Annotated in this window: 51 protein-coding genes and 1 pseudogene (1 of these 52 only partly in view); 16 read left to right on the forward strand and 36 right to left on the reverse strand. The window is 64.9% G+C overall.

Annotated features, from left to right (window positions below):
* Positions 1-214: 214 nt before the first annotated feature.
* Entirely contained in the window at positions 215-673 is a 459-nt protein-coding gene (locus AB0L58_RS21215; RefSeq protein ID WP_364389114.1) for a hypothetical protein, read from the forward strand.
* Between the two features lie 1,013 nt (positions 674-1,686).
* Here the strand turns inward: AB0L58_RS21215 and AB0L58_RS21220 are convergent.
* From AB0L58_RS21220 to AB0L58_RS21235, 4 genes are all read right to left on the reverse strand, one after another.
* A complete protein-coding gene (locus AB0L58_RS21220; protein WP_364389115.1) occupies positions 1,687-1,827 on the reverse strand; it encodes a hypothetical protein in 141 nt (46 codons plus the stop codon).
* A 122-nt stretch (positions 1,828-1,949) separates the two neighbouring features.
* Entirely contained in the window at positions 1,950-2,957 is a 1,008-nt protein-coding gene (locus tag AB0L58_RS21225) for a 3-isopropylmalate dehydrogenase (protein WP_364389116.1), read from the reverse strand.
* A gap of 185 nt (positions 2,958-3,142) precedes the next feature.
* Positions 3,143-4,741 (reverse strand): phosphoglycerate dehydrogenase, encoded by a 1,599-nt coding sequence (serA, locus tag AB0L58_RS21230; RefSeq protein WP_364389117.1) that lies wholly within the window; start codon positions 4,739-4,741, stop codon positions 3,143-3,145.
* Between the two features lie 677 nt (positions 4,742-5,418).
* Positions 5,419-6,918 carry a hypothetical protein gene (locus AB0L58_RS21235; protein WP_364389250.1) on the reverse strand — a complete coding sequence of 500 codons (1,500 nt, stop codon included), beginning with the start codon at positions 6,916-6,918 and terminating at the stop codon, positions 5,419-5,421.
* A gap of 106 nt (positions 6,919-7,024) precedes the next feature.
* On the opposite strand from AB0L58_RS21235, the gene AB0L58_RS21240 reads away from it, so the two are divergent.
* On the forward strand, positions 7,025-7,843 hold the full coding sequence (locus tag AB0L58_RS21240) for a nucleotidyltransferase domain-containing protein (protein WP_364389119.1): 819 nt from the start codon (positions 7,025-7,027) through the stop codon (positions 7,841-7,843).
* A gap of 30 nt (positions 7,844-7,873) precedes the next feature.
* Here the strand turns inward: AB0L58_RS21240 and AB0L58_RS21245 are convergent, their stop codons facing one another.
* Complete coding sequence (locus AB0L58_RS21245) at positions 7,874-8,368, reverse strand: helix-turn-helix domain-containing protein (protein WP_364389120.1); 495 nt, start codon at positions 8,366-8,368, stop codon at positions 7,874-7,876.
* A gap of 104 nt (positions 8,369-8,472) precedes the next feature.
* Here AB0L58_RS21245 and AB0L58_RS21250 point away from each other — a divergent pair, with 104 nt between their 5' ends.
* Positions 8,473-9,117 (forward strand): dihydrofolate reductase family protein, encoded by a 645-nt coding sequence (locus tag AB0L58_RS21250; RefSeq protein ID WP_364389122.1) that lies wholly within the window; start codon positions 8,473-8,475, stop codon positions 9,115-9,117.
* A 66-nt stretch (positions 9,118-9,183) separates the two neighbouring features.
* Here AB0L58_RS21250 and AB0L58_RS21255 read toward each other — a convergent pair whose 3' ends face one another.
* The 7 genes from AB0L58_RS21255 to AB0L58_RS21285 form a co-directional block, all read right to left on the reverse strand.
* Positions 9,184-9,387 carry a cold-shock protein gene (locus AB0L58_RS21255; RefSeq protein ID WP_040693519.1) on the reverse strand — a complete coding sequence of 68 codons (204 nt, stop codon included), beginning with the start codon at positions 9,385-9,387 and terminating at the stop codon, positions 9,184-9,186.
* Positions 9,388-9,774: 387 nt separating this feature from the next.
* Positions 9,775-10,170, reverse strand: coding sequence for a VOC family protein (locus AB0L58_RS21260; protein WP_364389123.1), 396 nt, complete (start codon positions 10,168-10,170; stop codon positions 9,775-9,777).
* 9 nt (positions 10,171-10,179) lie between these two features.
* On the reverse strand, positions 10,180-12,036 hold the full coding sequence (gene iolD, locus AB0L58_RS21265) for a 3D-(3,5/4)-trihydroxycyclohexane-1,2-dione acylhydrolase (decyclizing) (protein WP_364389124.1): 1,857 nt from the start codon (positions 12,034-12,036) through the stop codon (positions 10,180-10,182).
* Positions 12,027-12,818 carry an ATP-binding cassette domain-containing protein gene (locus AB0L58_RS21270; RefSeq protein ID WP_364389125.1) on the reverse strand — a complete coding sequence of 264 codons (792 nt, stop codon included), beginning with the start codon at positions 12,816-12,818 and terminating at the stop codon, positions 12,027-12,029. Before AB0L58_RS21270 ends, iolD begins: the two co-directional genes overlap by 10 nt.
* A complete protein-coding gene (locus tag AB0L58_RS21275; protein WP_364389126.1) occupies positions 12,815-13,867 on the reverse strand; it encodes an ABC transporter permease in 1,053 nt (350 codons plus the stop codon). Before AB0L58_RS21275 ends, AB0L58_RS21270 begins: the two co-directional genes overlap by 4 nt.
* A gap of 13 nt (positions 13,868-13,880) precedes the next feature.
* Entirely contained in the window at positions 13,881-14,888 is a 1,008-nt protein-coding gene (locus AB0L58_RS21280; protein ID WP_364389127.1) for a sugar ABC transporter substrate-binding protein, read from the reverse strand.
* A gap of 10 nt (positions 14,889-14,898) precedes the next feature.
* The gene (locus tag AB0L58_RS21285) at positions 14,899-15,816 is read right to left on the reverse strand and encodes a TIM barrel protein (protein ID WP_364389128.1); all 918 of its coding nucleotides are present in this window, start codon (positions 15,814-15,816) and stop codon (positions 14,899-14,901) included.
* Positions 15,817-16,074: 258 nt separating this feature from the next.
* On the opposite strand from AB0L58_RS21285, the gene AB0L58_RS21290 reads away from it, so the two are divergent.
* The 3 genes from AB0L58_RS21290 to AB0L58_RS21300 all read left to right on the forward strand — a co-directional run bounded on the left by AB0L58_RS21290 (position 16,075) and on the right by AB0L58_RS21300 (position 18,568).
* The gene (locus tag AB0L58_RS21290) at positions 16,075-17,079 is read left to right on the forward strand and encodes a LacI family DNA-binding transcriptional regulator (protein ID WP_364389129.1); all 1,005 of its coding nucleotides are present in this window, start codon (positions 16,075-16,077) and stop codon (positions 17,077-17,079) included.
* A gap of 37 nt (positions 17,080-17,116) precedes the next feature.
* Positions 17,117-18,130: a Gfo/Idh/MocA family oxidoreductase gene (locus tag AB0L58_RS21295; RefSeq protein WP_364389130.1), complete on the forward strand. Its 1,014-nt coding sequence runs from the start codon at positions 17,117-17,119 to the stop codon at positions 18,128-18,130.
* A 147-nt stretch (positions 18,131-18,277) separates the two neighbouring features.
* Positions 18,278-18,568: a hypothetical protein gene (locus AB0L58_RS21300; RefSeq protein WP_364389131.1), complete on the forward strand. Its 291-nt coding sequence runs from the start codon at positions 18,278-18,280 to the stop codon at positions 18,566-18,568.
* Between the two features lie 319 nt (positions 18,569-18,887).
* Here the strand turns inward: AB0L58_RS21300 and AB0L58_RS21305 are convergent, their stop codons facing one another.
* Positions 18,888-19,349: a nitroreductase/quinone reductase family protein gene (locus tag AB0L58_RS21305; RefSeq protein ID WP_364389132.1), complete on the reverse strand. Its 462-nt coding sequence runs from the start codon at positions 19,347-19,349 to the stop codon at positions 18,888-18,890.
* A 103-nt stretch (positions 19,350-19,452) separates the two neighbouring features.
* Here AB0L58_RS21305 and AB0L58_RS21310 point away from each other — a divergent pair, with 103 nt between their 5' ends.
* Positions 19,453-20,082 carry a TetR/AcrR family transcriptional regulator gene (locus AB0L58_RS21310; RefSeq protein WP_364389133.1) on the forward strand — a complete coding sequence of 210 codons (630 nt, stop codon included), beginning with the start codon at positions 19,453-19,455 and terminating at the stop codon, positions 20,080-20,082.
* A 188-nt stretch (positions 20,083-20,270) separates the two neighbouring features.
* On the opposite strand, the gene AB0L58_RS21315 is transcribed toward AB0L58_RS21310, so the two are convergent.
* Complete coding sequence (locus tag AB0L58_RS21315; RefSeq protein ID WP_364389134.1) at positions 20,271-21,674, reverse strand: VWA domain-containing protein; 1,404 nt, start codon at positions 21,672-21,674, stop codon at positions 20,271-20,273.
* Between the two features lie 337 nt (positions 21,675-22,011).
* Positions 22,012-22,902 carry a MoxR family ATPase gene (locus tag AB0L58_RS21320; RefSeq protein WP_364389135.1) on the reverse strand — a complete coding sequence of 297 codons (891 nt, stop codon included), beginning with the start codon at positions 22,900-22,902 and terminating at the stop codon, positions 22,012-22,014.
* A 239-nt stretch (positions 22,903-23,141) separates the two neighbouring features.
* On the opposite strand from AB0L58_RS21320, the gene AB0L58_RS21325 reads away from it, so the two are divergent.
* Entirely contained in the window at positions 23,142-23,444 is a 303-nt protein-coding gene (locus AB0L58_RS21325; protein ID WP_364389136.1) for a hypothetical protein, read from the forward strand.
* 288 nt (positions 23,445-23,732) lie between these two features.
* Here AB0L58_RS21325 and AB0L58_RS21330 read toward each other — a convergent pair whose 3' ends face one another.
* The 6 genes from AB0L58_RS21330 to AB0L58_RS21355 form a co-directional block, all read right to left on the reverse strand.
* The gene (locus AB0L58_RS21330; RefSeq protein WP_364389137.1) at positions 23,733-24,779 is read right to left on the reverse strand and encodes a hotdog domain-containing protein; all 1,047 of its coding nucleotides are present in this window, start codon (positions 24,777-24,779) and stop codon (positions 23,733-23,735) included.
* A 101-nt stretch (positions 24,780-24,880) separates the two neighbouring features.
* Positions 24,881-26,041, reverse strand: a complete 1,161-nt coding sequence (locus tag AB0L58_RS21335) for an alkane 1-monooxygenase (RefSeq protein ID WP_364389138.1) — start codon at positions 26,039-26,041, stop codon at positions 24,881-24,883.
* 282 nt (positions 26,042-26,323) lie between these two features.
* Complete coding sequence (locus AB0L58_RS21340) at positions 26,324-27,643, reverse strand: lipase family protein (RefSeq protein WP_364389139.1); 1,320 nt, start codon at positions 27,641-27,643, stop codon at positions 26,324-26,326.
* Between the two features lie 301 nt (positions 27,644-27,944).
* Positions 27,945-28,946, reverse strand: coding sequence for a ketol-acid reductoisomerase (gene ilvC / locus AB0L58_RS21345; RefSeq protein ID WP_364389251.1), 1,002 nt, complete (start codon positions 28,944-28,946; stop codon positions 27,945-27,947).
* 60 nt (positions 28,947-29,006) lie between these two features.
* On the reverse strand, positions 29,007-29,510 hold the full coding sequence (gene ilvN, locus AB0L58_RS21350) for an acetolactate synthase small subunit (RefSeq protein WP_040693551.1): 504 nt from the start codon (positions 29,508-29,510) through the stop codon (positions 29,007-29,009).
* 76 nt (positions 29,511-29,586) lie between these two features.
* Positions 29,587-31,515 carry an acetolactate synthase large subunit gene (locus AB0L58_RS21355; RefSeq protein WP_364389140.1) on the reverse strand — a complete coding sequence of 643 codons (1,929 nt, stop codon included), beginning with the start codon at positions 31,513-31,515 and terminating at the stop codon, positions 29,587-29,589.
* A gap of 332 nt (positions 31,516-31,847) precedes the next feature.
* On the opposite strand from AB0L58_RS21355, the gene AB0L58_RS21360 reads away from it, so the two are divergent.
* On the forward strand, positions 31,848-32,615 hold the full coding sequence (locus tag AB0L58_RS21360) for a PH domain-containing protein (protein WP_364389141.1): 768 nt from the start codon (positions 31,848-31,850) through the stop codon (positions 32,613-32,615).
* A gap of 330 nt (positions 32,616-32,945) precedes the next feature.
* Positions 32,946-34,787, forward strand: coding sequence for a dihydroxy-acid dehydratase (gene ilvD, locus AB0L58_RS21365; RefSeq protein ID WP_364389142.1), 1,842 nt, complete (start codon positions 32,946-32,948; stop codon positions 34,785-34,787).
* A 238-nt stretch (positions 34,788-35,025) separates the two neighbouring features.
* Here ilvD and AB0L58_RS21370 read toward each other — a convergent pair whose 3' ends face one another.
* Positions 35,026-35,916, reverse strand: a complete 891-nt coding sequence (locus AB0L58_RS21370) for a DoxX family protein (RefSeq protein WP_364389143.1) — start codon at positions 35,914-35,916, stop codon at positions 35,026-35,028.
* A 111-nt stretch (positions 35,917-36,027) separates the two neighbouring features.
* Between AB0L58_RS21370 and AB0L58_RS21375 the strand changes: the two genes are divergently transcribed.
* Positions 36,028-37,134, forward strand: coding sequence for a PQQ-dependent sugar dehydrogenase (locus tag AB0L58_RS21375; RefSeq protein ID WP_364389144.1), 1,107 nt, complete (start codon positions 36,028-36,030; stop codon positions 37,132-37,134).
* A 57-nt stretch (positions 37,135-37,191) separates the two neighbouring features.
* Here the strand turns inward: AB0L58_RS21375 and gatB are convergent, their stop codons facing one another.
* From gatB to AB0L58_RS21420, 9 genes and pseudogenes are all read right to left on the reverse strand, one after another.
* Complete coding sequence (gatB, locus tag AB0L58_RS21380) at positions 37,192-38,697, reverse strand: Asp-tRNA(Asn)/Glu-tRNA(Gln) amidotransferase subunit GatB (RefSeq protein WP_364389145.1); 1,506 nt, start codon at positions 38,695-38,697, stop codon at positions 37,192-37,194.
* Between the two features lie 277 nt (positions 38,698-38,974).
* A complete protein-coding gene (locus AB0L58_RS21385) occupies positions 38,975-40,264 on the reverse strand; it encodes an alpha/beta fold hydrolase (protein ID WP_364389146.1) in 1,290 nt (429 codons plus the stop codon).
* 313 nt (positions 40,265-40,577) lie between these two features.
* Positions 40,578-41,021: a hypothetical protein gene (locus tag AB0L58_RS21390; protein WP_364389147.1), complete on the reverse strand. Its 444-nt coding sequence runs from the start codon at positions 41,019-41,021 to the stop codon at positions 40,578-40,580.
* Positions 41,022-41,086: 65 nt separating this feature from the next.
* On the reverse strand, positions 41,087-42,121 hold the full coding sequence (locus tag AB0L58_RS21395; protein ID WP_364389148.1) for an ATP-dependent 6-phosphofructokinase: 1,035 nt from the start codon (positions 42,119-42,121) through the stop codon (positions 41,087-41,089).
* 71 nt (positions 42,122-42,192) lie between these two features.
* Positions 42,193-42,552, reverse strand: a complete 360-nt coding sequence (locus AB0L58_RS21400) for a hypothetical protein (protein WP_364389150.1) — start codon at positions 42,550-42,552, stop codon at positions 42,193-42,195.
* Positions 42,553-42,663: 111 nt separating this feature from the next.
* Positions 42,664-45,117, reverse strand: coding sequence for an NACHT domain-containing protein (locus AB0L58_RS21405; protein WP_364389253.1), 2,454 nt, complete (start codon positions 45,115-45,117; stop codon positions 42,664-42,666).
* Positions 45,118-45,459: pseudogene (locus tag AB0L58_RS21410) on the reverse strand (toll/interleukin-1 receptor domain-containing protein); the annotation flags it as partial.
* A gap of 139 nt (positions 45,460-45,598) precedes the next feature.
* Positions 45,599-46,297: a hypothetical protein gene (locus AB0L58_RS21415; RefSeq protein ID WP_364389151.1), complete on the reverse strand. Its 699-nt coding sequence runs from the start codon at positions 46,295-46,297 to the stop codon at positions 45,599-45,601.
* Entirely contained in the window at positions 46,282-46,956 is a 675-nt protein-coding gene (locus tag AB0L58_RS21420) for an HAD family phosphatase (protein ID WP_364389153.1), read from the reverse strand. Before AB0L58_RS21420 ends, AB0L58_RS21415 begins: the two co-directional genes overlap by 16 nt.
* 188 nt (positions 46,957-47,144) lie before the next feature.
* On the opposite strand from AB0L58_RS21420, the gene AB0L58_RS21425 reads away from it, so the two are divergent.
* Positions 47,145-48,257, forward strand: a complete 1,113-nt coding sequence (locus AB0L58_RS21425) for a phosphotransferase (RefSeq protein ID WP_364389154.1) — start codon at positions 47,145-47,147, stop codon at positions 48,255-48,257.
* Positions 48,258-48,346: 89 nt separating this feature from the next.
* On the opposite strand, the gene AB0L58_RS21430 is transcribed toward AB0L58_RS21425, so the two are convergent.
* Positions 48,347-49,228 (reverse strand): serine hydrolase, encoded by an 882-nt coding sequence (locus AB0L58_RS21430; protein ID WP_364389155.1) that lies wholly within the window; start codon positions 49,226-49,228, stop codon positions 48,347-48,349.
* A gap of 366 nt (positions 49,229-49,594) precedes the next feature.
* Here AB0L58_RS21430 and AB0L58_RS21435 point away from each other — a divergent pair, with 366 nt between their 5' ends.
* Positions 49,595-50,077 (forward strand): adenosine-specific kinase, encoded by a 483-nt coding sequence (locus AB0L58_RS21435; protein ID WP_364389156.1) that lies wholly within the window; start codon positions 49,595-49,597, stop codon positions 50,075-50,077.
* Between the two features lie 25 nt (positions 50,078-50,102).
* Here the strand turns inward: AB0L58_RS21435 and AB0L58_RS21440 are convergent, their stop codons facing one another.
* Positions 50,103-51,281, reverse strand: coding sequence for an NADH:flavin oxidoreductase (locus AB0L58_RS21440; protein ID WP_364389254.1), 1,179 nt, complete (start codon positions 51,279-51,281; stop codon positions 50,103-50,105).
* Positions 51,281-51,883 (reverse strand): TetR family transcriptional regulator, encoded by a 603-nt coding sequence (locus tag AB0L58_RS21445; protein ID WP_364389158.1) that lies wholly within the window; start codon positions 51,881-51,883, stop codon positions 51,281-51,283. The genes AB0L58_RS21440 and AB0L58_RS21445 overlap by 1 nt, the downstream gene beginning before the upstream one ends.
* A 119-nt stretch (positions 51,884-52,002) precedes the next feature.
* Between AB0L58_RS21445 and AB0L58_RS21450 the strand changes: the two genes are divergently transcribed.
* A complete protein-coding gene (locus AB0L58_RS21450) occupies positions 52,003-52,383 on the forward strand; it encodes a DUF488 domain-containing protein (RefSeq protein ID WP_364389159.1) in 381 nt (126 codons plus the stop codon).
* On the opposite strand, the gene hrpB is transcribed toward AB0L58_RS21450, so the two are convergent.
* Positions 52,380-54,806, reverse strand: a complete 2,427-nt coding sequence (gene hrpB / locus AB0L58_RS21455; protein WP_364389160.1) for an ATP-dependent helicase HrpB — start codon at positions 54,804-54,806, stop codon at positions 52,380-52,382. The two genes, AB0L58_RS21450 and hrpB, sit on opposite strands and share 4 nt — an antisense overlap.
* Before the next feature lie 601 nt (positions 54,807-55,407).
* Here hrpB and AB0L58_RS21460 point away from each other — a divergent pair.
* Positions 55,408-56,565, forward strand: coding sequence for an FIST N-terminal domain-containing protein (locus AB0L58_RS21460; RefSeq protein ID WP_364389161.1), 1,158 nt, complete (start codon positions 55,408-55,410; stop codon positions 56,563-56,565).
* Complete coding sequence (locus AB0L58_RS21465) at positions 56,562-57,311, forward strand: Mut7-C RNAse domain-containing protein (RefSeq protein ID WP_364389162.1); 750 nt, start codon at positions 56,562-56,564, stop codon at positions 57,309-57,311. Before AB0L58_RS21460 ends, AB0L58_RS21465 begins: the two co-directional genes overlap by 4 nt.
* Before the next feature lie 22 nt (positions 57,312-57,333).
* On the opposite strand, the gene AB0L58_RS21470 is transcribed toward AB0L58_RS21465, so the two are convergent.
* Positions 57,334-57,671: the 3' portion of an ABC transporter ATP-binding protein/permease gene (locus tag AB0L58_RS21470; RefSeq protein ID WP_364389163.1), read on the reverse strand. The gene runs 1,519 nt beyond the window's last position; only the last 338 of its 1,857 coding nucleotides appear in the window; its start codon lies beyond the right edge, outside the window; the stop codon is at positions 57,334-57,336.

Genomic DNA, 57,671 nt, shown 5'->3' on the forward strand with positions numbered 1-57,671 from the left:
AGGCACTCGGCCAGGCCCTACGCACACGCACGTCCCCACGAACAGGCACAGCCCGCGCACACGCCCAGTCCACACAGGCACTCGGTCGGGGGCCCCACACACAAAGCACTGGCACTGGCACTGGCACTGGCACTGGCGGGAGGAGATCAAGTCGTGTAACCCAGCGTGTAAACCTGGCCTTGACAAGGCTGGTGTGTCAAGTCAGGCTTTACGCATGTCCGATGAACAGCAGCGCGTCGGCCCGAAAGACGAGCGGGCGATGCTCGGAAAGTTGTTGTCCGCCAATGCGGAACTGGTCGTGGGTGTATTACGCCCGGAGGAGGGCAAGTCCAGTGTCCCGGTGCTTGCCGCGCTGACCGCGACCCGAAATCTCAGTCGACTCGTCGACGACATCCTGCACACCCTGGCCCGGCAGGCCCGCGAAGAAGGCCACACCTGGGCCGAAATCGGCGACCTCCTCGGCACCTCCCGCCAAGCGGCCTTCCAACGCTTCAGCGGCCCGATGCCACCGATGGGCCCGGTCCCCGCACCCCCGACACCGCCGCCCCCACCCGGATTCCCCACCCCGCCAGCCGGATTCCCTGCCCCACCAACCATGCCCATGCCACCCGGCCCACCGCAGATGCCACCCCCGCCCGGCCGGCCGAACCCCCCCGCGCCACCGACCCGTTGATTCCCCGCTTCGCGAATTCCCTGACAACCAAAGGAAATGACCGAGTCCAAAGACCGGCCGACATTCCCCATCCACCCGACGCACCGACCCCACCCGATTTCGGATCAGCCCCCAACCCCACCCTGCGACCACCAAACATGCCGCCCCATCGACACCGCGAGTCCCACCTGGTCCCACACCGGACGAGCACCGGACGAGCACCGGACGAGCACCGGACGAGCACCGGACGAGCCTATGCACCAACACAACTCAGGCCCCTACCGCGCCCGGACTGCCGCCCGGTCCGACACCACCGCTCAGCGGCCCGACGCCCTCGAGCCCCGCAGCATCACTCAACCGGCAGATGCCGCCCGACCTTGTGACACCACCCGGTTGGTCAACTCCTCCACCGCCCGCCACGACCCAATCCGGTTGGCCGACCCCGCCGCCCAGTCGGGCAACACCTCCGGTACCACCGAATCGGCCACTTCCGCCATACCGGCACAGCTGGGCGCCTGGCACATCGAGTTCTCCTACCGCGCAGCACCTTCCGGGCGGATGGCCCACTCCGCCGTTACCTGATCGGCACAAACCGCAAGAATCCGACGACACACCAGTCGGCCATCATGACCGCACAAGCACAACCCACCGCCGAACAACTGGCTGAACTCCGAAACTCAGACCATCGGTCACCGAATCCGTCAGCGCCGCAGCTACTGTCGTCAACAGCAGAATCGAGCGATCGCCGGCGCGGTTTCGATGCCGTCGGTCCGATTGCCGAGACCGCGGCACGGGTTCACGATGTCATCGCGGGTGCCGTCTACGAGTCGATTCGTGGCGCTGCCACAGCAGTCGGTGGCACGCTGACCGAGCGAGACCAGGTTCAAACCCGATCGAGGCAGTCGGATGATGCGCGAATCACACCGTCCAAAAAGACATCCGGTGGACCGGGCGGACTCTGGTGTTCTGCCGCGATCAAGGTCGACACGCAAAAAGCACTGCGCCGCAGCAATATTCGATCGGCACGAACCAGATCAGATATCGAGGAGGTCGGCCGGATCGAACATCACCTGGAAAGTCTTGTCGGCCTCGACATCAGCGACGAATGTCGCGCCCGAGGCAACCGCCGGTGCCGCTCGGTAGGTCGAGCTCCAGGACTGTTCCGCGGGTACCAACCCTGGTGTTACACACTACCGGCGCTGATTACAAACCGATGGTAAAGCGCGCTGGACCAGGCGGGGCGGTATGACTACCTCCGCGGGCCCGCGCTCGACACCGAGCGCGGGCCGACTACGAATCAGACCGCCGCGGCGATCCGGTCGCCGATCTCGACGGTCGAGGCCGCACCGCTGCGCGATGCGAGATCCTTGGCGACCGCGGCTTCGATGCGAGTGGCACCTTCGGTATTTCCGAGATGGTTGAGCAGCAACGAGACCGACAGAATCGCGGCGGTCGGATCGGCCTTGGACTGACCGGCGATATCGGGGGCGCTGCCGTGCACCGGCTCGAACATGCTCGGGTTGGTGCCGGAGGCATCGATATTGCCGCTGGCCGCCAAGCCGATTCCGCCGCTGACCGCGGCCGCGAGGTCGGTGATGATGTCGCCGAAGAGGTTGTCGGTGACGATCACATCGAAGCGCCCCGGATCGTTGACCATGTGGATGGTGGCGGCATCGATGTGCTGGTAGCCGGTCTGCACCTCCGGGAACTCCGCCGCGACCTCGTTCACCGTGCGCTGCCAGAGCGAGCCGGCGAAGGTCAGCACATTGTTCTTGTGCACCAGCGTCAGGTGCTTGCGCCGGGCCTGCGCCTTGGCGAAGGCGTACCGGACGACGCGCTCGATGCCGAAGCGGGTGTTGGTACTGACCTCGGTGGCAACCTCGTGCGGCGTCTCCACCCGGATCGCGCCACCGGTGCCGGTGTAGGGGCCCTCGGTGCCCTCGCGCACGACCACGAAGTCGATATCCGGATTGCCCGCGAGCGGGCTGGTCACGCCCGGGTACAGCTTCGAGGGGCGCAGGTTCACGTGGTGGTCCAGCGCGAACCGGGTGCGCAGCAGCAATCCGCGCTCGAGCACACCGCTGGGCACCGACGGATCACCGATCGCGCCGAGCAGAATCGCATCGTGCTGCTTCAACTCGGGCAGCACCGAATCCGGCAGGATCTCACCGGTCGCGTGATAGCGCCGCGCCCCCAGGTCGTACTCGGTCTTCTCGACCCCCGGCTGCACCACATCGAGCACCTTGAGCGCCTCCGCGATGACCTCGGGCCCGATCCCATCACCAGCAATAACAGCAAGCTTCACAACAACGCTCCGTTCAGTCGACCGCCACCGTACTTTGCCCCGCACCGCACGCCGCTGCCGGGCATCGCGGCGCACGTTTTCGCACGCCACGCACGGTTTCTCCCGGCAATCACGTGCGCGGCGTGACATTTCGTGAGCGGCACACGTGCCGGCGCCGCACACGGGTGTGCGCGGCGCCGGGGTGGTCAGAAGAGGTCGACCAGGACGATCTTGGCGGCGCCGACGGATTCGGCGATCGCGGCCTGGACGTCGGCGGGGACTTCGCGGGCGACACGGAGAACCACGGTTGCGCCCTCCTTGTCGACGTCCTGGCTCAGCTGGGCGGCCAGAATGTCGATCTCGGCCTCACCGAGCTTGGTGCCGATCTTGCCCAGGGCGCCCGGCTTGTCCTCGTAGTTCAGCACGGCCAGGTTCAGGCCCTCGGCGCGCATATCGTAGTTGCGGCCGTTGATGTTGACGATCTTCTGCACCAGCTGCGGCTCGGTCAGCGTGCCCGCCACATTCAGGGTGCGGCCGTCACCGAATACCGCGCGCAGGTCGACGACGCTGCGATGGCTCGGGCTCTCCGAAACCTTGGTGACCTCGGCGGTGATGCCGCGGTCCTTGGCCAGCGCGGGGGCGTTGACGAAGGTGACCTGGTCCTCGACCAGTGCGGAGAAGATGCCGCGCAGCGCCGAAAGTTCCAGCACCGCAACATCCTGCGCGGCCAGCTCGCCGCGCACCTGCACCTCGATGCTGACCGGCAGCTCGCTGGACACCGCACCGAGCAGATGCCCCTGCTTGCGCACGATCTCCAGCCACGGTGCGACCTCGTCGCCGACGGTGCCACCGGTGACGTTCACCGCGCCCGGTACGAATTCACCTGCCAGGGCCAGCAGTACGGACTTGGCGACATCGGTGCCCGCGCGGTCCTGCGCCTCGGCGGTGGAGGCACCCAGATGCGGGGTCACCACGACCTGCGGCAGGTCGAACAGCGGGCTGTCGGTGCACGGCTCGGTGGCGAATACATCCAGGCCGGCGGCACGCACGTGACCGGACTTGATGGCGTCGGCGAGCGCCTGCTCATCGACCAGCCCACCGCGTGCGGCGTTGACGATGATGACGCCCGGCTTGGTCTTGGCGATGGCCTCCTTGCCGATGATGCCCTTGGTCTCCGGGGTCTTCGGCAGGTGCACCGAGATCAGGTCGGCGCGCTCGAGCAGTTCGTCCAGGGGCAGCAGTTCGATGCCGAGTTGGGCGGCGCGCGCCGGGGAGACGTAGGGGTCGTACGCGATCACCTTGGTCTCGAAGGCGGCCAGGCGCGCGGCGAACAGCTGGCCGATGCGGCCGAGACCGACCACACCGACCGTCTTGTCGAAGATCTCGACGCCGTTGAACTTGCTGCGCTGCCAGGTGCGCTCGCGCAGAGTGGAGTCGGCGGCCGGGATCTGGCGGGCCGCGGCCAGCAGCAGCGTGACGGCGTGCTCGGCGGCGGTGTGGATGTTGGAAGTGGGCGCGTTGACGACCATGACGCCACGCTCGGTGGCCGCGGGCACATCGACATTGTCGAGGCCGACGCCGGCGCGGGCGACGATCTTCAGGTTCTTCCCGGCCTCGAGCACCTCGGCGTCGACGGTGGTCGCCGAGCGGACGAGTAGCGCGTCCGCCTCGGGCACCGCGGCCAGCAGCGCCGGACGGTCCGGGCCATCGACCCAGCGGACCTCGACACCGTCACCGAGCGCGTCGACGGTCGACTGGGCGAGCTTGTCGGCGATCAGAACAACAGGACGGCCTGCTTGGCTCACTGTGGGGTACTCCTGGGAGGGAAGGGGGTCGGCAATTACCGCGCACCAGCTTAGTTGGCCGGAATCCGCCGCGGCCTACCCCCCGGTAGGCGGGTGCCTCAACATGGCGGAAGGCCCCGCACCGAGCGTGCGAGGCCTTCCCTCGTCAGTACACCGCAGCAGCGGCGTTCGATGCGATCGAACACTCGACCGCGACAGCGCTATCAGCCGCCGAAAGAGCCCGTCCACAGGGTGTTGAGAATGCCGTGCAGAGCAGCGCTACCGGTGGAGAACAGGCCGTTCAGGGCCGCGGAACCGGTGTCGATGATAACGGGGATCATGAAAATTCCTCGTCGTCGAAATAAATCCAGTCGAACTGGCTGACACACGGCACATCGGGGATGGAACAAATACGGTTACGGAATTCCGACTGATTGTGACGCAGACTACATATCGAATTCAAATGTGATCTGAACAACTGACCAATACATCTCTGATCAGGCATGATCCGACTAGATGCAGGTCAAGCGCACTTTCTAGCACTGTAATTAGCTCCGCAAAAGAAGATTTCTAAGAGATCTCTGAGAGAGGGTCCGATATCACCCGAGATCTATCCGAGATAGGAGCCAGAAACCCGATCGACCCGGCAACCTGCGGACCTTCCGACCACCTCGCCGCCATATCGTGAGCCAGCGGCATCAGTCGCCGCGATACATCAGATATGGACGCGCCAAGATCAGGGCGATAGCAAGCATGGCGCTACCGAAATACACCGGGAGCAGATGGATGAACGCGGTGTAGTGGATGAAGTAGTGGATCACCAGCGCGCTGGCAGACCCGGCGACGGCGGCACCGACCAGCGTCCACCACACCCACGCCGCGCCCTGCCGCCACCCCCACAGTCCGAGCAGCACGATCGCTACCGCCGTCGCCATCAGCGCGCCACCGAATCCGGCACGGTCGTGGGCGATGAACGGCAACAGGTGCGTGTTGGCGGTCTCCAGCGTGGCGGCATCGGTCTGCATGAACTCCAGATCCGTCGGCACGAAGACGAAGGTCAGCCCGACGGCCGAGATGACGACACCGCCGATGAAAACGCCCACCCCGGTCGCGACCAGCAACAGCTGACCGACGAGCGCGCGTCGCCGGACCCGCTCGGGGCACTCCAGCGGCACCGTCCAATGCGGCGTGGACGGCTTGTGCCACACCGCGAGCAGGAACATCGGGAACAGCACCACCGCCGCCGTGACGTGCAGTGGCTCGACGAAGCCGATCACCAGGAAGTAGAACAGCGTCGGAAACCCGATGAGCCCGGAGAGCAGATACGCGTTGCGGGCCCACACACGGCCCAGCCGGATGCCGCCCCATGCCAGGCCGGTGTACAGCACGCCGATGGCGATCATATTGCCCGCCATGGTGATTCGATCGTGCTGCAGGAAATGCACTAGGTGGTGGTTGATTTCGTGCAGTCCGGCCACATCGGTGCCGAGGTAGTCGCGGTCGTACCAGAGCAGTACCGGGCCCAAGGTGATTGCCGCCGCACCGATTCCGGCGACGATCATGCCGATGCCGACCAGCAGTCCCCAGCACCACGCAGGCCAGCGGCGCGGGTCCAGCGGCACGTCGCGCAGAGTCGGCGGTGGCGATGCGGTCGGCTGTGCAGCCTCGATGACGCGGTTGAACCAGCCGGGTCCGGCGGCGATGAGCACCGCGGGCGTCGCGAGCACAGTGACAGCGGGGTCGGCCAAAGCCGCCACCGCGGCGCCGATCTCGGGTTCGGTCAGGTAGTGCCGATCAGTGGGTTCGCCGACGATCACCCGATCCACGTGTGACTCCAGTTCCGCGCCCACCTCGGGGTCGTCGACCAGCGCGATGATCCGACATCGGCGATCCAGGGTGGCGGCACGCACGGCGGCTATATCGTCGCGGCCCACCGGCCCGATCTCGACGACTCCAGCGCCTAGCACCGGCAGCACCCGGATAGCGTCACGCGCGACCTCGACCGGAACTCGCGCACCGAATCGCGCGGCCCATTCGGCGGGCAACCGCGGATGGTCGAAAGCGCGCTCGATCGCCCGCCCACCACCCGGCAGTGCGATCAAAGCCGACAGCAATCGCAATGCCAGCAGTTGCGCGCGACGCTCCCCGACCAGCGCATTCGCCATCGGGCGCAACGGGTGATAGGTCCAGTCCGGCACGATGCTCATCGTCACATACCGTTGCGCGGGCGGCGCGACCTCAGTTATCGCGGCAGTGCGAAAACGGCTGGTTTGCCGAGTCACGGCCGAACTACGATCACCGACCATGTCACTACGCGCGATTCCGGCTTCGATGGACCCGACGGTGGTCGGGTCCATCGATGCAGAGCTCGATCGGATCGAGGACGCGCATCGGGTGTCGGTGCGACTGGCCATCGAAAGCGGTAGTCGGGCTTGGGGATTCCCCTCGCCCGATTCGGATTACGACTGCCGGTTCGTCTATGTCGCGGACATGGATACCTACCTGTCGCCGTGGCGGACAAGGGATGTCATCGAGACACCGCTGATCGGCCTGTTGGATGTGAACGGCTGGGACCTGGCCAAAGCACTGCGACTGCTGGTGCGGGGCAATGCGGTGCTCATCGAATGGCTGATGTCGCCGATCGTGTACCGCGGCGACGACCGGTTCCGTACCGAATTGCGTGCGGTGGCCGAGGAAGTCGCCGACCGCAACCAGGTGGCCCGGCACTACCTGCATCTGGGCAGCAAGCAGTGGACCCTGTTCGATCACCACCGCTCGCTGAAGAAGGTGTTCTATGCACTGCGGCCCGCGCTGGCATTGCGCTGGTTGCGTGAGCATCCCGATGCGGCGGTGGCGCCGATGCATCTGCCGTCGCTGCTCGAGCAGTGTGCGTTGTCCGGTGAGCTGGTTTCGGCGATCGCCGAGCTGACCGAACTGAAGTCGCGCACCCGGGAAATGGGTAGTGGCACCGTGCCGGTTCCGATCGCGGAATTCATCGCGGCCGAATTCGACCGTGCGACAGCTGCTTTCCCGAAGACTCGCGATCGGGACCTGGGTCTGGCCCGCGAGGTGACCGCCGATTTCTTCCGCAAGGAAGTCCTGGCCGCCGGAGATGGGCGGTAGCGCAGCGGGACTCGACCGATCAGCGGTGCGTCACCCCTCGGCGACCACGGTGGCATAGGCACGCGCCAACCGGTCCGTTGCGGTCGGGGCATCCGGATCGGGACGTGGAATCCCTAGGTGCGACTCGCGCAGTTCGTCCATGAACTCGGCCCACAGCTGCGGCCCGCCCTCCTCGAGGAGCTCGGCGCGCACCCGCAGGCGTTTCGTGGTCGGGCGATGCCGGAGCCCCCAGGCACCCAATTGCGCCATGATCGGCACCAGTTGGATCGCGGGCTCGGTCAGCCGATATTCGGCCTTCTGACCGGGACGGGTGTCCTCGCGACTGAGCAGTCCGGCCGCGACGAGGCGCTTGAGCCGGTCGGACAGGATATTGGACGCGATCCCCTCCTCGGATCCAGCCAGCAGTTCGCGGAAGTGACGGCGATTGCCGAACATCACGTCGCGCAGTACCAGCAGCGTCCACCGATCGCCGATCACCTCGATGGTCGCGTTGATCGGGCAGCCCGAACGTCCCTCGTCGCGCATGCGGTGCTCCTTCCGTCGAAATGTCTGCTTGCATTCTACAACCAGTTGCACTTAGGCTGTACGCAAGCGATTGCAAATTGCAAGCAGTTAAGAGAGGGAGAATCATGGCCGAGTTGCGCGTACACAACATCGCGATCTCACTGGACGGCTACATCGCCGGACCGAATCAGGGACCCGAGAATCCGCTCGGCGAGGGCGGGATGCGGCTGCACGACTGGGTATGGGCCACGCGCTACGCGCACCAGATGGACGGTGCGGACACCGGCGAGACCGGCGTGGACAATGACTTCCTGGTCGCGGGCGATGCCGGGATCGGCGCAACCATCATGGGGCGCAATATGTTCGGCCCGATCCGTGGTCCGTGGACCGATCACGAATGGCAGGGTTGGTGGGGCGACAATCCGCCCTACCACCACGACACCTTCGTAATGACCCATCACCCGCGATCGTCACTGCCGATGGCGGGCGGCACGACCTTCCATTTCGTGAACGAAACGCCGGAAGAGGTTCTGCGCCAAGCCTTCAAGGCCGCGGACGGCCAGGATGTGCGGCTCGCGGGCGGCTCATCGGCGATCCGGCAATTCCTGCGCGCCGGCCTGGTGGACGCGATGCATCTCGCGGTCGTCCCGATCCTGCTCGGCGCGGGCGAGCGACTCTACGACGATCTCGGCACCCTGCCGGGCTACGAGATCAGCTCCGTTGTCCCCTCCCCCGCGGTCACCCATGTCACCTTCACCAAGAGCGCCTGAATATCCCCGCAAACGACGAGAGGCCCGCACCCCCTGCCGGGTGCGAGCCTCTTAAGTCACGCTTGATCAGATAGCGCGGACGTCCTGAGCCTGGGGACCCTTCTGGCCCTGGCCGATCTCGAACTCCACGCGCTGGCCCTCTTCGAGGGACCGGAAACCCGAGCCGGAAACGGCCGAGTAATGCACGAAGACGTCAGGGCCGCCTCCGTCTTGAGCGATAAAGCCGAAGCCCTTCTCGCTGTTGAACCACTTCACACTGCCTTGAGCCATGTTCTTTACTTCTTACTTCCTGTTGACGAGCCGAGCAAATCACTTCGATGAGCCCGATCTCTCGATCAACAATGCCATCATCCGACGAATCCGGCCACATCCAGCAGTGGTGATTGTGAGCAAAATGACGTCGGCGCAGCACTGTGACCGCGGACGCAACACGGGTTGCGAAGGGCTGGCTACCCCGACCAAAAACGGTCATGGCGCATGGACCGGCCGGTCAGCGCACACTTTTGGCTACCCGCGCGAACCCAACCGGAATCCCAGCAACCATGGCCACCGCGGACGTCGGACCGAACCTAAGAATTCGCAAAGAAAATACGCGACTTCGGGCACAAACCTGCACTAAGCGGTCGGTTTTCAGTTATGCGACCGTGACCAAGTGTCCTATGCGGAGCGGCCGACCGCAAATTCTGTGAGCGATAGGACATTGCCGTCGGGGTCCGGGAACCAGGCGATCTTGTCACCGCCGGGTGTGGTCCGGATACCGTGGTCGTCCTGGTCCATGCCGTCATATCGGTGGAATTTCACGCCGCGCGCGGTCAATTCATCGATTGTGGCCACGCTATCGGCTACCACCCAACCCAGGATCGTGAACTGCTGCGGGACAAGCTCGTTCACCCGGGTAATGCGCATGGTGATGCCGGGGCCGAGCGCGACGCAGGCGAACGGCGTCATCCCGACGAACTCGGGGTCGAGCACATCGGCGTAGCACCGACGCGATCGGTCCAGATCCAGCGGCCGTGCGAAGGCGACGACCTCGGCATCGGCTTGGGCGGCCATGCGCGCAGGCTACTCCGCTGATTCGGCTCGGTTCAGGTAACGCACCTGAGCCGCCTTGGCCTCGTCGTACGCCGCCCGGCCCGCCAGGTGTTCCGGCACGCCGACCTCCCACCACGCACCCGCATCGGTCCAGGCGGACGGCTGGGTGCGCACCACAACGACAGCCGGGCGGGACTCGCTCAGAGCCGCCGTCCTGGCCTGCGCGTAGGCCCCACGGAACTCGGTCAGATCGGTCGCGGTGAATACGGCGCAGCCCAATGATCTTGCGTGGCTCGCGAAGTCGGTGCGTGGCGGTCGCGCGTGGTTGGTGCGGCAGTCGGCGTAGAAGTTGTTGAAGGGGTCACCGCCCTGCCCCTCCTGGAGCCGGGCGATTACCGCGTATCCGTCGTTATCGCAGACGACCGCGACGAACCGGTGGCCCGCGAAGGCCGCGGAGAACAGTTCGGAATTGAGCATCAGGTACGAGCCGTCGCCGAGCATGGTGGTGACCAGGCCGTGCACATGCGCCATGGCCGCACCCCACGCGCCGGCGAGTTCATAACCCATGCAGGAGAATCCGTACTCGACATCCATGGTCGGCACGGTGCCGGTGGCCCGCCAGCCGCCGATCAGCTCGCCGGGCATCCCGCCCGCGGCGGTCATGACGTAGTCATCCGGTGCGCTCAATTCGTTGACGACGCCGACGATTTGGGCATAGCTCGGGATGCCGGGAGTCGGTGCGCGCAGCGTGTCGATGTGGGCGTCCCAGTGGATACGAAGCCCTTCCGCGCGGTCGGACCATCCGGCATCGACCCGCCAATTGGTCAGGAGCGCGGCCAATTCCCGCACGGTCGCGTCGGCGTCGCCGACGACCGCGAGTGCGCCGTGCTTCACCGCGTCGAAACGGGCCGTGTTGATGCTGATCAACCGGACGTCGGGCGCGAAGACGGTCCAGGACGCGGTGGTGAAATCCTGCAGTCGGGTGCCGATGGCCAACACCAGATCCGCCTGTGCGGCAGCGGCATTGGCCGACGCGGAGCCGGTTATACCGAGCGGACCGGCGTACAACTGGTGGTCGTGCGGTACGAGAGTACGGCCCGCCGTCGTTTCGGCCATCGGAATGCCGTGCCGCTCCGCGAATTCGAGTACCAGCCGACCAGCACCGGAATAGCGCACACCGCCGCCGAGGACCAGCAACGGACGTCGCGCGGATCGCAGTAGGTCCGCTGCCTCGGCCAGAACCCGAGAGTCCGGGCGCGAACGCATGATTCGGTGCACGACCGGCTCGAAGAGCGCCTCCGGAAAATCGTAGGTCTCGGCCTGCACGTCCTGCGGCAGCGCCAGCGTCACCGGGCCCACATCGGCGGCATCGGTCAGTATCCGGGCCACCTGGGGCAGGGTGGCGATGAGTTGTTCCGGGCGGGTAATGCGGTCGAAGTAGCGACTCACCGCGCGGAAGGCATCGTTGACGGTAAGGGTCGGGTCGCCGAAGTGTTCGACTTGTTGCAGCACCGGATCCGGTGCGCGGCTGGCGAAGGTGTCGCCCGGAAGCAGCAGCAGTGGAAGACGATTCGCGTGGGCGACACCGGCAGCGGTCACCATATTCAGCGCGCCTGGTCCGATCGAGGACGTCGCGATTCCGACCTGGCGACGGTGGGTCGCCTTCGCCAGGCCGATGGCTGCCAGGGCCATGCCCTGCTCGCTATGCCCACGCCAAACCGGGATTTCATCGCGACGCTCGGACAATGCGGTGCCGAGCCCGAGTACATTGCCGTGCCCGAATATCGCGAAAGCAGCCGGGAACAACGGCACTTCGCGCCGGTCGAAGGTCTCCGAATGCTGCGCGACCAGCCAGCCGACCAGCGCCTGGGCCATTGTCAGCTGCACGGCGTCACCACGCGCTGCAGTTCGTGCTGCAAGGCGTCCAATTCGGCGCCACCGGCCATTTGCCTGGTCAGCTCTGGCAGGTCGATCTCCGATTTCTCGTACGAACCGAGCATCGCACCGCGTTTGAGCAGCAGGAAGCGGTCGCCGACCGGATACGCGTGGTGTGGGTTGTGGGTGATCAGGATGACCCCGAGCCCTCGATCTCTGGCCTGCACAACGTACTTCAGTACGACACCGGCCTGTTTCACGCCGAGGGCGGCGGTCGGTTCGTCGAGAATGAGCACCTTGGCCCCGTAGTGCACCGCCCGTGCGATCGCGATGCATTGGCGTTGTCCCCCCGACAGTGTGCCGACCGGCTGTTCCATATCGCGGATCTCGATCCCCATGTCCGCCAGCGCCTCTCGTGCGATGTCGCGACCCTTGCGGCGGTCCAGCAGTCGCAGGGGGCCGTATGCGATGGTGGGTTCGGAACCGAGTACGAAGTTGCGCCAGACGCTCATCAACGGCACCACCGCGAGATCCTGGTAGACGGTCGAGATGCCGTGGTCCAAAGCTTCCCGGGGCGAGGAAAGTCGGGTCGGCCGGCCGTCCAGCTTCAGTTCGCCGCGGTCGTGCTGGTGCACACCGGCGAGAATCTTGATCAGCGTCGATTTGCCCGCACCGTTGTCACCGAGGATGCAGGTGACCTCTCCCGCATGCACCACGGTCGAGACGTCACGCAGTGCGACGACACCGCCGTAGCTCTTGCCGATATCGATCGCTTCGATCAGTGGCGGCGTCATCGACGTACCCTTTCGGCTCGCTTCTTGAATATGTTGTTGACCAGCACCGCGGCCAGCAGCAGCACACCGAGGAACAGCATGAACCAGTCGCTGTCCCACCCGGCGAAGACGATGCCCTGCCGCGCCATACCGAAGATCAGCGCACCGATCGCGGCGCCGATCGCCGAACCGAATCCGCCGGTCAGCAGGCAGCCGCCGACCACGGCGGCGATGATGTAGTGCAGTTCCAGCCCGACGCCTTGATTGGCCTGCACGCTGGAGAACCGCAGGATGCTGCAGGATCCGACGACCCACCCGGCGAAGGCGGTGGTCATGAAGAGCAGGATCTTCGTCCGATCCGCGGGGACGCCGACGGCCCGTGCGCTCGGCAGCGCACCACCCACCGCGAAGATCCAGTTGCCGAACTTGGTGCGCACCAGCACAAGTGCCGCGATCGCGGTCAGTACCACCCACCAGATGACCGAGGCCTGCAGGTGGGTGTCGCCGATATCCAGGGTCGAGGCGAAGACCCACCCGGCCGAGTTGTAGCCGTCGGCGCGGCGAATGCCCGACACCTGAACAGTACCGGTGATCAGACGGGTCACGCCGAGGTTGAGGCCTTGCAGCGCAAGGAATGTACCGAGGGTGACGATGAAACTCGGTAGCCCGGTTCGCATCACGAGCCAGCCGTTGCAGGCACCGACGGTAAGTGCGAAGAGTAGCGAAACCAATAGCGCGAGCCAGACATTCCACCCCGCGTGCACCGCGAGCAACGCGGTGACAAGTGCGGTGGATGCGGTCATGACACCGGCTGACAGATCGAATTCGCCGCCGATCATCAGTAGTGCGACCGCGACCGCCATGATGCCCAGCGTGGACGAATCGTCCAGCCAGGTCGCGATTCCGAGTGGGCTGAGGAAGCGGTCGGTGATGACCGAGAAGAATACGAAGACGAGTGCGGCGCCCAACAATGCGCTGATCTCCGGTCGCACGACCATCCGCTGCAGCAGCGACGGACCGTCCGGCGGCGTGTCCGGAGTTATCTCGGAAGCTTTTGTGGCAACAGTCATTTCGTCCACTCCCTCACCGCATGCCCAGTGCCACGCGGGCCGCCACGGCCTCGACATTGTTCTTGTCGACGAAAGCGGGCCCCGTCTGCACAGGTGCACCACCACCGACCGAGTTCAGATTCGTCCGATACAGCTGCAGCAGGACGACCGGCAGATAGCCTTGCTCGTACTGCTGCTGGTCCACGGCGAACAACAGCTTGCCGGCCCGAATCGCCTCGACCACATCGGTATTCAGATCGAAGGTCGCGACCATCGCAGCCGACTGCGATTCCTTGACCCCGTCCACCGCGCGCGCGGCGACTTGAGAATTCAGCGTCAGCACGGCGTCGATGGACCTATCCGCCTCCAATGCGCCCTTGATACGCGACTGGGCGTCGGTGGGATTGTTGATATCCACCTGCAGCGTGGCGCCATTGCCGAAGGCCTTGGTCGCGCCGTCACAGCGCTGATTGGCGCCGACATTGCCCGCCTCGTGGATCACGCACAGCAGCTTCTTGCGGCCGGCATCGGCGAGACGTTTACCCGCTGCCTGGCCGGCCGATGTCTCGCTTTGTCCCACATGACCGATGGCCCCGAATTCCGCGCTCTCGCTCTCACCCGAGTTGATGGTCACCACCGGAATGCCTGCGGCGACCGCCTTTTCAATCGAGGGCCGTAAGGCTTCGGGGTTCGCCATCGATACGACGAGACCGTCCACCCCTTGTGCGACCGCGTTATCGATGAGTTTGGCCTGCTGGCCAGGATCGCCCGAGGAGTTGTACTCGACACGGACGCCGAGGTCCTTACCCGCGGCCTCCGCGCCGTTCTTGACGACATTCCAGAACGCGTCGCCCTGGCTGCCGTGCGTCACCACCGCGACGGAGCCCAATTTGCCCTGCGCGACCGGGGATTGGGTCGGTGCGGGCACGTCCGCTCCTGGACCACTACACGCGGCGAGGAGGGTGGCCGCGGCCAGCCACGGCAGCATGCGGCGGGATCGCCGCCACCACGCCGTGCGTATTTCGAGCGACATCGTTGTCATCACTTCCCATCTAGATTCGGGCCCAAGAAGATCGGGCTGGGCCCAGCGCGGCACCTATGCCCGCAAGGTGGTTCAGACTGCGGGCGGCGTCGCGGCTCGGCAGATCTGCCGAATCGTCCGGCCGCAATGCCGTGTCCTGTTCGATGACGTACCAGCCTTGGTAACCGGCGGCGTACACGCTGCGTACCAGGGCCTCGATGTCGATATCGCCCGCGCCGAGCGGGACGTAGATGCCGCGGCGTACGGCATCGCTGTATTCCATTGCGCCGCTGCGTACTTGGTCGGCAAGCGGGGTGCGCACATCTTTGAGATGGATATGTCCGATGCGATCCGGACAACGCTGCGCGAGACGCACGGGATCGGTGCCGCCGATGAGCAGGTGGCCGGTATCCAAGCAGAGGTCGAGATCGGAATCTGCCAGGAACCTGTCGACTTCGGCTTCGCGCTCGACGTAGGTGCCGACATGGGGATGCAGGGCGGTGCGCAATCCGAATTCGACGGCGACATCCCTGATAGCGGCGGCGGTTTCGACCAGGGTCCGCCATTCCCCGCCGGAAAGCGCTGGGCGCGTATCATATCCGGCGAGTCCGGTCGCGGCCGCGAGGACGATCACTTCGGCGCCCGTGGCAGCGAACAGTGCGGCGTTCTCGCGGGCGTTCTCGATCGCTTGTTCCGGGTCGCGGTGTAGTGGCAGGGCGAGGAAACCACCGACCGAGGCAATGTCGAAATCATCCAGCAGCGCCCGCAATTCGGCGGGATTGCGCGGCAGGTAGCCGGGCGGGCCCAGTTCCGTCGCCGTGATGCCGAGCGCAACCATCTCCGTCAGGACGGTGCGCGCATCGAGCACGTGACCCCAACCGGGGACTTCGCAGACTCCCCAGGAGATCGGCGCGACCGCGATGCGTAGCGGATAGCGGGGTTGGGTCATCCAGGCTCTCCGACCTTCGGTGTCGATCGACGTTTGCGCTATTGGAGCGCTCCAACTATGTAACGTAGGTCATAGTGTGTCAAGCACTGCATCGGTCGCTCTTTCATCGCCACTACCTGCGAGAATTGATGCTTCCAGCGGAAATGCCCGGCGCTCGCGATGGAAAAATGTCGGATTAGAGCGCTCTATTGATTGAGACGCGCCGACCTTGTAACGTCCGAGACTGCAGGAGCACAGTGGATACCGAAGGGAGGCGATGTGGCGCGACCGACCATGGAGGATGTCGCCGCCCGCGCCGGGGTGTCCCGCGCGCTGGTCTCCCTCGTCATGCGCAACTCCCCCAAGGTCAGCGAACATCGTCGCCGCGCGGTGCTCGCGGCCGCCAAGGATCTCGGCTACCAGCCGCACATCATGGCGCGGTCGCTGGCCAGCCGGACCTCCAACATCATCGGTGTCATGGTCTCCGACCTGCGCAATGCGTTCTTCGCCGAGGTAGTGGAGGGTATGGACGCGGCCGCGCAGGACGCGGGCCTGGAGTTGATCCTCAATACCGGGCGACGTAGTGCCGCCCGTGAACGCACCGCCCTGGAGAGCCTGCTGTCCTTCCGCCCCGGCGGCATCATCCTGCTCTCCCCCGTACTGCCGGCGGCAGCCATCCGCGACGCCGCCGAAAAGTGCCCGATCGTGCTGATTTCGCGCAGCTCGACCATCGCGGACGTCGATACCGTCAATGACGACGGCGAAAGCGGCGCCGCACTTGCCGTGGATCATCTGGTCTCGCTCGGCCACCGTCGGATCGTGCATCTCGACGGCGGCGGGGCCTTCACCTCCGCTTCGCGCCGTCGCGGCTACCGCGCGACGATGGCACGAAATGGGTTGGAGCCCATGATCATCGCCAGCGAGCACACCGACTCGGCGGGTATCGCCGCGGTCCAGAAACTGCTGAATCTGTTCTCCCGCGACAACTTTCCTACCGCACTGGTGTGCGGCAACGACTTCAATGCCGTCGGCGCGATGTCGGCACTGGAAGAGGCCGGACTTTCGGTACCGCACGATGTTTCGGTCGTCGGCTACGACAACACCTCACTGGCCGCACTCCGACATGTTTCGCTCACTACCATCGATCAGCCGCGAATTCGGATGGGCCGCTTGGCAATCGAAGCACTCACCGAGCGGATGCGCGACGGCCGTACCGAACCGGTGCGCCGCCGTTTGGAACCTGCCCTGGTTGTGCGCGCGACGACCGCGGCACCGCGCAACTGAGGCACCACTCACCGCTATTTCACCAGAAGGAGAGCCGATGACATCTGCACTAACCATGGGCCTTGCGGGCGTCGGCCGCATCGGCACCTCCCATGCCGAAACACTGAAACATCTGCCCGGTGTCGACACTGTCATCGTCGCGGACGCCGACGCCGAACGCGCCCACGCCGCCGCTACCAAGCTCTGCGTGCAAGCCGTCCCCGACATCGATGCGCTCTTCGCCACCCAGCTCGACGGCCTGGTCATCGCCACCGCCACCGACTCCCACCCCGAACTCATCACCCGCGCCGTCGACGCAGGCATCCCCGTCTTCTGCGAAAAGCCGGTAGCCGCCGACATCCAAGGCACCCTCGACGTCATCACGCTCCTCGAAAACTCCACCATCCCAGTACAAATCGGCTTCCAACGCCGCTTCGACGCCGGCTACCGCGCCGCCCGAGCCGCCATCACCTCCGGGTCACTCGGCTGGCTGCACACCTTGCGCGCCACCACCCTCGACCCCACACCTCCACCCGCCGAATACATCCCCCGCTCCGGAGGTTTGTTCCGTGACTGCGGAGTGCACGATTTCGACATAATCCGCTGGGTCACCGGGCGTGAGGTGGTGGAGGTCTATGCGACCGGAGCCAATCGCGGCGAACAATTCTTCGCCGACGCGGGCGACGTGGACACCGCAGCGGTGCTGCTGCGTCTGGACGACGGCGCTCTGGCCACAGTCTCCCTCAGCCGCTACAACGGCGCAGGCTACGACGTCCGTCTAGAAGCCCTCGGCTCCCGCGGCAACGCCATCGTCGGCCTCGACGATCGAGCGCCTTTGAGTTCCGTCGAACCCGACTACGCCCCTTCGGGTTCGCCCGCCTATCCCGGATTCATGGAACGCTTCCGCCGGGCGTACACCGACGAACTCGCGGCCTTCCTCGCCGTGGCATCTGGTGAACTCGCCAACCCGTGTACACCGGCAGACGCACTCGAGGCGTTCTTTATCGCTGAGGCATGCGAACTTTCGCGACACGAACGTCGGCCAGTTGCCGTGGCCGAAGTCCGCCGCTGACAGGTCCGCGCCGTCTGCGTCGCACTGGGCTCACCCGCGCTCACGAACCTGCGGTACCGCAAAAGATGTCAGACCCTGCTGCAACACTTCTCGTAGTCAGTGCGACCACCCACTGACCTCTAGAGGCCGACATCCTTGGGGGATCTGATGCCATTCGCCGCGCTCGCCACCATCTCGATCCTCTGCATCGCGGCCGCAGTCACCGCTCTGACCGCGTCCATGGCCACCGACTCCCTCGCCACCAAAGCCAACCAAGCCGCGAAGTCCTGCTTCATCGGCGACAACCTCCCCACCGACGCTTACTTCGCCAGCCGCTCTCGCTCCACCCGCCTCTCCCAAATCTCCACCCGCCTGATGACTTCCGGCGTCCTACTCCTACTGCTGGGAGTAGCCACCCTCGCCCTGGCGGCCTGGCAGCACAAACACACCGGCCATTGAACCTACCGCGTCACCGCAACGATCGGCCGTCGCGTGGACGGCTCGAGGAGCGGTTCAGCGAGTTCAAGGCTGTCGGCTGAGGTCACTACCCGGACAACACCGGTGAAGGCGGGCGGCGCCGGTGTGGGCGCCACCCGAGCTGGGCTCGCCACGAGCGCGGTGGCCGACCATCCGAACGCCCGAATCACCATTGGGCCCACCTGGACACTGTGCGTATCCCCTCGCACGGATGGCGGAACAGCTGGGCAGTCTGTGCATCCGATCTCCGGTCCATGAGAAAGGTCGAGCAGTGCCGGGGACCGCGAAGATCGTGGCCGAGCTAGAGGGGACGAAGGCGGACTATGGCGGTGCCGCGGGATAGGGCGCCGCGAAGGGAGGGAAGGTTCACGGTGCCGTCGGGGTCGAGGTGGATTCTGGCAAACCGGCCGTGAGCTGGGTTTTGGGTGAGGATTTCGCGGTAGAGGGTGGTGGCTCGGGGTTCGTCGGTGATTACTTCGTGGGCGGCTTGGATGGTGTTGCCGCGGAGGTGGATTCGAACCGGTGTGCCTGGGATGAGGTTGTGGCGCCAGTTGGCGGCGGTGCCGATCAGGAGGTGACCTTCATGTTCGGCGTAGCCGACGGGGTTGGCGTATTCGCGGCCGGTCTTGCGGCCGGAGACGGTGACGATGACGAGCCGTTTGCTGAGTAGGGGGTGCAGTGGTGAGCGGAGGATGAAGCGGACGATGGCGTCGCCGACGCGTTGGAGGCGGGATTGGGCGGTAGGGGCTTTGGTGCTGGTCATGGGGATGACTCCGCTGATCGAATAATTACTGAGTTAATACTCAGAAAATACGCCCGGATGGGGCATACTGCAAGGGGTTGATCGGTGCGAAGAGGAGGTTGCGGTGGCGGCAGCTGCGGATGGTGCGCGGTCGACGCGCGGGCAGCGGGGGCGGCCTTCGACCGGAGTACGGGAATCGGTTGTGGTTGCGGCGCAGGAGATTCTGGTGGAGGCGGGGGTGGCTCGGCTGTCCACGAAAGAGGTTGCGAAGCGAGCGGGGGTGGCCGAGTCGAGCATCTTCTATCACTTCGGGGATCGAATGGGGTTGTTGCAGGCGGTGATTCAGCGGCATCTGCGGCCGGTGAAGGATGTGCTCGGGGAGGTCGAGGAGCGGCCGGGGTTGCGGGCGGGACTGGTGGCGCTTGTCGAGGCGTTGGAGGGGTTCTTCATGGACACCATTCCGGTTATGGCCGCGGTGCAGTCGGATGTGGAATTGCGCGCGAAGTATGCCGAGCGCAGCCGGGAGTTGGATATCGGGCCGCACCGTGCGGTCGACGCTGTCGTCGCGCACCTGTCGATGCGCCGCGCCGACCAGCGCGTACCCACCTCGGTGGATCTGCGAGCCGCCGCTCTGCTCTTGGTCGGCGCGGCGCATCAACGAGCGCTGCAGCGTCATCTGAGCCCACCCGACGTGGTCGCGGCATTGCCCACAACCGAATCCATTGTCGACACGGTCATGCCAATCCTTGGCTGAGACCGCCGAGTACATCGCGTCAGCGAGCGGTGGAAGTCGACCTTTCCATCTCGCCCGCACACGCCCGACCAGGGACGCCCGAACCGAACCCGTCGTCGACACGACCATGCCGATCTTCCACCGACGGAAGCGCGTGGCACTACGGAGGACCTATTCGGCGGCAGCCGCAATGGCGAAAGGAAGCGTTATCAGGCGGGCAGCAGCCGACCGATGACCTCGGCGAGCTGTTTCACATTGCGGCATTCGTGCATGGTGACGTGTTCGGCGAATACATGAGCGGCCGAATCGCCGGTGGACCAGGAGCGGGCGGGTTCGGGATTGAGCCAGTAAGCGTGTTTGGCTCGATCCGACATTGTTTGCAGGGCGGGGAGATTCGGATCGGTGCGGTTGGTGCGGGCGTCGCCGAGGATCAACAGCGAGGTGCGGGGACCCAAGGCGTCGAGGTAGCTGTCGACGAAGCCTTGGAAGGCCTCGCCGTAGTTGCTGCTGCCGAAGCGAGCGACGTTGGCGTCACGGACTATTCGGGCGGTGGCGCCCGGAGCGGGAGGTTCGCCCGGGGTGAAGAAGCCGGTGATTTCGTCGCAGGTGTCGATGAAACCGAAGCTGCGGACCTTGCTGAATTGGTCTTGCAGTGCCTGAACGAGTTGCAGGGTGAATTCGGCAAAACCTGTTACGGAGCCGGATAAGTCGGCCAGCACGACGAGGTCGGGGCGGCCGTGTCTACGGGCGCGCAGGACCGGGTCTATCGGCACTCCCCCGGTTGCCATGGAGCGGCGCAGGGTTCGACGCATATCGATCTGACCGCGAACCGCTTTGCGGCGGCGGGCGGCGAGGCGAGTGGCGAGTTTGCGGGCCAAAGGGTTTACCAGGCGGCGCATTTCGGCGAGGTCTTCGGTGCGGGCACCGAGGAAGTCGACCCGGTCGGCACTCGACTCGACACCGCGGCGAGCGATGTATTCGGTACCACGGAGTTGGGCGGAGCGCAGCCGCGCCTCGGTTTGGACGGCGGTGCGGAATTCGCGGATGCGTCGGTCGGCTTCGATGGTGCGGACGGTGGTGTCGAGGTCGGGGCTCATGCCCTCGATGATGCGATCGATAAGTTCTGCTGGCCGTAGAGATTTCATGGTCAGATAGGAGGACCAGCCCGCACCCGATGCGGTGGTGACCGGGCGGGAGGGCGCGCCGGCACCGACTCCTCCGTAGCCGCCCAATGTGGTGAGTGCCCGCCGGGCGATTTCGGTGACGGCGGCAGAGTCGTCTCGAGCGAGTGCGTCCACCAAGCTGTCGCGCAGGTCGTCGATGGATTCGGCGACCGACGGGATTGCCGGTTGCTCGGCGGTCAGGAAGTAGAGATCGAAAAGCTGATCGAAGACGGCGCGCTGGCCGTTGCGGCGCAGTAGGCAGGCGGCCATGCCGGAGCGCAGGCGGTTCCGGTCGGATAAGCCGAGCGCGAGCATCGCTTGGGCAGCGTCGATGGTTTCGCTCGGACCAGCGGAGATTCCGTGCTCGCGCAACAATCCGACGAAATCGACCAGGCGGTCCGTCATCGTGTCGGCGGGCTGCTCTGGACCGTTCCGCTCGGGTGACGTCACCGCTCGACCGCACCCGACAGCCGCAACCATTGCGGTGTTCCGCACTCATCGTGGGCACCCATGAACCGTGCGTAATCCGAGAAGCTTTCCAGAAGTTGATATACGACCGCACGTCCGGTCCCGTGCTTCCCTGAAACACCCGCCGACCTCAAACCAATGGCCCCATCAGCCCCATCAGCAATTCGAACCGGCTCGCCCACTCGTTGCCGGATTCCGTCTTCGTGGCGGAGTCCCTCACAAAGCGCGATTTCTGAGAAGTGGTGTGGCAGTTGGCCGGCGTATGACTGCTCCGTACATCGTATGAACCTCCGATGGGAGGTGAGCCGGATCGGCGCGGTCATGATGGTCTGCGTTCGTGCGGATCGGCTGCGGGAAGCTCGAGGCGATCGATGGCTATGCGATGGTCGGCTTGATATTTGAGAAGTACACCGAGGGTGGATCGGACGAGTGTGCCGGTGAGATTGCGGGCGCCGAGGGCTACGAGAGTTCTTGCCCAGTCGACGGTTTCGGCGACCGACGGAGGCTTGCGGAGGGAGATCTGCCGGAGGGCGGCGACGGTTCGTACTACGGGCTCGCCAAGGGTCTCGTCGAGCTCGGGGACCTTCATTCGGACGATCGCACGCTCCAAATCCGCTGTCGGATAGTCGATGTGGAGGTAGAGGCACCGACGCTTCAAGGCTTCGGAGAGATCGCGATTGGCGTTCGAGGTGACGATGACGACGGGCTTGCGGACGGCGGTGACGGTGCCGAGTTCGGGGATGCTGACCTGATAGTCGCCGAGCACCTCGAGGAGAAGTCCTTCGAGTTCGATATCGGCCTTGTCGAGTTCGTCGATGAGCAGCACGGTCGGATGCGGATTCCGGATCGCGGCCAACAGCGGACGTTGCAGGAGGAATTCTTCCGTGAAGACGTGGTCGCGGGTGCTGTCCCAGCTCTCGTTGTCGGTGGCGGTAATGCGCAGCAATTGCTTGGCGTGATTCCACTCATAGAGCGCGCGGGCTTCGTCGATGCCCTCGTAGCACTGCAGGCGCACGAGGTCGGCGGTGGTGGCGGTGGCGATCGCCTTGGCCAGCTCGGTCTTGCCGACGCCCGCCGGCCCCTCGATCAGCAGAGGCTTGCCCAGGTGGTCGGCAAGGAACACCGCAGTGGCGATGTCCGTGGAGGGCAGGTATCCGGCGTCGGTGAGCCGCCGCGTCACCTCGTCGACCGAGCCAAAGAACTTACTCATCGGTAACAGTCTAGAACCAGCGGCTTCCCGCTCCACCCGGAGGCCGACGCCCGCCGCCTAAGGGACTCGTCATACCAAAGGATGAATCTTACTGAAATCGTGCTCGCACCATTGCCAATCGAGCGGGCGGGGCCGAGGGTAGACGTGCAAATTCGTTGCGTCGCCGGATATCCCCTGCATCCGGCGAGCGACGACGGCGTCCGCGTGGACGCCCTGCTTGCAGATAGAAAGGATCCACGGTGTTCTCGAGAACGATTCCGCGCCGAACCCTGACCCGGGTGGCCATCGCCGGTGCCCTCGCCGCAGCCCCATTCACGGCGCTGGCCATTCCCGCCTCGGCCGACCCGACCACCAGCGAACCCGGCGTGACCGAGGTGAGGCACCCGCACAACAACGACTGGGATTGCGACCATCCCGACTTCTTCGACGACTGGGACCACTCCCCTGGCCGCTGGGATGACTGCGATCTCCCTGGCCGCTGGAACGACCCGTGGCGATTCCCCCGCCACCTGTTCCCCCGCGGCGCATTCGGCAGCAGCTGATCGAGAGACAACGGCCCGACACCGCGTGGTGCCGGGCCGTTGTCATATCGCCTCGGAGACTTCCCCTACTCCGGTCCTGTCCAGACTCATACTTTCGACTGAAATTGCATTGAATCCGGCCAACCCCAACAACCTGAACAGACCGAACAACAGCTAGCCCGTGCCGCGGTGGTCCGGCCGCAGCAGGTCCGGGCCACCGCACGGTGGATCCGCACACCAGGGCGATCCGTCCTCATCAAGGCCGACCACCGCGACGGAAAGCCGGACATCCGGCCCCGCCACAACGTGTCACGGCATCGGCACTCGGAAATGGTTGGGTTCGGCATCCGCGGGAATATCGCTGGCCTGCGTGAACCCCTCCACCTCGGCACGCAATTCGATGAGATGCCGCGCGTGCGCGTCGAGCGCCTGATCCTCCGCGGAAACCGGACCCCATCGGCGCACCGGGCGCGCCTTGCCGTTCTCGTCGACCGCGACGACGACCGCGAGGCCGTGGGCCGCGAGCGCAGGCTCGTCGGAATGCGCATCCGTCGACGTCACATGCACGCTGACATGCATACTGCGCGGCCCGGTGTGAATCAATCGCGCACTCACCTCGACAATATGGCCGATGACAATCGGGCGGTAAAATCGGATCCCGCCGAAGTACGACGTGATCACATGCTGCCCAACCCAATCGGCACCACAGATATACGCCGCCTCATCGATCCATTGCATGGTGCGGCCGCCGTGTACCTTGCCACCCCAGTTGATATCCGAAGGCGCGGCCAGAAATCGGAGCGTGGCAGTAGGTGCGGTACCCGCCGCGGTGTACTGCTGCACGGCCATCGCCTCCTCGATTCGCTTGCGAACCGAAATCCGTGCCCGCGCTTGCCGATGCCGCTCGAGTTCCAGAATCGACGTCGGATTCCATTGCGGAACTTCGACGGTCCGCCGATTGTCGTCGATCGCAACGAAAATCGTCAGACATTGGGCCGTCTGTACCGGCTTGCGTCGCGTGGGATCGGTGGAATAGACGCTGACCAGGATGTGCATACTGGTGCGCCCCGTATGCACGAGATTCGCATGCAATTCAACCAATTCGCCGACCGCGATCGGCCGGTCGAGATGAATATTTCCGACGTAGGCGGTGACGCAGTAACAACCACTCCACTGGGCCGCCGCCGCATAGGCGACCTTGTCGATCCATTCGAGTAGCTTTCCGCCGTCGACCGAACCCGCGATGCCCGCATCGGCAGGTTTGACGAGAAAGCGGTGGATGGCCTCGGCACGTCGACCGGCCGATGCCGGGCTCGGTACGGAAGCGGGGACAAGTGTGGTGGATGAGGTGCTCACGACTCGCGATCTGTTCGGCAGGCAATGGTTCCGACTGCGTTGTCCCCGAAGACGATAGGCAACCGCGCCGCTACGGGCGAGTAGTCAGACCGATGCGGCGGTCAGCGGGCGTATCCGGCGGATCGAGAGGAGATATGGTCACATTTGGATCGGGGTTTGGTGTTGACGAGGGTGATATCGCCGCCGTAATGGGCCAGGACACGACGGTCCATGACCGCGCGCCAGATCGGCGGGATGATGGCCAGCAGGATCATGCTGGCATAGCCGGCAGGTAGCTGTGGCGCCTGCTCGGAGCTGCGCAGAGTCTGGTAGCGGCGGCCCGGATTCGCGTGGTGGTCGCTGTGGCGTTGTAGATGGAATAGGAATACGTTCGTGACCAGATGGTCACTGTTCCAGCTGTCACGCGGGGAGCAGCGCACGTAGTGGCCATTGCGACCACGCGGGCGAAGCAGTCCGTAGTGCTCGACGTAGTTCACCGTCTCGAGCAGCCACGCGCCGATCAGCGCCTGCAATGCCAGAAACGGAATCACCATGGGCCCGAAGATGAGGATCAGCGTGCCGAACAGAGCGACACTCATCGACCAGGCCTGCAGCAGATGATTGTCCAGGCTGAACCAGCGCTTTCCCTTGCGGGACAGCCGTTCACGCTCCAAGGCGACGGCCGAGCGGAAGCCGCCGAACACAGTGCGCGGCAAGAACGCCCACAGCGATTCGCCGAATCGGGCACTTGCCGGATCTTCCGGCGTCGCGACGCGTACGTGATGGCCGCGGTTGTGCTCGACGAAGAAATGCCCGTATCCGGATTGCGCCAGTGCGATTTTCGCCAGCCAGCGCTCGAGGTGCTCGACTCGATGGCCGAGTTCGTGGGCGGCGTTGATTCCGATTCCCGACGCGAACCCGAGCGTCACGGCCAAACCCAGTTTGTCGGATATGCTCAGCGCGGGTCTGGACCAGAGATATCCCGCGATGAGCAGGCCGATGAACTGCAGCGGCAGGAAAAGGTAAGTGCACCACCGGTAGTAGCGATCGTTGGACAAGGCCTCGTAATCCTCGTCGCGCGGATTGCTCCCGTCATTTCCTATCGCGCAGTCCAGCAGCGGGATCACCACGAGCACAACGATCGGACCGATCCACCAGAACATCTCCAGGCCCGTACGGGCCACCAGTTGTGATGGAGCTACCGCGCAAATCGGAACGATCAACCCCAGTATCCACAGATACCGCTTGGGGTCGCGTCTCTCCGTGTTCTCGAAGATCGACATATGCGCCTCGGGCCTCCAACAGAACAACACCGATAGAGCGTGCGGTCGCCGAAATCCTTTGCGGTAGAACTGTCGCTCCAGAATAGCTGGGTCTGTGCTGTCTGCTGGCGATCTGTCGAAATCGCTTTCTGACCTGGCGGCTTCAGCCGAGGTGCATCGTCGCCGTGCCCGTGTGTGCCGCGGTCGGAAGTCGAACACGGTACTCGATAAGCATGCCCGGCGGCGGATTTCGGTCCTGGAACCGACCCGCCGCCGGGCATTTGCGTACCGCAAATCCCAGCGCTACGGCAACGCCGCGCAGTTGGATGGGGCGGGCATGCCCGCGAGCCGATCGGTCAACCATTCCTGGGAGGCCACCAGTGCCGGGAAGAAGGCGATCACGTGGGTGCCCACGAGTCCGGATGCGGGGGGAATTTCGGTGTTCGCGTCCAACTGAACGGGCACTCCGCTACCACACCAACCGGCGGCCACATCGCGCACCGGCATAAACGGCGCTCCCTGGTCGTTCATCGCCGAGGCGGCAAGTACCGGAACGGCCGGGGCGCGGGTGCCGATACGCTGCTCGGCGAATGCCGCCCGCAATGCCGGGGACCGATCGATTACGGCGGTGAGCGGTTCTCCGCTGGTGGTCCACTCGGACGTGCGCCCATGCTCCTGGGCAAGTCCGGTCGGGACCGCGCATTTGCCCTGGGATTCGTTCAGGATCGCCTTGCCGATGTCGTTGAGTTCGGCGTCCAACTCCGGGCGAGTTTCCGGGTAGTCGGCGGCAATGCCGTTGAGTATCCAGGCGAACGACGGTGCGAAATCGGCACGGCCGTCGTTGTATCCGATGAAGTATTCGTCGTCCACCACCGGCCCACCGACGTAGGCGCCGCGCACATTCAGATCGGGGGCGTAGCTCGATTGCAGTTCGGCCGCACCGGCGGAGGCCATACCTCCCTGCGAATACCCATAGAGGATGACCGGCGTGCCGGGGTTGAGACCCGAGCCGGGCAACTGCAGGGCGGCGCGCGCGGAGTCCAGTACCGCGTAGGCTTGCGACTTCCGGTTGAGATAGTCGTGCACGTCGGGCGTGCCGAGGCCGTGATAGTCGGTCACCACTACCGCCACACCGCGATTGAGCAGCGAACGGATTGCCACCAGGTCGTACTCGAAGATTACGTCCATCGGCGGCTGGGCCTGGACGATCTGCGACATCAGCTTCGAGGGCGCGCATTGATCGCCCTGTCCCTTGGTACCGCCCGCGTACGCGATCAGTGGTCGCTCGCCAGGGCCGGTCCACGGCATGGTCGGCTGCAGATACGTGCCAACCACCGCCGTAGGCGCATCGTGGGTATCGCTGCTGACGTACATGAGGCGTGTCGCCGCCGCGGGGACGATTCCCGGCTGTCCAGGCGCCGACATTGCCACCGCCGCCGGTTCGGCGCGAACGATGGTGCCCCGCCCGTCTGGCAGCGATGGCGGCGGAAGGTAGAAATCAGCCTCCGCGACCGACTGCTCCCCCGGTTGCGTCCATGCGTGTGGAGCGGTGGCCGTCCCGCCGCCGACAACGATGAGGGTTCCCGTCAAAGCTGCGGCCAATCCAAATATTCGGCTGCGCACGATTTCGATCCTTCCTGCGATTTTGGGGGTACCCATGGCATCTAGAATCGGATAGTGAGGGTATCGCCAGGACTGGCGGTTTTTCGCAAATCCCGACGAGAAACGCCGATTGGCGACGGCCTTGAATCCCACAAACACCGAGATCCATTTCGGCGTCGGTGTGGGACTCCGTGATTGCGATCTCCGGTCGAGGCTGATATCGCTCAGGTACGCGGCAGCGGCAAATGCGCTGCCGGCCCGCCGAAACAACAGTGGCCCACCCCGACGAATCGGGATGGGCCACTGTGGGAATTCGCGCGTATTACGCGGTTTCGGTGATCGGCCGGTCGACCCAGCTCATCAGGCCACGCAACTTGGCGCCGGTGACCTCGATCGGGTGCTCGGCGTTGGCCTTGCGCAGCGCCTCGAGCTCCTTGTTGCCACCCTCGACATTCGCGACCAGGCGCTTGACGAAGCTGCCGTCCTGGATGTCACGCAGGATGTCCTGCATGCGCTTCTTGGTATCGGCGTCGATGACCCGCGGACCCGACAGGTAACCACCGAATTCGGCGGTGTCGGAGACCGAGTAGTTCATGCGGGCGATGCCGCCCTCGTACATCAGGTCGACGATGAGCTTGAGCTCGTGCAGCACCTCGAAGTACGCCATCTCCGGTGCGTAACCCGCCTCGACCATGACCTCGAAGCCGGTCTTGACCAGCTCTTCGGTACCACCGCAGAGCACGGCCTGCTCACCGAAGAGGTCGGTCTCGGTCTCTTCCTTGAAGGTGGTCTTGATGACACCGGCGCGAGTGCCGCCGATGCCCTTGGCATACGACAGCGCCAGCGCCTGGCCCTCACCCTTCGGGTCCTGCTCGACCGCGATCAGCGCCGGAACGCCCTTGCCGTCGACGAACTGGCGACGCACCAGGTGGCCCGGCCCCTTCGGCGCGACCATGCCGATGGTCACATTCGCCGGAGGCTTGATCAGCCCGAAGTGGATGTTGAGGCCGTGACCGAAGAACAGCGCGTCGCCGTCCTTCAGGTTGGGCTCGATGTCGTTGGTGAAGATCGATGCCTGGGCGGTGTCGGGGGCCAGCAGCATGATCACGTCGGCCCACGCGGAAACCTCCGCCGGGGTGCCGACGGTCAGGCCCGCCTCTTCGGCCTTCGGCCGCGACTTAGACCCCTCGGCGAGGCCGACGCGGACCTCGACGCCGGAGTCGCGCAGGCTCAGCGAGTGCGCATGTCCCTGGCTGCCGTAGCCGATGACAGCGACCTTGCGGCCCTGGATGATCGACAGGTCGGCGTCGTCGTCGTAGAACATCTCGACTGCCACTGGTTGGTTCCCTTCTAGTTCTTCTTCTGAGGCTTGAAAGTTGTTCGGTCAGCGCGTAGCGGTGATGGATTTCGGCCCACGGCCCACCGCGACCACACCGGACTGCACGATCTCCCGGATGCCATACGGCTCCAGCATCCGCAGCAGCGCGTCGAGCTTGGACCGGGTACCGGTCGCCTCGACGGTGAGCGCGTCCGGCGAGACGTCGATCACCTTCGCCCGGAAGAGCGTAACCGCCTCGATGACCTGGGTTCGCACGCTGGCGTCCGCACGCACCTTCACCAGGATCAGTTCGCGGGCGACCGAGGTATCGGCGTCCTGCTCCACGATCTTGATGACATTGACCAGCTTGTTGAGCTGTTTGGTGACCTGCTCGAGCGGCAGGTCCTCCACCGTGACGACGATGGTCATCCGCGAGATCTCCGGGATCTCGGTGCCACCGACCGCCAGTGATTCGATGTTGAAGCCGCGGCGGGAGAACAGCGCCGCGACCCGTGCCAGCACGCCCGGCTTGTCCTCGACAAGCACGCTGAGGGTGTGCGTCGTACTCATGCCTCCACCTCGCTGGCGCTCGGTTCCGGCACGAGCACGCTCGTAGCTGTGTTGATTGTTCGCTCGCTGCGCTCACTCATGCGTCGGTCCCCTTGTTCTTCTCGTGCGACATCGCCTCGTGGATGACGGCGGGCTCGGCAGCCTGCTCGTCCTCGTCGAACAGCGGACGGATGCCGCGCGCGGCCATGATCTCGTCATTGCTGGTGCCCGCGGCGACCATCGGCCACACCTGGGCGTCCTTGCCGACGATGAAGTCGATCACCACGGGACGGTCGTTGATCGACTGCGCCTCGCGGATGGCGGCCTCGACGTCCTCCTCGCGCTCGACCCGGATGCCGTGGCAGCCGAGGGCTTCGGCGAGTTTGACGAAATCGGGAATGCGCAGGGTGTGCGTACCCAGATCGGTGTTGGAGTAGCGCTCCTCGTAGAACAGGGTCTGCCACTGGCGGACCATGCCGAGGTTGCCGTTGTTGATCAGCGCGACCTTGATCGGCACGCCCTCGACGGCGCAGGTGGCCAACTCTTGGTTGGTCATCTGGAAGCAGCCGTCACCATCGACCGCCCACACCTCTTTATCAGGCGCGCCCATCTTGGCGCCCATGGCCGCCGGAACGGCGTAGCCCATGGTGCCGAGACCACCGGAATTCAGCCAGGTGCGCGGCTTTTCGTACTTGATGAACTGCGCGGCCCACATCTGGTGCTGGCCGACGCCCGCACAGTAGATGGCGTCTGGTCCGGCCAGGCGGCCCAGAGCATCGATGACGAATTCCGGCGACAGCGAACCGTCGCTGGGCGTCGTCCAGCCGAGCGGGTAGCTCTTGCGGATGCCGTCGAGGTACTGCCACCAGTCGGTGAGGTCCAGCTTCGGCGCGCCAGCAGGGTCGGCCTTCAGCGTTTCGATGAGTTCGGCGATCACCTCGCGGCAGTCACCGACGATCGGGACATCGGCGTGCCGGTTCTTGCCGATCTCGGCCGGGTCGATATCGGCGTGGATCACCTTGGCGTCGGGCGCGAAGGAGTCCAGCTGACCGGTGACACGGTCGTCGAAACGCGCGCCGAGGGTGATCAGCAGATCGGATTTCTGCAGCGCGGCGACGGCCCCGACGGTGCCGTGCATACCGGGCATACCCATGTTCAGCCGGTGGCTGTCCGGGAACGCGCCCCGAGCCATCAGGGTGGTGACCACCGGAATGCCGGTCAGCTCGGCCAGTTCCAGCAGCTTCGGCGCGGCGTCGGCCTTGATCACACCACCGCCGACATAGAGCACCGGCTGCTTGGACTCGAGGATCATCCGCGCGGCCTCGCGTACCTGCTTACCGTGTGGTTTGGTCACCGGACGGTAGCCGGGCAGCCGCATCTCCGGCGGCCAGCTGAAGGTGGTCTGTGCCTGCAGCACATCCTTCGGGATATCGACGAGCACCGCGCCCGGACGGCCGGACGAGGCCAGGTAGAAGGCCTCTGCGATCATGCGCGGGATATCGATGCCATCAGTGATGAGGAAGTTGTGCTTGGTGATCGGCATGGTGATGCCGGAGATATCGGCTTCCTGGAACGCGTCGGTGCCGATCAGTCCGCGCCCGACCTGGCCGGTGATCGCGACGATCGGAACCGAGTCCATCTGCGCGTCGGCGATCGGGGTGACCAGGTTGGTCGCGCCGGGGCCGGAGGTGGCCATGCACACGCCGACCTTGCCGGTGGCCTGCGCATAACCGGTGGCCGCGTGGCCCGCGCCCTGTTCGTGCCGGACGAGGACGTGACGGACCTTGGTGGAATCGAAGAGCGGATCGTAGACCGGGAGAATCGCGCCGCCGGGAATGCCGAATACCGTGTCGACGCCGAGCTCCTCGAGGGAGCGGACGACGGACTGCGCGCCGGTGACCCGCTCTGGCGGGACCTGGCGGCGGTTCGCCGCGGTCGTCGGACCGCCAGCGGGCGCGGCCTGCTGATTCGCCGAAGGCGCCGGCCTGCGGGCCGCGGGCCCTGGCCGTGCGGTTGGTGCACTCACCGTCTTCGTTCCTAACTGTTCGTACTAGACCCCGGACAACTGTGCTTGCACGTGGTGGCTTGCGAAGCGGCCACGTGCCAGGACTTTTGTCCCGAACACAAAAAAGCCCCCGACAGCGCATGGCTGTTCGAGGGTGGCGCGTCGCAACGCGAGCTGACGTATTCGACTCAGGTAGTCAGGCTCAACGCTGGACGCGCCGGCCGATTACGAGCAACTCGTTTCGATTCACGCGCATGACGGTATGTGTGCGCGAGCCGATCAGTCAAACAGGTCTCATTATGTGAGACCGAGCGGGTGCTCGAGTCCGTTCACCATGATGCGAGGATGGTGGTGTGTCATCACCGCATCAGTCCGTGCCACCGGCTAAATCGTCCCACACGCCCGCAGCGGGATCGGAGACGGGTAGTTCACCGGAACCGACCGAGCCGAAGCAGACGGTGCAGGTCATCCGCATTACGCAGATGGCCTACCTCGGTGTGGTCGTACTGCTGTTCTGTGTTTTCTTCGCCTTCGTCGGCTGGCCGATCGGGCTGTGGTGGCTACTGCTGCTCCCGGTCGCGGCGGCGGTGTGGATCGAACGCACGCGCACCACGGTGTCCGAGGACGGGCTGGATCTGCGCACGGTTTTCGGTTCGCGGCATCTCGACTGGGCACAGGTCGCCGGTGTCAGCATCCCCAAGCGCGGGTTCGTGCGCGCGCATCTCAGCGACGACACCGATGTGAAGCTGCCCGCGGTGAGCTATGACCGCTTGCGTGATCTGATCCGCGCGTCGAACGGTCGGATTCCCGATCTGTTCGCGGCGGAGGCGGCGGCGCGGGAGGCGCAGGAGACCGAGGGGCGCGAGGTCGAGACCGTGCCGGCCGACGCCGAGGATGGCAAGGCTGAGACGAAAACGGCCAACGCCGAGGGCAGCAAGGCCGAGACGAAGAAGGCCGAGACCGACGGGCACGGGGCCGAAACAGCGACCGACGCATCTGCCGCCGAGACCGACGGGCGCGAGGCCAGGACCAAGACGGCCGACACCATCGCGGGCGAAGCCGAGACAGCGACCGACACTGCGGCATCCGCCGAGAACAAGGCGCGCGACTCCGATTCGTAGCGATTTACCGGTGGCGGGGATATGGACCGACGCCGGTAGGCTCGCCGACGGATGCGCGATCTGGTGACCGCGCCGGTCGGACAATCCCCGCCCGCACGCACCAGACCTGTGGATACCGACGGTGCCGGAACCGACACGATGACACCGTCCGCGCCGACGACCACCCTCGCGGCGACATCATCCCGCCCCGCAGACAGATGGCGATCAGCACGATCGACCGCCACGAAAACCCGCCCGCGCGCGGGAGTAACGTGAACGGTCGTTGAATTTGCTCACCGAGCAAACTCCGCGCAGTCGCACATCAGCCCCCGCGACCTCCCGAGGATCCACATGCCACCGCTTCGTTCACGCACCACCACCATCGGCCGCAATGCCGCGGGCGCGCGCGCACTCTGGCGCGCCACCGGTATGACCGACACCGACTTCGGTAAGCCGATCGTCGCCATCGCGAACTCCTACACGCAGTTCGTACCGGGCCACGTGCATCTGAAGAATGTCGGTGAGATCGTCGCGGATGCGGTGCGCGCGGCGGGTGGTGTACCGCGGGAATTCCACACCATCGCAGTCGACGACGGCATCGCGATGGGCCACGGCGGCATGCTGTACTCGCTGCCCTCGCGCGAAATCATTGCCGATTCGGTCGAATACATGGTGAACGCGCACACCGCCGACGCGCTGGTGTGCATCTCCAACTGCGACAAGATCACGCCCGGCATGCTCAATGCCGCTATGCGCCTGAACATCCCGGCCGTTTTCGTCTCCGGTGGGCCGATGGAGGCCGGTAAGGCCGTGGTCGTCGGCGGTGTCGCACAGGCGCCCACCGATCTGATCACCGCGATCGCAGCCAGCGCCAATATGAACGTCAGCGAGGACGGCCTGTCCGAGGTCGAACGCAGCGCATGTCCGACCTGCGGCTCCTGCTCGGGCATGTTCACCGCGAATTCGATGAACTGCCTCACCGAGGCGCTCGGACTCGCACTGCCCGGCAACGGATCCACGCTGGCCACCCATGCCGCCCGGCACGCGCTGTTCGAGAAGGCCGGCACGGTGATCGTCGATATCGCCAATCGCTGGTACCGCGAGGACGATGCCTCGGTGCTGCCGCGGAATGTGGCCGATGCCAAGGCCTTCCGCAACGCGATGGCGCTGGATGTCGCGATGGGCGGTTCGACCAATACGGTGCTGCACACTCTGGCCGCCGCGCAGGAGGGTGAGATCGACTTCGATCTGCAGACCATCGACGAGATTTCTCGCAAAGTGCCGTGCCTGTCGAAGGTCTCCCCCAACTCCGATTACCACATGGAGGATGTGCACCGCGCCGGTGGCATCCCGGCGATCCTCGGCGAACTGCGCCGCGCGGGACTGTTGGAGACCGACGTCACCACGGTGCATGCCGAGAGTTTCGACGAATGGCTCGACACCTGGGATATCCGCTCCGGCAAGGCCTCCGAGGAGGCGCTGGAGCTGTTCCACGCCGCGCCCGGCGGCGTGCGCACCACCGAACCCTTCTCCACGAACAACCGCTGGTCCGCGCTCGATACCGATGCCGAGGGCGGCTGCATCCGCGATAAGGCGCACGCCTACACCGTCGAGGGCGGCCTGGTTGTCCTGCGCGGCAATATCGCCCCCGACGGCGCGATCCTGAAGACCGCGGGCATCGATGAGGAGCTGTTCTCCTTCCAGGGCCCGGCCGTCGTGGTCGAATCCCAGGAGGCGGCGGTCTCGGCGATCCTCGGCAAGAAGATCAAACCGGGCGATGTGATCGTGGTCCGCTACGAGGGCCCCAAGGGCGGGCCCGGCATGCAGGAAATGCTGCACCCCACCGCATTTCTGAAGGGTGCCGGACTCGGCAAGGTGTGCGCGCTGATCACCGACGGCCGCTTCTCCGGCGGCACCTCCGGTCTGTCGATCGGTCACATGTCGCCCGAGGCCGCGTCGGGCGGTGCCGTCGGACTCATCGAAGACGGCGATCAGATCCGCATCGACGTCCGAACCCGAGCACTCGAGGTGCTGGTCGACGACGGGATCCTGGCCGAGCGCCGCGCGAAAATGGATGCGTCCGAACGGCCTTGGCAGCCGATCGACCGCGTCCGCCCGGTCACCACGGCCCTGCGCGCCTACGCGGCACTGGCCACTTCTGCCGACAAGGGTGCGGTTCGCCAAGTGCCCTAGTCCCGGGAGGAATACCAGCGACGTCCCTCCTGACCATAGGAGGGACGTCGTCTCCTTGCTATCCCAACAACATCGCTGGGCCGACTCGACAATCGCCGCGATATCTACCTTGCCGTACCGGTGTCGGTATGACGATGCCCGTGGGCAGATGTGGCGTCCTGTGTGTCCCGATGAACGTCGCCCGAAGAAACGAACGGCACCCTTCTATGCCGAAGAGCGCCGTTGCGCGTGGACAGGTTTAGTCGAAGGGGCCGATGCCGGTCAGTGGGTTGCCGCCGTGCAGCCAGTACCAGGTGCCGATTGCGGCGGCGATGGCCAGGATGAGGACGACGAAGGAACCGTAGGCAGGGCGGGTGGCCCAGCCGCGGTTACGGTCGAAGGACAGGCGGCCTGGGCCGGTCAGCAGCAGCACGACGGCGGTACCCGCGAGGATCGACTCCAGTTCCACGCCGCTCTTCACCGAGGACTTGTACTGGAAGCCGGGAACCATACCCTGCTTCCACAGCCACGCGTCGATGATCACCGCGAGTACCGCACCCGCGGCGAGCGGAGTTGCCAGGCCGAGCACCAGCAGGCCGCCACCACCGACTTCACCGGCGATGACCAGGATGGTCGAGAGGGTCGCATGGTCCCAGCCGCCCGATGCCATCATGTCGCGGGTGCCGTCCAACCCCGGTCCGTGGAACCAGCCGGTGAGCTTCTGCAGGCCGTGGTAGATGAAGGTGCCGCCGACGACGAGGCGCAGCACGAACAGGCCGAGATCGAGGGTGCCGCGGCGGTTGTCGCCATTGCGGCGGCGCAGGGGGCGGCTCGGCTCACCACCGGATGGGTTCGCGGCGGGCGGAATGCTGGCGTAGGCGTAGGACGCGGCTTCGTTCGCCCTGGTCTGTTCGCCGACCGAGGGGATCTCCGGATCGAGGCCGAGTTCCTCCTCGGTGCGCGGCACGTCCTTGGTCAAATCAGGACTGAGCGATGGGATATCGGAGGGCAATCTGGGCAGTACGCCGGTGGGTGAATCGTAGGGACTGGTCACGCCACGACCGGTGGACGACACCGCCGACTGCTCATCCGTGGGCAATGCCGCGCCCGCGGTTCTGGGCGCGGATGTGTCTTTCGGCTCTTCGGTCACGGTCGATACCCTATGCGCCAGCGCGGCGGCGTGCGCGGTCTCCAGGCGACGGCGTGTCCGTTTATCGACCCGGAGCGGCACATCGGCAGCGGTTTCCGTAACGTCTGAACCATGAGTTTGGTTGTCGCGGGGCGCATCGCCCTGAGCTTGGCGCTCGGCACCGTTCTGCTGGTCGGCTGCGCTCGGTTCGACGATTCCGCCTCCAGCCCGTTCACACCCGAACCGACCTTCAACCCCGCCGAACCCAAATCGCCGCAGCAGAACCCCTCGCAGCGCCCCCGGCCGACCGGTCCGTGCATCGATCCGGATCCGAATGTGGTTACGACCTGCCTGGATTCCACCGCGGGCATCATCTCGCTCGGCGAGGACGCGCTGGTCGCCGAGCGGCGTACCGGACGCATCTACAAGACGGTCGCGGTTGATCCGAGCGATCCGCAGTCGCCGCCGATACTGGTGGGTCAGATGGATGTGGACGGCTCCGGTGACGGCGGCATCTCCGATATCGCCCTCTCGCCGACGTACCGCGAGGACGGACTCATCTACGCATACATCACCACCGGATCCGATAACCGGGTGGTGCGCATCGCGGAGAACGGCCCGCCGAAGCCCATTCTGACCGGAATTCCGAAGGGGTCCGTCGGCAATCACGGTGCGCTGGAATTCATCTCACCGACCGAGCTGTTGGTGCTGACCGGTGATGCGGGCAATCCCGGTTTGGCCAGTGCGCCGTCGTCGCTGGCGGGCAAGGTGTTGCGGATCAATTCGCCTGCGCCGGGAGCCAATGCGGAGGTCGTGGTGTCGGGCCTCGGCACGGCGGGCGATCTGTGCGACGACGGCAAGGACAGCGTTTGGATCACCGACCGCACCCCGACCGAGGATCGGCTGCAGCGCCTGGGCCGGGACGGGACCGTCACCACCGCCTGGACCTGGCCGGATCGGCCCGGCGCCGGTGGCTGTGCGGCCGGACCCGATGTGGTGGCGATCGCGATGTCGGGGGCGAAGGCGCTGGCAATCGCGAATCCGGATGCGAACACCCACGCGATCACCGCCGCACCGACGTTCACCGTGCAGGATAAATACGGCAGGCTCGGCGGTGCGGCGGCCGGTGCCGACGGCACCATCTGGGCGACCACCGTCAACAATGACGATAATCACGGCCCCTTCGACGATCGGGTGATCAAGATCCCGCCGCCGTCACAGGGCACCGGACCGGACTAAAAAACGCACTGGACCGGTCCCGAGGGATCGGTCCAGTGTCGTCGGTGGAAGCCGAAACTAGACGCAAGCCTCGAGCACGAGCTCACGCACGCGGGCGGCATCGGCCTGGCCGCGCGTCGCCTTCATGACATCACCGACGATCTTGCCCGCGGCCTGCACCTTGCCCGAACGGATCTTCTCGGCGATATCGGGATTGGCCGCCAGCGCCTTCTGCACCTCCGCCTGCAGCGCGGTCTCATCGCTGACCATGCCGAGGCCCTTGGTCTCGACGATCTTCGCCGGATCGCCCGCACCGGCCAGCACGAAGTCGACGACCTGCTTGGCGACCTTGTTGTTCACCGTCTTCGACTCGACGAGCTTGATCACCTCCGCCACCTGGGCGGGCGTGATCGGCAGCTCCTCCAGCGAAACCTCGCGCTCCTTGGCCTTTTCGGTGAGGTAGGCGACCCACCACGAACGGGCCTCATTGGCCGGAGCGCCCGCATCGACGGTCGCGATGATGAGATCCAATGCACCCGCGTTCACCAGGTCGCGCATGACCTCGTCGGACAGACCCCACTCGGACTGGATGCGAGCGCGGCGCAGCCACGGGTACTCCGGAATGGTGCCGCGCAGCTGCTCGACCAAATCCGCAGCGGGCGCGACGGGTTCCAGGTCCGGCTCGGGGAAGTAGCGGTAGTCCTCGGCGGTCTCCTTGCGGCGACCGGGCGAGGTGGTGCCGTCGCCCTCGTGAAAGTGCCTGGTCTCCTGCACGATCGAACCGCCTTCGGTGAGAATGGCGGCTTGGCGGCGCATTTCGAAGCGGACCGCGACCTCGACGCTCTTGAGCGAGTTGACGTTCTTGGTCTCGGTGCGGGTGCCGAACTCCGTTGCGCCGATGGGCATCAGCGAAACGTTGGCATCGCAGCGCAGCGAGCCCTGCTCCATTTTGACGTCGGAGACCTGCAGCGACTTCAGGACCTCACGCAGCGCGGTCACGTACGCACGCGCGACCTCCGGCGCCCGCTCCCCCGCGCCGGTAATCGGTTTGGTGACGATCTCGATGAGCGGCACGCCGGCCCGGTTGTAGTCCAGCAGCGAGTGGCTCGCGCCGTGGATGCGGCCGGTGGAGCCGCCGATGTGGGTGGACTTGCCGGTGTCCTCTTCCATATGCGCGCGCTCGATCTCGACCCGGAAGGTGTTGCCGTCGTCGAGTACCACGTCGAGGTGGCCGTTGGTTGCGATCGGCTCGTCGTACTGGCTGATCTGGTAGTTCTTCGGCTGGTCCGGGTAGAAGTAGTTCTTGCGCGCGAACCGGCCCCATGGGGTGATCGCGCAATTCAGGGCCAGCCCGATCCGGATCGCCGACGCCACGGCCTGCTCGTTCACCACCGGCAGCGAGCCCGGCAGTCCGAGGCACACCGGGCACACTTGGGTGTTCGGCTCCGCGCCGAATTCGGTCGGGCAACCGCAGAACATCTTGGTTGCCGTGTTCAGCTCGACGTGAACCTCCATACCGAGCACCGGCTCGAACCGGTCGATGACATCGGCATAGTCCATCAAGTCGACGGTGGGTGCACTCATAGCGATCAGTCTATTGACCCGACCGCCGCCCCCGCCAAGTGGTCAGCGGCCGCCCCGTAGGAGCTCGCGTCCACATCGCCTGGCGACTACTGAGGAGCGGTCCCCTAGCCAGCGCGAACCAGGCAGCAGGTGCGAGGTGCTCGCCAGATGCGTGGCAGCGCTCCCATTGTGGACGGCGTCGGCGGGCGCGGACGGAACTCACCGACAGCCTGGTGCAGACGAGCAGCGCCTCTCATCCCACCGCCGTGGCGGTGAGATTTCGCACTCGGGCCGGAAGCTAATGGGGTTGTGTGTGTTGGGTCAGCCAGGTGGTGGTGTAGGTGAGGACGTCGGGGGCGATGGTGGTTTCGATAGCGGTGTACTCGCTGGGGAGGCCGGAGTTGGCGGGTTGCATGAGGTGGTTGAGGTCGGGGAAGACGTGGACGGTGGCGTCCGGATCGGCCGCCAGCCGATCGCGCATCGGTTGTTCGTTCTGAACGGCCAGGACCTGCATGTCCTTGGTGCCGAAGAAGGCGAGGACCGGGATGCGCAGGGCGGACAGCGCGGGCGCCGGATCGTAGGTGATGAAGGACGCCATGTAGGTGGTGTGGTAGGCGTCGAGGACTTCCGCGGAGGCCCGCTGGTTCGGCGGGAGGGATTCGTTGTGCCGGTAGGCGAGGTCTTTGGCGGCGGCCAGGTCACCGGAGCGGACCAGGTTGGTCCAGTCGGTGATGTAGGCGACCTGATCATCGATTCGGGACCGCGGTGCGCCGGCCGCGCTGAGCAGTGCGCGGTTCTGTTCGATCAGCACCTCCCAGCCAGGTACCGAGGGACCGGCCATCAGGATCGCGAACGCGACACCGCTGTCGGGGCGCGATGCGACCATCGGCGCGAGGTAGCCACCCTCGCTGTGGCCGAACAGCCCGACGCGAGCCGGGTCGATATCCGGACGGGCACGCAGGAAGCGCACGCCGGCCGCCGCGTCATCGGCGAGATTGTTGTAGGTGGCGTCGTCGAGTTTGCCGCCGCTGCCGCCGACACCGCGGTCATCGGTGCGCAGTACGGCATAGCCCGCACGCGTGAAGGTATCGGCCAGCAGCAGGAAAGGCTTGTGGCCCATGAGTTCTTCGTTGCGGTCCTGCGGGCCGCTGCCGGAGATCAGCAGAATTGCCGGGAAGGGGCCGGTGCCCTCGGGCCGGGTCAGCGTGCCCGCGATGGTGATATCGCCGTTGCGGTAGCTGACGTCTTCGGCACGGTACGGGTATGGCGGTTTCGGCTCCTGCGGACGCGCGGGCGGCTCGATCTTGCCCGGCTCCAGCGTCAACGGCAGACTCCGGCCCGCCTGGCGGAACTCACCGACTATCCGGTTGGCGCCCTTGTCGAATTTGCCATCGAACACCGGATCACCCGGAGTATTCGGAATCGCGAACGCCACCCGATCCGGTTCGGCGGAAACATCTTTCAACTCGGCACCACTGACCCCCTGCATCGGAATGTCGATGGTGGCGTGACCGTTACCGGCGAAACTCACCCCCACCGCCAACGGCGACCCCGGCACCTCGATGGCCCCATGCCAATCCCCCGTCACCGACCGGGCCCCACCCTCATCCGATGACGAACACCCCACCACCGACGCAACGACCACAACCAAAACCGAGACGACCCATCGCCCAGCATGCATCCCCCAACCCTACCCACCCACCCGAACACACCGACCGCACCAGCAGTCCGCTCTCCCCTGCAGCCGGGCACCCTCGCAACCGCCCCTCTCGCAGCCAGGCAGCCCTTCTGATAGCCGGGCACCCCTTGCAGAGGGTGCCCGGCTATCAGAAGGGGTGTGCCCGGTTCCAGACCAGCCTCGCAACGGACCCGCAGCGCAGCAGTGGGCGCGGCACCATCGCCTAGGCGCCGCGGGCGTACCGGACTGCTGCGGCGATGGCGTCCATGTCGAGTTCTAGGGTGGGGTCGTCTTCTTGTGCCTCTTGGAGTTCCAGCATGGCGTCGGACACGGTGCCGCGGCGGGCGATGGCGAGAAGTTCGCGGCGGACGTAGGCGCCGATGGGGAGTTCGGCGGCACGGGCGCGCCGGCCGAACATGCCGAGGGCGTCGGCGGGCAGATCGTAGACCTGGATGAGGGTTACGGCGTCGGAGTCGAACTGCGGGGTCAGATCACGGCCTTGGGATTCCAGGAATTCCACGATCGTGTCCACGGAAGTTCGCCGGTGCGCCATCGCGATCAGTTCCTGACGGACCTGAGCTTCGATCGATATGCCCGCGACGCGAGCACGGCGGCGGAATACGGCGACGGCATCGGTGGGCAGGTCGGATACCTGGAGTTGAGCCACGACGACCAGAGTAGCTGTGCGGCAAGGAATTCGGCAGGTCTCGATTGTGCAACAAACCGCCGGAATCAGCCGAAAAATGCCTCGGCTTCGCGATAGCGGTCGATCGGCACCCGCTTGAGCTGCTTGGTGGCCTCGGACAACGGAACCAGATCGATGGAAGTGCCGTGCAGAGCAACCATTTGGCCGAATTGCCCGGCATGCACGGCCTCAGCGGCGTGCAGGCCGAAGCGGGTGGCCAGCACCCGGTCGTACGGTGTCGGGCTGCCGCCGCGCTGGACGTGGCCGAGCACAGTCGTGCGGACTTCCTTACCGAGTCGACGTTCGATTTCCGTACCCAACTGTTGGGCGACGCCGGTGAATCGTTCATGGCCGAATTCGTCTATCCCACCCGCACGCAACGAGAATCCGGAATCCGCGGCCGGGTGCGCGCCTTCGGCGACGACGCAGATGAAGTGTTTGTCACCGCGCTGGAAGCGGCGCTTGATCATCGTGCACACCTCGTCGACGTCGAAGGGCTCTTCCGGCACCAAGGTCAGATGCGCGCCCGCGGCCATTCCCGAATTCACCGCGATCCAACCAGCATGACGCCCCATCACCTCCACCAGCATCACCCGTTGATGCGATTCGGCCGTGGTATGCAGGCGGTCGATCGCCTCGGAAGCAATCGACAAGGCGGTGTCGTGGCCGAAAGTGACGTCGGTGCAATCGATGTCGTTGTCGATGGTCTTCGGGACCCCGACCACCGGCACGCCTTCGTCGGACAACCAGCTTGCGGCGGTGAGGGTGCCTTCACCGCCGATCGGGATCAACGCTTCGATGCCGTTGTCGTCGAGGGTGGCTCTGATCCGATTGAGTCCGGCACGCAGGACATCGGCATTGGTGCGGGCGGTACCGAGCATGGTTCCCCCCTTGGTGAGCAGGCGGTCCGTGCGATCGTCGTTGAGGATCGGAATCTTCCGGTCCTCCAAGAGTCCGCGCCAGCCATCGAGAAACCCGACGATCGCGTCGCCGTAGCGTCCGTTAGCGGTGCGAACGATAGCGCGGATGACCGCATTCAGTCCTGGACAGTCGCCGCCTCCGGTCAAGACTCCGATGCGCATGGCGCATATCTTGCCCCGCTTCATACGATCGTGCTGCGTCGACCCCATGAACCCTGGGTTACAGCTACGGCTCAGTACACATATACGATGGCGTTCTCCCCGCCGCTGCAGATGACGAATCGGTCGGCAGCGGTGCAATTCATCGTGTAATCGCGATCGTTGACGGGGCTGTGCGCCATCACTGATCGATCGGTGATCGTGCCGTCGCCAGCATCGGCGTACGCCTTGCGCACCTCCTCGGCGAATGCGCAACTGGTGACGTTGGTGCCTATCGCGGACGAGGTGAAACGCCCGAGCGCCGGATGCAGCTGGGCACACGGTTTCGCACCGGCGGGCAGGTGCACGGGCATCGTTGTAGTGGTCGGATGGCCGGAGTGGTCGCCGAATCCGTTACGCAGCTGCCATCCGACAATGCCCCCGATCGCCAGCACCGCGAGCACCACACCGATCCAGACGACGCGGGCCGTGGTCCTGCGACCTCCACCCGGTACGTCGGGATTCTCGGATGCCGCCGTTACCCGGTCAAGTGTCGCTCAGGTCGCCTAGGGATGCTTACGATCGACGCCGGACGCCAGACGAAGGGCAAACTCCTCGATCAGCGCCAGGCCGAGTCTTGCCGCGCCGGTGGAAATTTCGCCGAAGCTCATCTTGCTGCCGTCTTCACGGGCGACCGCAGCGGCAACCTCCGCGGATTCCAGCTGACAGGCGAACAGTTGTAGGTTCATGCGGTCACTGGATGCTATCTTCTCCGCGATCCGCACCGCTTCCTGCGCCGCGTCCGGAAAACCGAACTGCCGCATGGCGTACGACTTCACCAGGTTGGCCTCGATAATCCACGGCCGCTGCCCGACCTGTCGCACTACATCCACTGCGGATTCGAGCCTCGCCAGGTCTGCCGGATCGCGACGGCCGGCTGCCATCGAAAGCCGTACCGACAAAAGATCCGCCAGCGCATTGGCCAGGGGGCCGGGACCACGGTCGAAACCCGCCGCTACCGCCTGTGCTTTCGACGTGGTGTCGCCGATGGTCACGCACATCTCCGCTATCTCCGGCTCCAGATCGCGTAGATCGGCGCGAAACTCCGACAACCTTCGCACCGTGATCAACGCATCGCCCGCGCGATACAGCGCGATGTAAAACGTCAGGCGCTCAGCGTATTCTGAGCAATCGTCGGCCGTAGCCGGCGAGAGAATTTCGCTGCGCCGCAGGGCATCTATACATTCCGCATAGCGCCCGGAGTGCAACAGAGAATTCGAATACGATACATGGGCGGACAGCGACTCCAGCTTCGGAAGGCCTGGCAGACCAGCGGTCTCCACTGCTTCCTCCGCATGCAGGCAGGACTGATCGACACTTCCGATTACCAACTCGAGTTGCGATAGGTGACGCAGCATGTTCGCCAGCCCCTTGTGATCGCTTTCGTTACGAGCAATCTCGACCGCCCGCCGCAGCGGCAGTACTGCCTCGGCCGTATTTCCCATCATCCGAAGATCCAATGATTGGTCACCGAGGATCTGAGCACATTCCCGACGGGTCAGTTCCGGCTCGCCACCTTCGAGGATGTAGGTCAGCACCGAGTAATTCGATGCTGCGGCACCAAGTGTGTCGCGGAGGTAGTGGTTATCACGCGCCAGCCGGGTCAAATACAAGTCCCGGTAGGCCGAGACGTTGTCACCGGCGCGCGTGCCATGCCAGATGGCCGAGATTATCGGCGAACAATCGTCCAAGGTGCGCGGTAGTTCGACGGCCTTGGAGGTCAGCATGTTACGCAGTCGACGATGCCCCTCTTGGCAGGCGGCCGCGGCAACCATGCGGAAGTGCTGCTGGAAATGTTCACGAACCAGCGGATGCGCATCGATGGTCTCATCGATCGAATCTGTGTGGATCAAACCGGCATTGCGCAATGTCGCCAGGCTGTAGGCGAACTCGGCGCGCGACATCTTCGCGACCAAATCGTTCAGCATCGGCACTACCGGAACTCCCCGCAATGCGGCGAACTCCTCGTAGGTGGCTTCCCGATTGAACAGGCTGATCAAATGCAGCACTTGCAGTTCCGGACGATCGGAGAACCAGGAAACATACTGATCCATGATCGCCGAGGTGTTGCCACCATCGCTGGCGACGACATCCGCCAGTCCGGACTCTCGCCACAGTCGGGCGTTCCCGTCGAATACGGTTCGCAGGTAGCCCCCTAGCAGACGCAACGACAGCGGGTGATCGCGAACCTCCTGCGCGAGGCTGTTCAACTCCGCCGAACCCCCGACAACTCCGCGTTCGCGCAGGATCTCGATACTCTCCGAACGCGAAAGCTCAGGAATCGGCAGCACTCGACAGGTCTTGCCGATATATGAATCTATGTCGATAACGGGCAGTCGACTCGTGACGACCAGCATGCCCGCGTTCAGTGCCGCGAGTTCGCGTACGAACATCTGCATCACACGTTCTCGGAAGGTCCCCTCCAGCGGACCCGGCGGATTCTGCAGTCGCTCCAAACCATCCAGGATCAACAGCGCCCGGCTACGCTGTAGCCTCGTGGTCACCTCTCGGCAGCGCTCCCAGGTGGTCGAGAATTCCGCCCCGGTCACGCCCAAGAAGCGGATCAAGGTGTCGAAGAACTGGTCCGAGGTCGCCCACTGTTCGCCGTCGGACTGGCCGTCGAAACTCCAGGCGAAGACGTAATCCGCATCGTGGTACCGATATCTTGCCATCTCGGCGAGCCAATTCGCGATCAGCGTCGTTTTCCCCATGCCGCCCCACCCCGTGACGGCGACGATATTGTCCTGACCGGATAGCCAGGATCGAGTGAGAGATTCGGTCTCGATGCCCCTTCCCACCATATTCGCCGAGGACGCCGATAGTCGCCACACGTCCACCCGCGGTCCCGTCGAATCAGGCGTTTGGACCTTCCGCCCATGTGCCCCGGGAAATGCGGGCGGCGGCTTCTGCAGCGGCGCCAACGCACGCAGGATCTCTTCGCGGGCGAGTTCCTCGGACATCTCGGATATCTCGAGTCGGACAATCGACGACCAGAGACCGGTGGGCCGTACATCGTCGACGGAGATCGGGATCAACTTTCGCTTTCGACCGGTGGGGTCCTGAGCAAATGCTGCCGCCCATTCTGCCGCGCCGAACCGCGAGGCCAGAAAATTCTGTGACAGTATGACGATCGTGTGGTCGCATTCGGCCGCGGCCTCTTGCATGCGTAGCACGAAATTGTCCCCGGGCAAGAAGTCCGCGGCCTGGACCGTTACTCGATGACCCGCGGTGCGTAGAACATCTGCAACCCATTCGGCCCACACGGAATCCGCTGCGGTATAGCTGATAAAACAACTCACCATTCGGTCGCCGCCCTTTTCAACGAGCGCACGACCGCAGGATGTGCTGCACGGGTGGCGTTGCACCGAGATCGAAGGACGATGCCGGATGATTTTTCGTTACGCCGAGAACAATTCAATGCACACCCGCTATCAATACCGACTATACACTAGTCGCTCTGACCAACCATTGACGGTCGTGTTGAAACGATACCTGCACTCGATGTTCGGTAGCTTTCCGACCGAAATGCGCCAGCTGGGCCACCACAGAATGCGCCTTGGCCCGATTCTGCAATTCCGCTTCGGCCCGATCCCAGTTGCGAACCGATATATCGCGTTCGACAGCGGAGGCCAGCCATTGTGTATAGTCGGCCGGTTCGAGCGCGATGGCGACATCAGCGATATCGAGAATCGGCGGTGCCGTACTGATCGAACCGTCGACGATAAGCAGACCGTCACCCTGCAGCGCCGGAACTTGCTGTACACCATCGAAACAACCGAGACTCCAGGAGTACATATCGACCACGGTATCGGAGGCACCATCGGATACCGAAGTAATGGTGGCCATCAGTTTATCGATCTCATGCGCTTCGGCGGATGAACCGTCCAACTGTTTGATCAGCCGGTCATGCCGTGTCATTATCGCCGATTCGGTTGCCAGGGCGTATGCCGGCCCGCGCCAAGCCGAAACAACTCGATGGGAAAGCAAAGTCTTTCCCATAAATGGGTATCCACCGATACACAACACGAGTGGACGTCCCCCGGACTTTCTCGGTACCGATTCCAGGCCGCGAACCAAGCATTCGACCAGCCCCCCGCTTCCTTCGAATTCGATCGAAGGAACATTCAAATTGTCAAACATACTCGACCGTTCCTGGTCTCTATATGGCATTCGCCGAAATCATCGATGCGGAAGTCGGCGAGCTCGGAACTGCCGGTCCCCACCTGGATACAGGCCAGCCCTGCGGCCTTCGCAGCACGCATGCCAGCATCGGAGTCCTCGAACGCGATCACGTCGGCACTGGCGATTCCCAGTCGAGCGATGGCCATTCGATACGGATCAGCATGTGGTTTCGACGTGGCGACATCCGACCGGCAGATAACCACATCCGGCAGCCTATTGTCCCAGAATTGATTCAATAGAGCTTCCACCGACTCCCGACTGCTACTGGATACCAGAGCAATTCGAATGCCAGCCGATTGCGCGGCGGAAACAAGACTCGTCACGCCGTGCAGCAGCGCGACACCATCGGCAAGATACTCCGGGTATACCTCCCGTTTTTTCGCTTCCACCAGCGGCCACTCGTCCTCGGTGCAGTATTGCGAAAGAAATTCCCGCGGACTCATTGCACCCAGGATGCAGCGCTCGATGTAGTCTTCGACATCGAATTCTCGCCCGTTCACGGACCATAGCGCGCTCAACCACGCCTTGGCGTGTATCGGATCAGTATCGGCTAGCGTTCCGTCGACGTCGAATGCCAGTGCTGCTATCGACCTACAGAACTTCGCGGGACCGAACACCAACCCCCTCCGATCACGTCGGCTGCCTGACTCCGGATCGGTACGATGATAGTCGAAGCCATACCCGCCGCGCAATATGGAGGATAGGCGTCCACTTATTGTTGTTGTGTCATAAAACATTCGCCCGCCAGTCCACGGACCGCATCCGAAGCAGTCGCATGGCATCGAGAACCACCCGAGGAAAGATCTTGTATCGCAATGGTATCCACCTCCTTCCGGAAACATCCGAACGGCAGTTGTCATCGATATACGGAGAAACCGACCGGCTCGATGTGACACCACTCTCCGGCAACCGTTGGCTGACGGATGGGATATGGCGAATCGCGTCGGCCGAACGTTCCGTCGTCCTGAAACACGTGACAGCAGATCCTGGCGGCGACACCTCACCGTGGGGGATGCACTGGACTTATCGCAGCGATATCGAGACACATTGGAATTACTGGCGTCGAGAATTCCTTGCATATCGGAGCGAAATTCCGGCATTATTCGGATCGGCCGGACTGCGGTCGCCCGATCTGATCGCCTACGAAGACGGCGGCAACTACGTGGATCTGTGGCTCGAAGAATGCACCGCACCGGCGGTCACCACATGGTCTCCGCAGCAGTATATCGATGCAGCCCGACTGCTCGGCACGACGCAAGGCCGACTGACCGCGCAAGGCCTCGTCCCAGAACATTCGTGGTTCTGCCGGAACTACATCGGCGATTATCAGTCCGAGAAGCCTTTCGATTTCTCGATCGTATTCGACGACTCGGCCTGGCAAGTGCCGCTGATCGAAGACAATTTCTCGATCGCCCTTCGGCAGCGGCTGCGAAATTTCGTCGACACCCGGTCGGAGCTGCACGAAATTCTGGCATCGGTTCCGGTGACACTGTGCCACAACGACTTCTGGACCCGAAATCTCTTCGGTGATACAGCGGCGATCTCGGTCATCGATTGGTCTTTTGTGGGTGCTGGACCGTTGGGGTCCGATATCGCCAACCTCGTGCTCAGCGCCGGGTTCGACGGTTTCATCGAGCCGCATGACCTGCCAGGGTTCGCCTCGTCCGTATTCGACGGCTATTCGGCCGGACTCGTATCCGGCGGTTGGAATGGCGATACGCCAGCTGCCCGTCTCGGCATGTGGTGCTCGGCCGTGAAGTATGTATGGGTCGTCCCGGGCATACTACGCAGCGCCGCGGACCCGACCCATCCGATCTATGTCGGTTACGGGGGTGCGAGCTTCGATGCACACGTCAGCAGGGTGGCCACCACATTGGGGCATGCGGTCGACTGGATCGAGAACGCACTCACGTCGTAATCACAACCGGGACCGATCCGTCGTGCCGATGTTTTCGGCTGGGGCCGCTACCCGATACCTGCGAGCGCACTCGGCCCCACCACAGCCGATCAGGAACAGCTGCCGCCGGACAGTTCGTCCAGGTGCTCGGAGATCACCGTGGCGAGCCGGTCCAGGATGCTCGTTCCCTCGGAGAGGCTGCCCGAATCGGGTTGGGTGGCAATGGCGACCGCGATCTGACCGCCCGGTCCCTGGATCAGACCGAATTGGCGGATCAGATAGTTGCCGGAGGTGTCGGGCCCCCAGCCGCCCTTGAATTCCGCGTCCTTGAGTTCGCCGAGGCCCCAGCGCTGACTCGACGTGATCTGTTCCATCAGATCGATCACGTCCGAGCTCTGTGCTACGCATGGCAGCCGGGAGGCGAACCGAACCTGTTCGGTGAGCGCCCAATCCGCCTGCCCGAATGCCGAGACATCGGAACGCGTCCTGGTGGCGGGCACGGTGGTCTTGGTATCGCCGCCCTCACGCAGCACGGTCTCGACCGCCTTGGCCGCCTCTTGGCCGGTGCCGAGCGACTGCCAGAGCGTATCGGCCGCCGTGTTATCGGACTGGGTGATCGCCGCCGTCGCCGCGTAGCTCGAGCTGGTCGAACTCTTACGCAGCGAGGCGATGACCAGCGGCACCTTCATCGTCGACCAGGCGGGTCCGGTCGTCCAATCGCCGAAGGTCACCATCTTCTCGCCGCCGACCGGCATGATCGCCATGCCCAACTTGCCGTGCACGCTCAACTGCAGTTCCTGGAAACCGGCGGCCAGCGTGCCCGGCACCGTGACGGACAGGTGCTGCTGGTCGGTGTGCGCGGCGGCCGCGGTGATGCTGGGCTCCGCGGAGTGTTTGTCGGCGTCCGTACCACATCCGGCCACGACGAGGAGTCCGGCCAGCGCGGTACCGCCGACCGCTTTGCGCAGGCGCCGGGATAGCTCAAAATACATACTTCGACACATTCTCGTTTCGAACTCCCCCGCGTTGCGATGTCAACACGGCATCCCGACACCGTACTTGGCATCGACACCGACCGCCCACCGCAACCGCGCCGACGCACCGAACCCCGAACAGCGACAATGGCTTACGGCGAGGTCAATCGGCATGTACACCGTAATGCGCCCGCTCGGTGCCACCGGTCGTCCATGACCGCGCGCTGCCGCCCTCATCCGCGAACTCCTTGTGTTCATCGCCTCGCAACGTACTCGACAAATCCGACATAGCCCACTTTTCGTGGTACCAGTGGTACAGCGCGTCCCGAAGGAGCGGGCGTGTCGCCCTGGCGCGCAGACTCGAGGGCGGCGCAGGATAGTTCGATGGAGCTGACTTCGGTACCCATCGACAAACCGGACGATCTCAACGTCATCCTCGGACAGGCCCACTTCATCAAGACGGTCGAGGACCTGCACGAGGCACTGGTCGGGATCAGTCCGCATCTGCGTTTCGGGTTGGCATTCTGTGAGGCATCCGGGCCGCGGCTGATCCGGACCTCTGGCAATGACGACGATCTGACCGAGCGCGCCACCAGGAATGCCATAGCGGTCGGCGCGGGACATTCGTTCATCGTTTTCCTGCGTGAGGGCTATCCGGTCAATGTGCTGAATGCGGTGCGGCAGATCCCCGAAGTCTGTGGAATCTTCTGTGCCACAGCCAATCCGGTCGAGGTATTGATTGCCGAGACCGAATTGGGCCGCGGAATTGTCGGAGTTGTCGACGGCGGCGCACCGCTCGGCGTCGAAGGCCCCGACGACAGAGCAGCCCGCAAACAACTATTGCGCCAGATCGGTTACAAGCTGTAGCGGGCGAATTCCAGATTGCCGACGGTCAACGATCGGTGACGGGATCGTCCAGCAGGACACAGCGAGTGCGGGTGTAGATCGTCGGCATGCATTCGTTGCAGTGGATACATGCCGATCGCGTGCCTTGATCGGCTTGGATTCGGAGCAGGAGGTCTGGTTCGCGCAGTAGGGCGCGGCCCATGGCGACGAATTCGAAACCCTCGGCCATTGCCGTGCGCATGGTGTCGAGATCGGTTATGCCGCCCAACAGGATGAGTGGCATCGATAGTTCGCTGCGGAACTGGCGGGCGCGTTCGAGCAGGTAGGCGTCGCGGTATGGATACTCGCGCAGGAACGCACGACCCATCAGGCGGAAGCCCCAGCGTGCCGGTGCGGGAAGGACTTTCGCGAATTCCTTGCGTGGTGCGGTGCCGTGGAACAGGAGCATCGGGTTGAGCAGAGAGCTGCCCGCGGTGAGTTCCAGGGCGTCGAGTGCACCGTCGGCTTCCAGCCGGGCGGCGACCTGCAATGACTCCGGAATCGAAAGGCCGCCGCGCACACCGTCTTCCATATTCAGCTTCGCGGTGACGGCCAAGCGGTCGCCGACCGCATCGCGCACGGCCATCGCGACCTCGCGGGCGAGCCGGGCGCGATTGGCCGGGGAGCCACCGTATCGATCCTTGCGCCGGTTCAACAACGGGCTCAGGAACGAACTCACCAAATAGTTGTGGCCGAAGTGGATTTCGACCGCATCGAAGCCAGCCTGCTCGGCCAGTCGTGCGGCGTTCGCGTAATCGGCTATGACCGTGGCGATTTCGGATGCGTTCGGAACGTGCATGGGCCGCATACCGAGCGGGCTGAACATTCGGCTCGGTGCCAGTGCGGGTGCGCGATTGGATGCGGCATTGGCCACCGGGCCCGCATGGCCGATCTGAGCGCTGGCGGCGGCACCTTCGGCGTGTACGGCGTCGGTGAGTTCGCGCAGTCCCGCAACGGCTTCCGGACGCATCCAGATCTGGTGCCGGTCGGTGCGGCCCCCGGGGGATATCGCGCAGTAGGCGACGGTGGTCATGCCGACACCACCCGCGGCGATTTCGCGATGGAAGTCGATCAGATCGTCGGTGACCAGTGCGTCCGGTGTTCGTCCCTCGAAGGTCGCGGCCTTGATCACCCTGTTGCGCAAGGTGATCGGGCCGAGTGTCGCCGGTGCGAATACTTCGTTCATCATTTCTCTCCTGCCGCGGTCAGTCCGGCGACCACGAAATCGCGCAGCGTGCGGACCGCATCGTCGGACAGTTCGCGCTCCCCCGTGCCGATGCCGCCGAACTGGACGATGATCAGGTCGAACGCCAATCCCCAGCGCCGCCGACTCTCGTATTCGCTCAGCTCCGGCAGCAAGCCGACCCAGGCGTCCATGCGGAACCAGTGCCGCTGCCACATCGTCGGGTGCCGACCGAGTACGAATTGGGCCAATAGCCGCAGGTGCAGCCGCCCGACGGGATCGGCCGCCAAACCGATGAACGGCTCGATCACCGCGTCCACCAGCACCGATACCGAACCGTGCGCGGCCGTCACCGCGGTCAACCGTTCCGCCCACAAGGACCCGAGCCGGTCCTCCAGCAATGCCGCGACCAGCGCTTCCTTCGAGCCGAAGTGATAGTGCACCGCAGCGGGGTTGGCCCCGGCCGCCGCGCAGATCGCCCGCACCGAGACGTCGTCGTACCGCTCGGTCAGCAATAGTCGCTCGGCCGCCAGCAATAGCCGTTCGCGCGTGCCCGCCGCGGCCGCCTGTTCCACCATGACCGAAGTCAACCACGTTTCCATCATCGATTCAATCATTGTTTGAATCGATGATTGCCAACCGCGGCGGGCCTAGCATGGAGCTACCTCCAGAGCTCAACGCGAGGAGCAGTATGCGGCGACAATGACCAGTTCAGGACGGGAGCATGATAAGCAAGCACGTCACCTACCGCAGAATCTATGAAACGCCGATTCCGTCGGACGGCACCCGCGTGCTGGTCGATCGGGTCTGGCCGCGCGGGGTGCGCAAGCAGGATGCGCACCTGGACGAATGGATGCGCGACATCGCACCGTCGACCGAACTACGCAAGTGGTACGGACACCAGCCGGAACGCTTCACCGAATTCCGTCGCCGATATCTGGCCGAACTGCGCGATCCCCAGCACCGCGACGCCGTCGAGCAGTTGCGGGCGATTGCCCGCGAACATCCGGTGACCTTGCTGACCGCCACCAGCGACATCGACCACAGCCAGGCCGCAGTGCTCGCGAACTGGATTGCGGCAGAGTCGAATTCGCCGGAACGCTAGCCGATGTCACGGGCAGTTCCGCGGTGCGCGGGCATGGCGCCGGGATCCTCCGGCCACGCGTGCTTCGGGTAGCGACCACGCAGGTCGCTGCGGACCTGCGGCCACCCGGTGCGCCAGAACGACGCCAGATCCGCGGTGATCGCGACGGGGCGTTGAGCGGGCGAGAGCAGATGCAGCACGATCGGGACTCGCCCATCGGCCAGCGACGGTGTCTGTGTCCAACCGAAGACCTCCTGTACCTTGACCGCGAGCACCGGCGGGTCGCTCGAATAGTCGAGACGGATGCGACTGCCGGAGGGCACCGGCAGGCGCTCCGGCGCGAGTTCGTCCATGCGCGCGGCATCGGGCCACGGCAGCAGGCGACGCAATGCCTGTCCCGCATCGATGCGTTCGAGGTCGGCGCGCCGGCGCGCCGTCGCGAGTTCGGGGCCGAGCCAGGTGTCGGCATCGGCCAGCAGTGATTCGTCATCGACCGGCGGCCAAGGAGCGCCGAGCGTGCGGTGCAGGAAGTCGAGGCGCTGACGCAGGGCAACCGCATCGGAATCCCAGTGCAGCAGAGCGAGTCCGGTCGCATTCAGCCCGCATCGCACTGCCGAGCTGAGCAATTGGCGATCCGGATCACGAATCTGCCGCTCCGACAACATGATCGCGCCCAGTCTTTCGACCCGACGGGCGACCACATCACCGTCGACCCAATCCACCTCGTCCGTGATCTCCAGCAGATTCGACGCCGCACGGCGGGCGAGCTTTTCGTCGGCGATCGCGGCCAACCGAATCCGGCCCTCGGAACGCCCCGGATCGCGTGTCGCCACCGCGACCGCCAGCCACTCCGCATCACCCAGCCCAGAACCCGGCGGCAGCGTCACCGCGGTGCCGCCGGCCATCAGGTAGCTCGTCGAGCCCGGACTGCGCCGCCGCGCCAACCGTTCCGGATGGGCCAGTGCGACAACGAGGGCCGGATCGTCGTCGCCTTCGGTCGCGTCGACCGATCGCGACAGACGCTCGACCTCCCGCCGCCAGCGCCCCGGTCGCTCACGCCGCAATACGCGCAGACCGGCGACCAGATCGGTGCCGGGCATGACGGTGTCATCGTCGAGGACCGCGACCACTTCCGCGGCCGCCCTCGTGCCGACCACAGCGGCACCGTCGAGCAGCGCTCGCGCCAATCGGGGATGCAGTCCGACTCGTGCCATATGTCGCCCGCGCTCGGTCACCTCCCCAGTTCCGGCCACGGCTCCCAACGCGCGCAATACATCTCGACCGGCGGCCAATCCACCCCGCGGCGGTGCATCCCACCACGCGAGACCATGGCCATCGGGGGTACCCCAACACGCGAGCTCCAACGCCAGACGCGTCAGATCCGCCGTGCGAATCTCCGGCTCCGGATAGGCGGGCAGCGTACCGTTCTCGTACTCCGGCCAGCAGCGCCATACCTTCCCCGCGGCCTCACGTCCGGCGCGCCCAGCCCGTTGCTCGGCCACAGCAGCCGAAACCCGAACTGTCGCAAGACCGGACAACCCACGTCCACGGTCGATGCGCGGCACCCGAGCCAGTCCCGAATCCACCACGGCCCGCACCCCTGGAACCGTCAAACTGGATTCGGCCACCGCGGTGGACAACACCACGCGCCGCCGCGCACCGGGCCGCAACGCGATGTCCTGTCCGGCAGCGGAAAGCCTGCCGTGCAACGGAACCACATCCACGTCCACATCGGCCAGCAGATCGGTGGTCCGACGGATTTCAGCCGCTCCAGGCAGGAAAACGAGCACATCGCCGTCGACTACGGCGAGCGCCGCCCGCGTGGCGCGCGCCACCTGCGCTTCGGCCCGTTCCCTCGGCAACGGCGGAACGTATGTCGTCTCCACTGGAAAGCTCCGGCCCCGCACCTGCACCACCGGCGCCGCCCGGTCACCGCCCAGGAGCGCCGAAAGACGTTCGGCCGCAACAGTTGCCGATGTCGCGAGGACCCGCAGATCCGGCCGCAAACCGGCCCGCGCGTCCAGCAGCAATGCCAACAGCAAGTCCGCGTCGAGATGCCGCTCGTGACATTCGTCGAGGACAACGACATCCGCGCCCGCCAACTCGGGATCACCCTGCAACCGCCGTACCAGCAACCCGGAGGTGACGACCTCGATCCGGGTCCGGGCACCCACCCGCCGATCTCCCCGGACCGAATACCCGACCGTCTCCCCCACCGACTCACCCAACAACGCGGCCATCCGGCCCGCCGCCGCTCGCGCCGCCAACCGCCGAGGCTCGGCCACCACGACCCGTCCGACGGCCTCCAATGCCAACGGCACCAATGTCGTCTTCCCGGTTCCCGGGGGCGCGACCAACACAGCGGTGCCACGCTCGGTCAATGTCGCGACAATGCGATCGAGCGCGCCCCGCACGGGCAGATCAGGAAGCTCAGGCAGTTTCATTGCCAAACAGTCTGCAGGCCCGCTGTCAGGAGACGTACTTCGATACCGTATCGGTGCGAACTTCCCACCCGGGACCTCGCCCCTGCCGATGAGGCACCCGAAACCTGACCTGGTAATGCTCGGCAAGCGGGCAGCACCGCCTGGCATTTCCGTACTGCCACAGTGTCGCGATACGGAACTCACGCCTGGCGAATCGGGCAGTCGACCGAAGAACAGGTGCAGGACGACCCGTCCGGAACCGGGAGTCAGTGCGAGCACTTGTGCCGACGAGCACTCGCTCGACCCGGTACCCGCCCGCAGCGGGTAGTGCGGTGACTACGGTGCCGCACCCGACGCCTGCAACCGCGGGGAAGGGTCCGGTCGCCTACCGCGTAGCACGCCTCCGGGTGTATCGACGAATATCAGAAGCGAGCCTCCTCGCAGACGCTTCTACAGCCATAGTTGGACGTCGACCTCGGCATTTCCAGAGCCAAGGCTCGACACCAGCACGGCCGCAGTGCGCACACTCACCGCCCTGACGGCCTGTTTTGCCCAGATTTCCCTGAAACATATTGTGCTGCAGCAATACCCATGCTCGCAACAGGTTCGCTACCATGGACATGTGCGGATCGGAGTCGGGCTCTCCACCGCGCCGGAAGCGTGGCAGGCGGGCATGGAAGCCGCAGCGGACGCTCGCGATCAGATCGCGGACGAGACGCTGTCGCTTGCTGTGCTGCTGGCATCACGAGCACATACCGACGATGCCGCGGCCGTACTAGCCGGCGTCCACCAGACGGTTCAGGTGCCCGCACTCGTCGGATGTGTGGCGCAGGCAATCGTGGCCGGCCGCCGTGAGATCGAGGACGAGCCCGCGGTGGTGGTATGGCTGGCATCCGGATTGCCCGCCGCCCCCGAGACCTTCCGACTTGATTTCGTTCGCACGGCGACCGGCGGGCTACTCGCGGGCTACCGTTTCGACAAGGCCGCACACGACTTCCATCTGCTGCTGCCGGACCCGTTCTCGTTCCCCGCCGACATTCTGCTCCAGCACCTGAATACCGATCGGCCCGGCACCACCGTGATGGGCGGGCTGGTGAGCGGCGCGTATGGGCCGGGCGGCTGCAGGCTGTTCCACGACCGCGAGGTGGTGACCTCCGGCGCAGTCGGCGTGCGACTTCCCGGCCTGCACGGTGTCCCCATCGTGTCGCAGGGCTGCCGACCGATCGGCTATCCATATATCGTCACCGCCGCGCGTGGCGCGCTGATCACCGAATTGGGCGGCCGAGCGCCGATCGAGCGGTTGCGCGAGATCGTCGAGGTGCTCTCACCCGAACAGCAGGAGCTGGTGACGCACGGACTGCAGATCGGCATCGTGGTCGACGAGCATCTGGCAGAACCCGGGCAGGGCGATTTCCTGATCCGCGGCCTCCTCGGTGCCGACCCGTCGAGCGGTGCGATCGAGATCGGCGAGGTCGTCGAGGTCGGCACGACCGTGCAGTTCCAGGTCCGCGACGCGGTCGGGGCCGACGAGGATCTGCGTGCGGCCCTCGTCCAAGTGGGTTCGGACCTGCCGGGACGCCCGGCGGGTGCGTTGCTGTTCACGTGCAACGGACGGGGTCGGCGGATGTTCGGGGTCGCCGACCACGACGCCGCGACGATCGAGGACCTGCTCGACGGCATACCGCTCGCGGGCATCTTCGCCGCGGGCGAGATCGGTCCCATCGCCGGCCGCAATGCATTGCACGGATTCACGGCATCGATGGCGGTATTCGTCGAATGAGCGTCGACCTGCGGGTCTACGCCGAGCTGAACGACTTCCTACGGCCCGATGAGCGGTACACGGTGCTGCGGCGACCGTTCCGTCCGCACCAGACCGTAAAGGACGTCATCGAGGCGGCCGGCATCCCGCATACCGAAGTCGACCTGGTGCTGGTCAACGGGCAACCGGTGACCTTCGGCCAACGCCCGCGCCACGACGATCGGATCACCGCCTATCCCGTATTCGAGACCCTGGACATCGGCCGGGTTACCAGGGTGCGCCCGTACCCGCTGCGCGAGCCGCGCTTCGTCGTCGACGTCAATCTCGGCGGCCTCGCCAAACTGATGCGGCTGATGGGCCTCGACGTGCACTGCCGATGGGACGCCGACGATGCCGCACTCGCCGAACTGTCGGCGGCCGAGCACCGGATCCTGCTCACCCGCGACCGTGGACTGCTCAAGCGGCGCAACGTAACTCACGGCGTATACATCCGGTCGGACCAGCCGGTCGAGCAGATCGTCGAGCTGATCCGACGGCTCGATCTCATGGCGTGCTTGGCGCCGTTCACCCGCTGTCTGCCCTGCGGTGGCGCCGTGGTCGCGGTCGCCAAAGCCGATGTCGAAGATCGACTACAACCACTCACCCGCCGTCATTACGACATATTTCGGCAGTGCCGCGACTGCGGCCGGATCTACTGGCAGGGCTCGCACCAGGTCCGGCTCAACGCCACGGTGGCGGCGATACGCGCTGAACTGAATCAATCCTGACACCACGAGCGATGTAGCCGGCTCACCGTTTACCGAGCTGATTCGGCACAAACGACCAATCGCCACCACCTTTGAGTTCCAGCCGGGCGGTGTGATGCTGATCGACCGTTGTGCGGTGGGCCGTGCTGATCAGGATGAGGTCGGGGAGCTCGGCGCGGATGAGGGTATAGAGGGCGAATTCCAGACCTTCATCGACGGCAGAGGTGGCCTCGTCGAGAAATGCCGCCTCGGGGCGGATCAGAATTATCCGAGCAAATGCCAATCGCTGCTGTTCACCGGGCGACAGAATATTCGCCCAATCGGCCTGCTCGTCCAACCTAGTTTCCAGATGGCCGAGCTGCACCTTGATGAGGACCGCGC

Origin of the sequence: Nocardia sp. NPDC052112, assembly GCF_040680135.1 — a bacterium.
In the GTDB taxonomy this organism is placed as follows: domain Bacteria; phylum Actinomycetota; class Actinomycetes; order Mycobacteriales; family Mycobacteriaceae; genus Nocardia.

Excerpts from the sequence above, each read along its gene's own strand:
- AB0L58_RS21240 (WP_364389119.1), top strand. The coding sequence starts at position 7,025 with ATGTCACTACGCGCGATTCCGGCTTCGATGGACCCGACGGTGGTCGGG.
- AB0L58_RS21440 (WP_364389254.1), bottom strand. The coding sequence starts at position 51,281 with ATGAACGAAGTATTCGCACCGGCGACACTCGGCCCGATCACCTTGCGC.
- AB0L58_RS21275 (WP_364389126.1), bottom strand. The coding sequence starts at position 13,867 with ATGACTGTTGCCACAAAAGCTTCCGAGATAACTCCGGACACGCCGCCG.
- AB0L58_RS21450 (WP_364389159.1), top strand. The coding sequence starts at position 52,003 with ATGATAAGCAAGCACGTCACCTACCGCAGAATCTATGAAACGCCGATT.
- AB0L58_RS21245 (WP_364389120.1), bottom strand. The coding sequence starts at position 8,368 with ATGCGCGACGAGGGACGTTCGGGCTGCCCGATCAACGCGACCATCGAG.
- AB0L58_RS21445 (WP_364389158.1), bottom strand. The coding sequence starts at position 51,883 with ATGATGGAAACGTGGTTGACTTCGGTCATGGTGGAACAGGCGGCCGCG.
- AB0L58_RS21295 (WP_364389130.1), top strand. The coding sequence starts at position 17,117 with ATGACATCTGCACTAACCATGGGCCTTGCGGGCGTCGGCCGCATCGGC.
- AB0L58_RS21375 (WP_364389144.1), top strand. The coding sequence starts at position 36,028 with ATGAGTTTGGTTGTCGCGGGGCGCATCGCCCTGAGCTTGGCGCTCGGC.
- AB0L58_RS21430 (WP_364389155.1), bottom strand. The coding sequence starts at position 49,228 with ATGTATTTTGAGCTATCCCGGCGCCTGCGCAAAGCGGTCGGCGGTACC.
- AB0L58_RS21270 (WP_364389125.1), bottom strand. The coding sequence starts at position 12,818 with ATGACGCCGCCACTGATCGAAGCGATCGATATCGGCAAGAGCTACGGC.
- AB0L58_RS21285 (WP_364389128.1), bottom strand. The coding sequence starts at position 15,816 with ATGACCCAACCCCGCTATCCGCTACGCATCGCGGTCGCGCCGATCTCC.
- ilvN (WP_040693551.1), bottom strand. The coding sequence starts at position 29,510 with ATGAGTACGACGCACACCCTCAGCGTGCTTGTCGAGGACAAGCCGGGC.
- AB0L58_RS21465 (WP_364389162.1), top strand. The coding sequence starts at position 56,562 with ATGAGCGTCGACCTGCGGGTCTACGCCGAGCTGAACGACTTCCTACGG.
- hrpB (WP_364389160.1), bottom strand. The coding sequence starts at position 54,806 with ATGAAACTGCCTGAGCTTCCTGATCTGCCCGTGCGGGGCGCGCTCGAT.
- AB0L58_RS21320 (WP_364389135.1), bottom strand. The coding sequence starts at position 22,902 with ATGAGTAAGTTCTTTGGCTCGGTCGACGAGGTGACGCGGCGGCTCACC.
- AB0L58_RS21280 (WP_364389127.1), bottom strand. The coding sequence starts at position 14,888 with ATGACAACGATGTCGCTCGAAATACGCACGGCGTGGTGGCGGCGATCC.
- ilvD (WP_364389142.1), top strand. The coding sequence starts at position 32,946 with ATGCCACCGCTTCGTTCACGCACCACCACCATCGGCCGCAATGCCGCG.
- AB0L58_RS21215 (WP_364389114.1), top strand. The coding sequence starts at position 215 with ATGTCCGATGAACAGCAGCGCGTCGGCCCGAAAGACGAGCGGGCGATG.
- AB0L58_RS21255 (WP_040693519.1), bottom strand. The coding sequence starts at position 9,387 with ATGGCTCAAGGCAGTGTGAAGTGGTTCAACAGCGAGAAGGGCTTCGGC.
- AB0L58_RS21435 (WP_364389156.1), top strand. The coding sequence starts at position 49,595 with ATGGAGCTGACTTCGGTACCCATCGACAAACCGGACGATCTCAACGTC.
- AB0L58_RS21405 (WP_364389253.1), bottom strand. The coding sequence starts at position 45,117 with ATGTCCGAGGAACTCGCCCGCGAAGAGATCCTGCGTGCGTTGGCGCCG.
- gatB (WP_364389145.1), bottom strand. The coding sequence starts at position 38,697 with ATGAGTGCACCCACCGTCGACTTGATGGACTATGCCGATGTCATCGAC.
- AB0L58_RS21300 (WP_364389131.1), top strand. The coding sequence starts at position 18,278 with ATGCCATTCGCCGCGCTCGCCACCATCTCGATCCTCTGCATCGCGGCC.
- AB0L58_RS21335 (WP_364389138.1), bottom strand. The coding sequence starts at position 26,041 with ATGTCGATCTTCGAGAACACGGAGAGACGCGACCCCAAGCGGTATCTG.
- AB0L58_RS21305 (WP_364389132.1), bottom strand. The coding sequence starts at position 19,349 with ATGACCAGCACCAAAGCCCCTACCGCCCAATCCCGCCTCCAACGCGTC.
- AB0L58_RS21415 (WP_364389151.1), bottom strand. The coding sequence starts at position 46,297 with ATGTTTGACAATTTGAATGTTCCTTCGATCGAATTCGAAGGAAGCGGG.
- AB0L58_RS21395 (WP_364389148.1), bottom strand. The coding sequence starts at position 42,121 with ATGCGCATCGGAGTCTTGACCGGAGGCGGCGACTGTCCAGGACTGAAT.
- AB0L58_RS21260 (WP_364389123.1), bottom strand. The coding sequence starts at position 10,170 with ATGGCCGCCCAAGCCGATGCCGAGGTCGTCGCCTTCGCACGGCCGCTG.
- AB0L58_RS21250 (WP_364389122.1), top strand. The coding sequence starts at position 8,473 with ATGGCCGAGTTGCGCGTACACAACATCGCGATCTCACTGGACGGCTAC.
- ilvC (WP_364389251.1), bottom strand. The coding sequence starts at position 28,946 with ATGTTCTACGACGACGACGCCGACCTGTCGATCATCCAGGGCCGCAAG.